50 protein-coding genes and 1 pseudogene (1 of these 51 running past the window's edge) are annotated in these 57,671 nt (G+C 68.0%); 30 read left to right on the top strand and 21 right to left on the bottom strand.

Going from position 1 to position 57,671, the window contains the following annotated elements; translation table 11 throughout:
- The 12 genes from gabT to A3CU_RS0120170 all read left to right on the top strand — a co-directional run.
- Positions 1–1,161, top strand: partial view of a 4-aminobutyrate--2-oxoglutarate transaminase gene (gabT, locus tag A3CU_RS0120225; protein WP_027943852.1) — the 3' portion only. It extends 159 nt beyond the left edge of the window; 1,161 of the gene's 1,320 nt are visible here — the last part of the coding sequence; the start codon falls outside the window, past its left edge; its stop codon occupies positions 1,159–1,161.
- Entirely contained in the window at positions 1,158–2,537 is a 1,380-nt protein-coding gene (locus A3CU_RS0120220) for an aldehyde dehydrogenase family protein (protein ID WP_027943851.1), read from the top strand. The genes gabT and A3CU_RS0120220 overlap by 4 nt, the downstream gene beginning before the upstream one ends.
- Before the next feature lie 76 nt (positions 2,538–2,613).
- On the top strand, positions 2,614–3,771 hold the full coding sequence (locus A3CU_RS0120215; RefSeq protein ID WP_027943850.1) for a cupin domain-containing protein: 1,158 nt from the start codon (positions 2,614–2,616) through the stop codon (positions 3,769–3,771).
- Positions 3,768–4,601 carry a fumarylacetoacetate hydrolase family protein gene (locus A3CU_RS0120210; protein ID WP_027943849.1) on the top strand — a complete coding sequence of 278 codons (834 nt, stop codon included), beginning with the start codon at positions 3,768–3,770 and terminating at the stop codon, positions 4,599–4,601. The genes A3CU_RS0120215 and A3CU_RS0120210 overlap by 4 nt, the downstream gene beginning before the upstream one ends.
- A complete protein-coding gene (locus A3CU_RS0120205; protein ID WP_043841826.1) occupies positions 4,598–5,245 on the top strand; it encodes a maleylpyruvate isomerase family mycothiol-dependent enzyme in 648 nt (215 codons plus the stop codon). The genes A3CU_RS0120210 and A3CU_RS0120205 overlap by 4 nt, the downstream gene beginning before the upstream one ends.
- 8 nt (positions 5,246–5,253) lie before the next feature.
- On the top strand, positions 5,254–6,519 hold the full coding sequence (locus tag A3CU_RS0120200) for an FAD-dependent oxidoreductase (RefSeq protein WP_043841824.1): 1,266 nt from the start codon (positions 5,254–5,256) through the stop codon (positions 6,517–6,519).
- A 51-nt stretch (positions 6,520–6,570) separates the two neighbouring features.
- Positions 6,571–7,344, top strand: a complete 774-nt coding sequence (locus A3CU_RS0120195) for an IclR family transcriptional regulator (protein ID WP_027943846.1) — start codon at positions 6,571–6,573, stop codon at positions 7,342–7,344.
- Between the two features lie 250 nt (positions 7,345–7,594).
- On the top strand, positions 7,595–9,217 hold the full coding sequence (locus tag A3CU_RS45680; RefSeq protein WP_052371898.1) for an AMP-binding protein: 1,623 nt from the start codon (positions 7,595–7,597) through the stop codon (positions 9,215–9,217).
- 10 nt (positions 9,218–9,227) lie between these two features.
- A complete protein-coding gene (locus tag A3CU_RS0120185) occupies positions 9,228–10,448 on the top strand; it encodes an acyl-CoA dehydrogenase family protein (RefSeq protein WP_027943845.1) in 1,221 nt (406 codons plus the stop codon).
- A 22-nt stretch (positions 10,449–10,470) separates the two neighbouring features.
- The gene (locus A3CU_RS0120180) at positions 10,471–11,220 is read left to right on the top strand and encodes an enoyl-CoA hydratase/isomerase family protein (RefSeq protein WP_027943844.1); all 750 of its coding nucleotides are present in this window, start codon (positions 10,471–10,473) and stop codon (positions 11,218–11,220) included.
- Between the two features lie 53 nt (positions 11,221–11,273).
- On the top strand, positions 11,274–12,203 hold the full coding sequence (locus A3CU_RS0120175; RefSeq protein ID WP_027943843.1) for a VOC family protein: 930 nt from the start codon (positions 11,274–11,276) through the stop codon (positions 12,201–12,203).
- Entirely contained in the window at positions 12,167–13,279 is a 1,113-nt protein-coding gene (locus A3CU_RS0120170) for an acyl-CoA dehydrogenase family protein (protein WP_211246466.1), read from the top strand. The genes A3CU_RS0120175 and A3CU_RS0120170 overlap by 37 nt, the downstream gene beginning before the upstream one ends.
- A gap of 80 nt (positions 13,280–13,359) precedes the next feature.
- Here A3CU_RS0120170 and A3CU_RS45675 read toward each other — a convergent pair whose 3' ends face one another.
- Positions 13,360–14,931, bottom strand: coding sequence for an arabinofuranosyltransferase AftB family protein (locus tag A3CU_RS45675; protein WP_245617223.1), 1,572 nt, complete (start codon positions 14,929–14,931; stop codon positions 13,360–13,362).
- A gap of 292 nt (positions 14,932–15,223) precedes the next feature.
- Here A3CU_RS45675 and A3CU_RS0120160 point away from each other — a divergent pair, with 292 nt between their 5' ends.
- Both A3CU_RS0120160 and A3CU_RS0120155 read left to right on the top strand, forming a co-directional pair.
- Positions 15,224–15,772 (top strand): hypothetical protein, encoded by a 549-nt coding sequence (locus tag A3CU_RS0120160; RefSeq protein ID WP_156960441.1) that lies wholly within the window; start codon positions 15,224–15,226, stop codon positions 15,770–15,772.
- A gap of 467 nt (positions 15,773–16,239) precedes the next feature.
- Positions 16,240–17,877: an MFS transporter gene (locus A3CU_RS0120155; RefSeq protein WP_027943840.1), complete on the top strand. Its 1,638-nt coding sequence runs from the start codon at positions 16,240–16,242 to the stop codon at positions 17,875–17,877.
- 102 nt (positions 17,878–17,979) lie between these two features.
- On the opposite strand, the gene A3CU_RS0120150 is transcribed toward A3CU_RS0120155, so the two are convergent.
- Both A3CU_RS0120150 and A3CU_RS0120145 read right to left on the bottom strand, forming a co-directional pair.
- Entirely contained in the window at positions 17,980–18,249 is a 270-nt protein-coding gene (locus tag A3CU_RS0120150) for a GlsB/YeaQ/YmgE family stress response membrane protein (RefSeq protein ID WP_027943839.1), read from the bottom strand.
- Between the two features lie 164 nt (positions 18,250–18,413).
- Entirely contained in the window at positions 18,414–19,436 is a 1,023-nt protein-coding gene (locus A3CU_RS0120145) for an LLM class flavin-dependent oxidoreductase (protein WP_027943838.1), read from the bottom strand.
- 160 nt (positions 19,437–19,596) lie between these two features.
- Here A3CU_RS0120145 and A3CU_RS0120140 point away from each other — a divergent pair, with 160 nt between their 5' ends.
- Entirely contained in the window at positions 19,597–20,808 is a 1,212-nt protein-coding gene (locus tag A3CU_RS0120140; protein WP_027943837.1) for an amidohydrolase family protein, read from the top strand.
- Between the two features lie 142 nt (positions 20,809–20,950).
- Here A3CU_RS0120140 and A3CU_RS0120135 read toward each other — a convergent pair whose 3' ends face one another.
- The 3 genes from A3CU_RS0120135 to A3CU_RS0120125 all read right to left on the bottom strand — a co-directional run bounded on the left by A3CU_RS0120135 (position 20,951) and on the right by A3CU_RS0120125 (position 24,139).
- Entirely contained in the window at positions 20,951–22,222 is a 1,272-nt protein-coding gene (locus A3CU_RS0120135) for an HNH endonuclease signature motif containing protein (RefSeq protein WP_027943836.1), read from the bottom strand.
- Positions 22,223–22,692: 470 nt separating this feature from the next.
- The gene (locus A3CU_RS0120130; protein WP_027943835.1) at positions 22,693–23,682 is read right to left on the bottom strand and encodes a glycoside hydrolase family 183 protein; all 990 of its coding nucleotides are present in this window, start codon (positions 23,680–23,682) and stop codon (positions 22,693–22,695) included.
- 136 nt (positions 23,683–23,818) lie between these two features.
- Complete coding sequence (locus A3CU_RS0120125) at positions 23,819–24,139, bottom strand: cupin domain-containing protein (RefSeq protein ID WP_052371897.1); 321 nt, start codon at positions 24,137–24,139, stop codon at positions 23,819–23,821.
- Positions 24,140–24,476: 337 nt separating this feature from the next.
- On the opposite strand from A3CU_RS0120125, the gene A3CU_RS52520 reads away from it, so the two are divergent.
- Positions 24,477–24,692 (top strand): hypothetical protein, encoded by a 216-nt coding sequence (locus tag A3CU_RS52520; RefSeq protein WP_156960440.1) that lies wholly within the window; start codon positions 24,477–24,479, stop codon positions 24,690–24,692.
- Between the two features lie 35 nt (positions 24,693–24,727).
- On the opposite strand, the gene A3CU_RS49885 is transcribed toward A3CU_RS52520, so the two are convergent.
- Both A3CU_RS49885 and A3CU_RS0120115 read right to left on the bottom strand, forming a co-directional pair.
- Positions 24,728–25,813 carry a pentapeptide repeat-containing protein gene (locus tag A3CU_RS49885; RefSeq protein ID WP_156960439.1) on the bottom strand — a complete coding sequence of 362 codons (1,086 nt, stop codon included), beginning with the start codon at positions 25,811–25,813 and terminating at the stop codon, positions 24,728–24,730.
- Between the two features lie 437 nt (positions 25,814–26,250).
- Positions 26,251–27,693 (bottom strand): aromatic amino acid ammonia-lyase, encoded by a 1,443-nt coding sequence (locus A3CU_RS0120115; RefSeq protein WP_027943833.1) that lies wholly within the window; start codon positions 27,691–27,693, stop codon positions 26,251–26,253.
- Positions 27,694–27,940: 247 nt separating this feature from the next.
- On the opposite strand from A3CU_RS0120115, the pseudogene add reads away from it, so the two are divergent.
- A pseudogene (add, locus tag A3CU_RS45665) lies at positions 27,941–28,998 on the top strand (adenosine deaminase).
- Positions 28,999–29,114: 116 nt separating this feature from the next.
- Here add and A3CU_RS45660 read toward each other — a convergent pair.
- The gene (locus A3CU_RS45660) at positions 29,115–30,425 is read right to left on the bottom strand and encodes an MFS transporter (protein WP_043841821.1); all 1,311 of its coding nucleotides are present in this window, start codon (positions 30,423–30,425) and stop codon (positions 29,115–29,117) included.
- 164 nt (positions 30,426–30,589) lie between these two features.
- Positions 30,590–31,234 (bottom strand): TetR/AcrR family transcriptional regulator, encoded by a 645-nt coding sequence (locus A3CU_RS45655; RefSeq protein ID WP_052371895.1) that lies wholly within the window; start codon positions 31,232–31,234, stop codon positions 30,590–30,592.
- Between the two features lie 188 nt (positions 31,235–31,422).
- Between A3CU_RS45655 and A3CU_RS0120095 the strand changes: the two genes are divergently transcribed.
- Positions 31,423–32,946, top strand: a complete 1,524-nt coding sequence (locus A3CU_RS0120095) for an APC family permease (protein WP_027943832.1) — start codon at positions 31,423–31,425, stop codon at positions 32,944–32,946.
- A 95-nt stretch (positions 32,947–33,041) separates the two neighbouring features.
- A complete protein-coding gene (locus A3CU_RS0120090) occupies positions 33,042–35,114 on the top strand; it encodes an oxidoreductase (protein WP_027943831.1) in 2,073 nt (690 codons plus the stop codon).
- A 63-nt stretch (positions 35,115–35,177) separates the two neighbouring features.
- On the opposite strand, the gene A3CU_RS0120085 is transcribed toward A3CU_RS0120090, so the two are convergent.
- Positions 35,178–36,443: a flavin-containing monooxygenase gene (locus A3CU_RS0120085; protein WP_027943830.1), complete on the bottom strand. Its 1,266-nt coding sequence runs from the start codon at positions 36,441–36,443 to the stop codon at positions 35,178–35,180.
- A 194-nt stretch (positions 36,444–36,637) separates the two neighbouring features.
- On the opposite strand from A3CU_RS0120085, the gene A3CU_RS0120080 reads away from it, so the two are divergent.
- Genes A3CU_RS0120080 through A3CU_RS0120060 form a run of 5 tightly spaced genes read left to right on the top strand, consistent with a single transcriptional unit; the run spans position 36,638 to position 41,234 of the window.
- Complete coding sequence (locus A3CU_RS0120080) at positions 36,638–37,072, top strand: RidA family protein (RefSeq protein WP_027943829.1); 435 nt, start codon at positions 36,638–36,640, stop codon at positions 37,070–37,072.
- Positions 37,069–37,737: a DUF1028 domain-containing protein gene (locus A3CU_RS0120075; protein ID WP_027943828.1), complete on the top strand. Its 669-nt coding sequence runs from the start codon at positions 37,069–37,071 to the stop codon at positions 37,735–37,737. The genes A3CU_RS0120080 and A3CU_RS0120075 overlap by 4 nt, the downstream gene beginning before the upstream one ends.
- Positions 37,730–38,869 (top strand): M20 family metallopeptidase, encoded by a 1,140-nt coding sequence (locus A3CU_RS0120070; RefSeq protein WP_027943827.1) that lies wholly within the window; start codon positions 37,730–37,732, stop codon positions 38,867–38,869. The genes A3CU_RS0120075 and A3CU_RS0120070 overlap by 8 nt, the downstream gene beginning before the upstream one ends.
- Positions 38,866–40,278, top strand: coding sequence for an aspartate ammonia-lyase (locus A3CU_RS0120065; protein ID WP_027943826.1), 1,413 nt, complete (start codon positions 38,866–38,868; stop codon positions 40,276–40,278). Before A3CU_RS0120070 ends, A3CU_RS0120065 begins: the two co-directional genes overlap by 4 nt.
- Before the next feature lie 38 nt (positions 40,279–40,316).
- Positions 40,317–41,234: a LysR family transcriptional regulator gene (locus tag A3CU_RS0120060; RefSeq protein WP_027943825.1), complete on the top strand. Its 918-nt coding sequence runs from the start codon at positions 40,317–40,319 to the stop codon at positions 41,232–41,234.
- A 27-nt stretch (positions 41,235–41,261) separates the two neighbouring features.
- Here A3CU_RS0120060 and A3CU_RS45650 read toward each other — a convergent pair whose 3' ends face one another.
- Complete coding sequence (locus A3CU_RS45650) at positions 41,262–42,731, bottom strand: alpha-L-fucosidase (protein ID WP_156960438.1); 1,470 nt, start codon at positions 42,729–42,731, stop codon at positions 41,262–41,264.
- A 204-nt stretch (positions 42,732–42,935) separates the two neighbouring features.
- Between A3CU_RS45650 and A3CU_RS0120050 the strand changes: the two genes are divergently transcribed.
- From A3CU_RS0120050 to A3CU_RS0120035, 4 genes are all read left to right on the top strand, one after another.
- On the top strand, positions 42,936–44,750 hold the full coding sequence (locus A3CU_RS0120050; protein WP_027943824.1) for a hypothetical protein: 1,815 nt from the start codon (positions 42,936–42,938) through the stop codon (positions 44,748–44,750).
- A gap of 181 nt (positions 44,751–44,931) precedes the next feature.
- Positions 44,932–45,573, top strand: a complete 642-nt coding sequence (locus tag A3CU_RS0120045; protein ID WP_027943823.1) for a hypothetical protein — start codon at positions 44,932–44,934, stop codon at positions 45,571–45,573.
- Between the two features lie 147 nt (positions 45,574–45,720).
- Positions 45,721–47,811: a DUF6351 family protein gene (locus tag A3CU_RS0120040; RefSeq protein WP_027943822.1), complete on the top strand. Its 2,091-nt coding sequence runs from the start codon at positions 45,721–45,723 to the stop codon at positions 47,809–47,811.
- A 278-nt stretch (positions 47,812–48,089) separates the two neighbouring features.
- On the top strand, positions 48,090–49,529 hold the full coding sequence (locus A3CU_RS0120035; protein ID WP_052371916.1) for a sialidase family protein: 1,440 nt from the start codon (positions 48,090–48,092) through the stop codon (positions 49,527–49,529).
- A 100-nt stretch (positions 49,530–49,629) separates the two neighbouring features.
- Here the strand turns inward: A3CU_RS0120035 and A3CU_RS0120030 are convergent, their stop codons facing one another.
- From A3CU_RS0120030 to A3CU_RS0120020, 3 genes are all read right to left on the bottom strand, one after another.
- Positions 49,630–50,229 carry an NAD(P)H-dependent oxidoreductase gene (locus tag A3CU_RS0120030; RefSeq protein WP_052371894.1) on the bottom strand — a complete coding sequence of 200 codons (600 nt, stop codon included), beginning with the start codon at positions 50,227–50,229 and terminating at the stop codon, positions 49,630–49,632.
- A complete protein-coding gene (locus A3CU_RS0120025) occupies positions 50,226–51,281 on the bottom strand; it encodes an LLM class flavin-dependent oxidoreductase (protein WP_027943819.1) in 1,056 nt (351 codons plus the stop codon). Before A3CU_RS0120025 ends, A3CU_RS0120030 begins: the two co-directional genes overlap by 4 nt.
- 127 nt (positions 51,282–51,408) lie before the next feature.
- Positions 51,409–51,645 carry a hypothetical protein gene (locus tag A3CU_RS0120020; protein ID WP_027943818.1) on the bottom strand — a complete coding sequence of 79 codons (237 nt, stop codon included), beginning with the start codon at positions 51,643–51,645 and terminating at the stop codon, positions 51,409–51,411.
- Here A3CU_RS0120020 and A3CU_RS52515 point away from each other — a divergent pair.
- On the top strand, positions 51,644–51,955 hold the full coding sequence (locus A3CU_RS52515; protein ID WP_156960437.1) for a hypothetical protein: 312 nt from the start codon (positions 51,644–51,646) through the stop codon (positions 51,953–51,955). The two genes, A3CU_RS0120020 and A3CU_RS52515, sit on opposite strands and share 2 nt — an antisense overlap.
- Positions 51,956–51,972: 17 nt before the next feature.
- Here the strand turns inward: A3CU_RS52515 and A3CU_RS0120015 are convergent, their stop codons facing one another.
- Positions 51,973–53,172 carry a cytochrome P450 gene (locus A3CU_RS0120015; protein WP_169739662.1) on the bottom strand — a complete coding sequence of 400 codons (1,200 nt, stop codon included), beginning with the start codon at positions 53,170–53,172 and terminating at the stop codon, positions 51,973–51,975.
- A gap of 199 nt (positions 53,173–53,371) precedes the next feature.
- Here A3CU_RS0120015 and A3CU_RS0120010 point away from each other — a divergent pair, with 199 nt between their 5' ends.
- Positions 53,372–54,475 (top strand): methyltransferase, encoded by a 1,104-nt coding sequence (locus tag A3CU_RS0120010; protein WP_425388267.1) that lies wholly within the window; start codon positions 53,372–53,374, stop codon positions 54,473–54,475.
- Positions 54,476–54,506: 31 nt separating this feature from the next.
- Here A3CU_RS0120010 and A3CU_RS0120005 read toward each other — a convergent pair whose 3' ends face one another.
- The 5 genes from A3CU_RS0120005 to A3CU_RS45645 all read right to left on the bottom strand — a co-directional run bounded on the left by A3CU_RS0120005 (position 54,507) and on the right by A3CU_RS45645 (position 57,625).
- Complete coding sequence (locus A3CU_RS0120005) at positions 54,507–55,166, bottom strand: response regulator (RefSeq protein ID WP_027943815.1); 660 nt, start codon at positions 55,164–55,166, stop codon at positions 54,507–54,509.
- Complete coding sequence (locus A3CU_RS0120000; protein WP_027943814.1) at positions 55,163–56,359, bottom strand: sensor histidine kinase; 1,197 nt, start codon at positions 56,357–56,359, stop codon at positions 55,163–55,165. Before A3CU_RS0120000 ends, A3CU_RS0120005 begins: the two co-directional genes overlap by 4 nt.
- Before the next feature lie 207 nt (positions 56,360–56,566).
- Positions 56,567–56,884: a TcmI family type II polyketide cyclase gene (locus A3CU_RS0119995; RefSeq protein ID WP_027943813.1), complete on the bottom strand. Its 318-nt coding sequence runs from the start codon at positions 56,882–56,884 to the stop codon at positions 56,567–56,569.
- Between the two features lie 151 nt (positions 56,885–57,035).
- Positions 57,036–57,203, bottom strand: coding sequence for a response regulator transcription factor (locus A3CU_RS54580; protein ID WP_245617221.1), 168 nt, complete (start codon positions 57,201–57,203; stop codon positions 57,036–57,038).
- Positions 57,191–57,625, bottom strand: a complete 435-nt coding sequence (locus tag A3CU_RS45645) for a response regulator (protein ID WP_425388269.1) — start codon at positions 57,623–57,625, stop codon at positions 57,191–57,193. The genes A3CU_RS54580 and A3CU_RS45645 overlap by 13 nt, the downstream gene beginning before the upstream one ends.
- Positions 57,626–57,671 lie beyond the last annotated feature (46 nt).

Raw genomic sequence — 57,671 nt, 5'->3', positions numbered from 1 at the left:
GAGGACGTCGACGGCAACGTCCTGATCGACCTCGGCTCCGGCATCGCGGTGACGACGGTCGGCGTCAGCGCGCCGAGGGTGGTTGACGCGGTGCGCGGGCAACTGGATGCGTTCACGCACACCTGCTTCATGGTCACCCCATACGAGGGCTATGTGGCGGTGGCCGAGCAGCTCAACCGGCTGACACCGGGCACGCACGAGAAGCGGTCGGTGCTGTTCAACTCGGGCGCCGAGGCCGTGGAGAACGCGGTCAAGATCGCCCGCGCCTTCACCGGCCGTCAGGCGGTCGTCGCGTTCGACCACGCTTATCACGGCCGCACCAATCTGACGATGGCGATGACCGCGAAGTCGATGCCGTACAAGCAGGGGTTCGGGCCGTTCGCGGCCGAGGTTTACCGCGCACCGCTGTCGTACCCGTTCCGGGACCGTGCGGACGGCCCGGCCGCCGCCCGCCGGGCCATCGACGTGATCGAGAAGCAGGTCGGCAGGCCGGCGGCCGTCGTGATCGAACCCATCCAGGGGGAGGGTGGGTTCATCGTGCCGGCACCCGGGTTCCTGCCCGAACTGGCGGCGTGGTGCCGCGCCAACGACGTCGTGTTCATCGCCGACGAGGTGCAGACGGGGTTCGCCCGGACCGGCGCGCTGTTCGCGAGCGAGCACGAGGGGATCGTGCCGGATCTGCTGGTCAGCGCGAAGGGCATCGCCGACGGCCTGCCGCTGTCGGCGGTCACCGGCCGCGCCGACATCATGGACGCTGCACACACCGGTGGGCTCGGCGGCACCTACGGGGGCAATCCGCTGGCCTGTGCGGCCGCGCTCGCCACGATCGAGACGATCGAGGCCGAGGGCCTTCTCGAGCGGGCACGCGCGATCGAAGAGTTGATGAAAGACCGGCTGTGCCGGCTGCAGGAGAAGGACGATCGCATCGGCGATGTCCGTGGCCGCGGCGCGATGCTCGCGGTCGAACTGGTCCGGCCGGGCACCACCGAGCCGGATCCCGAACTCGCCCGCGCGGTCGCCGCGGCCGCGCACGCCCAGGGCGTGATCGTGCTGACCTGCGGCACCTACGGCAATGTCCTGCGGTTCCTCCCGCCCCTGGCGATCAGCGACGAACTGCTGAACGACGCGCTCGACGTCCTCGCGGAAGGGTTTCGCGCATGACCGAGTTCCCGGTTGAGAACCCCGCGACCGGCGAGATCATCGCCATGGTCGCCGACGGCGGCCCGGCCGAAGCGCGGGCAGCGGTGGACGCCGCCGAGGCCGCCGCGCGGGCCTGGGCCCGGACCCCGGCGCGCGCTCGGTCGGAGATTCTGCATCGGACGTTCGAGCTGATGCTGCGTGACCGCGAGCAGCTCGCTGAGTTGATCGTGTCGGAAAACGGTAAGTCGCCGGCCGATGCTCGTGGGGAAGTGGCCTACGCGGCTGAGTTTTTCCGTTGGTACGCCGAAGAAGCCGTCCGTACCGATGGTGGCTATGGGCCTTCGCCGGCCGGTGGTACCCGGACCGTGGTCACGCGGCGGCCGGTCGGCATCGCCGCGCTCGTCACGCCGTGGAACTTTCCCGCCGCGATGGCCACCCGGAAGATCGGCCCGGCGCTGGCCGCGGGGTGCACCGTGGTGCTCAAGCCGGCGGCCGAAACGCCGCTGACCGCGCTCGCGGTCGCCCGTCTGCTGACCGAGGCCGGCGTGCCCGGCGGTGTGGTCAACGTGGTGACCACTACCGACGCCGGCGGCGTCGTCACGACCTGGCTGGAAGACCCGCGAGTCCGCAAGATCTCGTTCACCGGCTCCACCCGGGTCGGCCAGTTGCTGCTGCGTCAAGCGGCCGATCGCGTCGTCAACGCGTCCATGGAGCTGGGTGGCAACGCGCCGTTCGTGGTCACCGCCGACGCCGACCTCGACGCGGCCGTCGACGGTGCCATGATCGCGAAGTTCCGCAACGGCGGCCAGGCCTGTACCGCCGCGAACCGCTTCTACGTCCATGCCGACGTCGCCGATGAATTCGTCGCGCGCCTGAGCAAGCGAGTGGAAGCGCTTACCGTCGGCGCCGGTGGCGAGATCGGGCCACTGATCAGCGCGAAAGCCGTTGGCGGAGTTGCCAGGCTGGTCGATTCCGCCCTCGCGGCCGGCGCGCGGGTCGTGGCACGGGCCGCGATCCCGGGTGAGGGGCAGGGGCATTTCTTTCCACCGACCGTGCTCGCCGATGTGCCGGCGGATGCCGAGATCGTCGGCCAGGAGATCTTCGGCCCGGTCGCCCCGGTCGTCACCTGGCACGACGAGAGCGAACTCCTGGCGTGGGTCAACGCCTCGGAGTTGGGACTGGCCGCCTATGTCTACGCCGGCGAGCTTCAGCACGCCCTGCGTCTGGGGGAGGCCATCGACGCCGGCATGGTCGGCATCAACCGCGGCCTCGTCTCCGACCCCGCGGCCCCCTTCGGGGGCATGAAACAAAGCGGACTCGGCCGCGAAGGCGCCCGCGACGGACTCAACGAGTTCACCGAGACCCAGTACCTGAGCATCGACTGGCCCGGAACCTGACCCGTGAACGGCTCGGCCCGTTCTGCTGTGCAGAATCTCGGGTTCCACTGGCCGCATGGTGGGGCACGATGTCCCCATGACCGACACAGACGCCCGTGATGTCTCGCCGGTGAGCCTGACCGCGGCGAGCCGTCCAGACCAACCGCCGGTGACGCCGGAACTGGAGGACCTGTACCGGGGTTTCGAGAAGGAACTTCTGGTTCCACTCTGGACCGAGATCGGGGACCTGATGCCCCGGCAGCCGAAGTCGAAGGCACAGCCGCACCTGTGGGAGTGGCAGACCCTGGTCGAACTGGCGGCCCGATCGGGCAATCTTGTGCCGGTCGGGCGCGGTGGTGAACGGCGCGCGATCGCACTGGCCAATCCGGGCCTGGGCGGCCGGCCCTATGCGACGCCGACGCTGTGGGCGGCGATCCAGTACCTGATGCCCGGCGAGGACGCACCGGAGCACCGGCACACCCAGAACGCTTTCCGCTTCGTCGTCGAGGGCGAAGGGGTGTGGACGGTGGTGGAGGGTGATCCGGTTCCCATGCGCCGCGGGGATTTCCTGCCGCAGCCAGGGATGAACTGGCACGCGCACCACAATGCGGCGAGTGCGCCGATGGCGTGGATCGACGGTCTGGACATCCCGTTCCAGTACGACATCGAGGCTCAGTTCTTCGACTTCGGGCGCGACCACCTGCCGGATGAGGAACGCACGGTTCCCGACCGGTCCCGTTCGCAGCGCTTGTGGGGGCACCCGGGGCTGACGCCGGTGGCGCGTTCCGGGCGCACGGCGGCCACCCCCCTGCTCTGCTACCGCTGGGAGGACACCGATGCCGCGCTGGCGGACCAGCTTCGCCTGGAACGCGAGGGCCATCCGAGCACCGTTGAACACGGTCACGCGGTCGTGCGCTACACCAACCCGACCACCGGTGAGGACGTCCTGCCGACGATCCGCGTCCAGGTCCACCGGATCGCGGCCGGGGCCGAGACCGCACCGCGGCGGGAGACGGGTTCCTCGGTCTACCAGGTGTTCGACGGCTCCGGGCGGGTCAAGGTCGGTGACTTCTCGTGGTCGGTGCAGCGCGGGGACCTGTTCGTCGTGCCTTCCTGGCAGCCGTTCTCGGTGGCGTCGGATGCCTCGGCGTCGGATTCCGACTCGGGCGCGCTTGATCTGTTCCAGTTCAGTGACGCCCCCATTTTCACCAAGCTCAACCTGTACCGCAGTCACGTCGAGGAGATCACCCGATGAAGCTCGCAACCATTCGTCTCGCCGACCGTACGGTCGCCGCACGACTCGAAGGTGATGTGCTGGTTGAAGTCGGGCAGCCGGACGTCGGTGCCGTTCTCGCCGACCCCGCGGGGCTCGCGGCGGCGGCGAGTGCCGCGGGGCCGGAGCATCCCGTTGCCGGGGCGGAATTCGCCACGCTCGTGCCCCGCCCGAGCAAGGTCGTGTGCGTCGGACTCAACTACCAGAACCACATCAAGGAGATGGGGCGCGATCTTCCGGAGTACCCGACCCTCTTCGCCAAGTTCGCCGATACGTTGATCGGCGCCCGGGATGACATCGAACGCCCGGCCGAGACCGAGATGCTCGACTGGGAGGCCGAACTCACCGTGGTCGTCGGACGGCAGGTACGCCGTGCCGACGAGCAAGCGGCGGTAGCGGCGATCGCCGGCTTCACCGTGCTCAACGACGTCACCTGCCGCGACTGGCAGTTCCGTACCCGGGAATGGCTGCAGGGCAAGAACTGGGACCACACCACACCGGTCGGCCCCTACCTCGTGACACCGGACGAGTTGGGCGGTCCCCGGCCCGCACTGGACATCCGGTGCGCGGTCGACGATCAGGTGATGCAGCAGGACAACACCGGCGATCTGCTGTTCGACCCGGTGGCCTTGGTGCGCTACGTCTCGACGATGGTCCGGCTCAACCCCGGCGACCTCATCGCCACCGGAACACCCGGTGGCGTGGGCCACGCCCGCAAGCCCCCGGTCTTCCTGGACGAAGGCGCGATCGTCACGACGGAAATCGAGGGCATCGGCCAGTTGAAGAACCGCGTGACCGGAGGCTCCCGGTGACCCGGACGCCGGCCACGACCCTGGAGTGGGTCGCCGAGGGGACTGCGTTGTGCGGCAAGGCCATCCGCGGCCTGGACGAGGCCGGTCTCGCCGAGCCGTCGCTGCTTCCCGGCTGGTCCCGCAAGCACGTCGTCGCGCACCTGGCGAGCAATGCCGACGCGATCGGCAATCTTGTGCATTGGGCGCGCACCGGTGTCCAGACCCCGATGTATTCCTCGCCGGCACAACGTGCGGAGGCGATCGAGAATGGAGCAGCGTTGCCTCCGGAGCGGCTGCTCGCGTGGTTCGACGATTCCGCCCGCATCCTCGCGGAATCCATGGCGGAACTGACCGGCGAACAGTGGCGGGCCGAGGTCGTGACCGCCCAGGGCCGACGGGTGCCGGCGCTGGAGACGCCGTGGATGCGCAGCCGTGAGGTGATGGTCCACGCGGTCGATCTCGCCACCGGCATCCGGTTCACCGATCTGCCCGAGCCCTTCCTCGAAGCACTCGGCGCCGAAATTCGCGACAAGCGCGGCGAGGCCGGGCTACCCGAAGTGCACGGCAGCCTCCCCGAGATCACCGCATACCTGGCGGGCCGGCCGTACACCGGCGTGACCACGAGCGACGGCGCCCCAGCGGCGCCGTTGCCCCCTTGGCTGTGAGGACCACCATGAGCACAGAACGCACGAATCGCGCCGACGTCCTGGTGATCGGTGGTGGCATCGGCGGGTTGTCGGCCGCGCTCGCCCTCACCCGCAAGGGACTGCGGGTGCGGGTATATGAGAAGGCCCCGGAGTTCGGGGAGGTCGGCGCCGGACTCCAGCTCGCCCCGAACTGCACCCGCATCCTCCGGGAATACGGGCTCCTGGACGAGGCGAGGGCACTCGGGGTCCTGCCCGAGCACATGATCATGAAGGACGCGCTCGACTCCGCCGAGCTGACGCGGCTGGACCTCGGCGACGTCGAGCGCCGGTACGGGGACCCGTATCTCGTGATGCATCGCAGCGATTTGCATCGCATCTTCCATCAGGCATGCGTGCGCGCGGGTGTCGATCTGGTCACCGATGCCGACTGCACCGGCTACGAGAACACCGGGCAGGGTGCGCGGGTGTCCTTTGCGGACGGTCGCGTCGACGATGCCGAGGCGGTGATCGCGGCCGACGGTCTCCATTCGATCGCACGCCGGCTGCTCGTGGACGACGAACCGGTCAACTCGGCTTACGTGGCATACCGTGGCGCTGTCCCCTTCGAGCAGGTTCGTGGCCACGACGTGCACGACAAGGCCGTCGTGGTCTACATCGGACCGAAATGCCATTTCGTGCAGTACCCGTTGCGTGGCGGGGAGATGTTCAACCAGGTTGCCGTCTTCGAGTCGCCCAAGGCGGTGGCCGGTGAGCCCGACTGGGGGACTCCGGACGAGCTGGACCGCGCCTTCGAAGGCACGTGCGCACAGGTTCAGGCCGGGCTTCCGCTCATGTGGCGAGACCGCTGGTGGCGGATGTTCGACCGCGATCCGATCGACACGTGGGTTCAGGGCCGGATCGCGTTGCTCGGCGACGCGGCGCATCCGCCGTTGCAGTACATGGCGCAGGGTGCGGTGATGGCCATCGAGGACGGCTGGGTGCTGGCCGAGCACATCGGTGAGCAGCGGGCCCGGCGGTCGGCGGAGTCGTCCGGAGTGGACTGGGAACGGGCGTTCGCGGGATATCAGGCCGTCCGGACCGAGCACTGCCGCCGGGTCGTGCTGACCGCGCGGTCGTGGGGTGAGCTCTGGCATCTCGACGGCCGTGCGCGGCAACAGCGCAACAAGCTGCTGCGCGCGCGGGACGTTTACGACTATTCCTTCACCGACTGGGTCTTCGGCCCGACCGCGCTGCGGCCCGAGGACGAGCCGGAGCTCTACCCACGTATCCCGTTGGACAGCGTGGCACTCTGACGGCGTGCGCACTGCCGGGCGCGTCCGGGTCGAGGGACATACGATTCTGCTGTGAAGAACAAGCCGCAGTATGCGATCGAGTCGGTGGACCATGCGCTCCACCTGGCGACGCTGTTGCAGCAGGAAGGTCCGCTTCGCGTCTCGGAGGCGGCCGACCGGCTCGGCGTCTCCCGGTCCACCGCGCACCGGCTGCTGTCGATGCTGGTGTACCGGGACTTCGCCGAGCAAGGTGGTGACCGCCGGTACCAGGCGGGTCCGGTGCTGCGCGCGGCCGGCACCAGCGGCGCGCCGGTCGCGCTCCTGCGGAGAGTCGCCCTGCCGCACATGCAACAGTTGGTGGCACGCGTGCGGGAGACGGCGAACCTGATGGTCCGGGTGGACGCGAGTGTCCGGTTCGTGGCCTCGGTGGAGTCGGACCAGGTGCTGCGCGTCGGCGACCGAGTGGGCCGCGTCCTGCCCGCGCACCTGGCGTCCGGGGGCAAGGCACTGCTCGCCGCCCTGCCCCCGCACGAGCTTGCCGAGCTCTACCCGGACCCGGAGGCCGCCGGGGTGAACCTGCCGAAGCTCCGCCGCGAACTGGGACTGGTGCGCAAACGGGGGTTCGCGATCAACGACCAGCTCACCGAAACGGGCCTCACCGCCCTGGGCATGGTGATCCCGGAACCCGACGGCCGGCCGTTCGCGGCGCTGTCGATCGCCATGCCCGCGGTCCGGTTCGACCGTGACCTGCTGTCCACCTGGGTGAGCGCACTGTCCACGGCGGTCACCGCAACCGACCGCGATCTCGCGGCCGCGCCTGTCCTGGGCCAGTCCCGCGGAAGCTGACGGCGTCCGTTCGGCTGGGCGGTGACGTTCGCCTGCTTTCCGGCTTCCTTTGTCGCCAAAAATCAAACGCCACCTGGACCCGCTCCGACCTGCGGAAAGTGTTGGTGTTCACCGGCCGGAGGGCGACCGGTGAACTTTCGGCGGGGTTGGCTAACAAGGCTTTTCGTGTTCGGATGGGATCAGTTGGCTGACCGGTCCGGGCAGCGCTGGACCGGCACAGGACCACTGTCGGGGCGCCGTCGGAGGTGTTATGCGCGAGGCGATGCTGGAGGATTACGTCCTTGGCGACGTGCTCAGGACACAGGCCAAGGCCCATCGGAACGACACTTTTTTGAAGTTCTACGAAGGTGATGTCAGCTACGGCGAGGTCGACGAGATGGCCGACCGCGTGGCGCAGGGCTTGATCGCGTGCGGTGTGCAGCGCGACGACCACGTTGCGGTGATGCTGCCCAACTGCGCCGAGTTCGTCCATCTGATGTTCGCCTTGGCGCGGCTCGGCGTGGTCGCGGTGCCGGTCAACACCGCCCACAAGGGCGAGTTGCTCCGCCATGTGCTGACCAGTTCGGACGCGACCGTGCTGGTCATCGACGCAGACTACTTCGACCGGCTGGCGCCGTTGGCGAACAAGCTTCCCGGCCTGCGCCGGGTCGTGGTGCGGCGCGGATCCGGTGACATCGGTGGCGGGCCGCAGCCGCTGACCACGCCGTTCCTGAGCTGGTCGAACCTGCTCGACTTCGGTGCCGACGCACCCCGGTCCGGCGTCGGGTTCCATCACCTGCAGGCGATCATGTACACCTCGGGCACGACCGGGCCGTCCAAGGGCGCGATGTGCTCCCACGCGCTGGCGCTGACCTGCGCCTACGATTCGCTGAACTACCTGGACCGCTGGGGCAAGACGACCTACTGCCCGTTGCCGCTGTTCCACGCGGCCGGACTGTGGGACGGGGTGCTCTCGGCGCTCCTGTCCGGTGGGGCGATCGCGATCGTGGACAAGTTCCACGCCTCGAAGTTCTGGGACGACGTGCGGTACTTCGGCGCGCAGGTCGCGATGAGCGTGTTCTCGATGATCCCGATCCTGCTCAACCGGCCACCCGACCCGCGCGACCGGGACCATCCACTGGAAACCTTCTACATGGGCAAGTCCGGACTGGACGAACCGCTGCGGGAGCGGTTCGGGGTGCGGTCGGTGGAGACCTACACCAGTACCGAGGTCGGGATCGCCACCGGAAGCCCGTACGGCGAATGGAAGATCGGTTCCTGCGGCACCGCGCACGACGAGCGGTTCGAGGTCGCCGTGGTCGACGAGAGCGATCGCGAGGTCGGTCCCGGTGAACCCGGCGAGCTGGTGGTACGGCCGAAACAGCCGTTCACCGTCACCACCGGCTATTACGGTGCGCCCGAGGCGACCGCGCACTGTTTCCGCAACCTCTGGTTCCACACCGGCGACCGGGTTTGGCGGGACGAGGACGGGTACTTCTACTTCCTTGACCGGATGAAGGACTCGATCCGCAGGCGTGGCGAGAACATCTCCGCCTTCGACCTGGAGTGCGAGGTCAACCTGCATCCGGCCGTGCTGGAATGCGCCGCCATCGGCGTTCCGTCCGAATTGGAGGACGAGGACGTCAAGCTGGCCGTGGTCCTGCGGCCGGGTGTCAGTCTCGACCCGGAGGAACTGATCGCGTTCTGCGAGGAGCACCTGCCCCGGTACATGATTCCCCGCTACGTCGAGTTCCGGGATGCGTTACCGCGCACACCCACCGACAAGGTGGCAAAGTATCGGTTACGGGCCGAGGGTGATCGCGGCATCACCGATGGTACGTGGGATCGCACGGCCGCGGTCTCCGGTGACGAACCGATAGCGGCGGACGGGTAGGGACGAGCAGATGCACTGGGACGATACGTCGGAGCAGGCGGCGTTCCGCGATGAAGTGCGGACGTTCATCGCCGAACGCTTCCCGGCCGGGTACCGGCCGGACCCGGCGGCCGAGCACAGCTTGGAACCGGAGGACGTCTGGGGCTACAACTGGCCGGTCGACCGGTTCAGTCCCGACCCGGACAGGCGCGATGGCGCCCGGAGATGGGCCGCCGTGCTGGCCGAACGCGGCTGGATCACGCCGCACTGGCCGAAGGAGTTCGGCGGGGCGGGACTGAGCTCGTTCGAGGAGTTCGTGCTGCACGAGGAGATGATGCGGGCACGGGTCCCGACCGTGAACGGGATCGGGGCGTTCCTGCTCGGTCCGACGTTGCTGGAGCACGGAACCGCCGAACAGAAGGCCGAGCATCTGCCGCCGATCGCGCGCGGCGAGCGGACCTGGGCGCAGGGTTTCTCCGAACCCGGGTCCGGCTCGGACCTCGCCTCACTGCGCACCACCGCGGTGCGGGACGGCGACCACTACGTGGTCAACGGGCAGAAGGTGTGGACGTCGCTTGGCCAGTATGCGGACTGGCTGTTCGTGCTGGTGCGCACCGCCCCGGAGGCGCCCAAGCATCGAGGCATCACCTTTCTGTTGGTGGACACGGCAACCCCAGGGGTGACCATCCGGCCGATCGAGGACATCCGCGGTGCCACCCCGTTCGCCGAAGTCTTCTTTTCGGACGCGCGCATTCCGGTGCGCAACCGAGTCGGTGACGAGAACCGCGGCTGGTACATCGCGATGACCGCGTTGAGCTTCGAGCGCGCCGGCATCGGGGCCACGGTGAAGTTCGAGCAGGCGCTGAAACGGCTCGTGGAGCACGTGCGCGCGAACGGGCTCGGACCGGACAAGGCCGCTGTGCGACACGAGATCGCCCGCCGGTATACGGAGATGCGGGTGCTGTACAACCTGGCCCGCCACACCGTGTCCGAGCAGGCAAGGGGTGGCGTGCCCGGCTACGAGGCGTCGGTGAACCAGTTGTTCGGCGCCGAGTTGGCGCAACGCATCGCCCGCACCGGGACCGCCGTGTTCGGCCAGGACGCGCGCCGGTGGGACCGGACCGGGCAGCCGCTCGCCGCCGCGTTCACCCACCTGAAGTTCGACGCGGTCGCCGCGACCTTCCTCGGCGGCACAACGGAGATCCAGCGCAATGTCATCGCCACCCGTGGCCTCGGCCTGCCCCGGAGTTGAACCCAGACTGGAGAAGGAGCGCATGAGCTACGAGACCCTTGACATCAAGATCGAAGACCGGATCGCCTGGCTGACGCTGAACCGCCCGGAGAAGCTCAACGCGCTGACTCCCACCTCGATGCACGAGTTGCGCCAGGTCTTCACCGAGATCGACGACGACGAGGACGTCTGCGTAGCGGTGTTGCGTGGCGCGGGCGAACGGGCGTTCTGCGCCGGCATGGATCTGGACTGGTCGGAGTCGCTGACCAGGAAGGACCGGATCGAGCAGGGCAGGCTTGGCGAGAAGACGTTCGCCATGATGGAACGGCTGTCCATCCCGGTGATCGCGGCCGTGCACGGCTATGCCGTCGGCGGCGGCCTCGAACTGGCGCTCGCCGCCGACTTCATCGTCTGTTCGGACAACGCGAAGATGGGTCTTGTCGAGATCACCCTGTCGGCGAAGCCGCCGTACCAGCCGAAGTTCATGGACGGCAAGGAGGATCCGGACCAGCCCGAGTTCGGCGGCTCCGCGCCCGGCTGGGGCGGGGTGAAGCGGCTGCCGCAGCGGATCGGGAAGGCCCGCGCCAAGGAGTTGCTGTTCACCGGCATCCGGCTGGATCCGGAGCGGGCGTTGCAGCTGGGCCTGGTGAACAACGTCTTCCCGGCCGACGATTTCGACAAGGAGGTCGCCGGGCTGGCCCAGCGGATTGCCGCGATGAACCGGTACAACCTGCGCCTGGTCAAGGAACTGGTGGAGAACGGCTACGACTGGATCGAGCCGCATCCGAGCTGAGAAGTCCGGAAGGTTCATGGGCGATGCGGCACGTTTGCTGCTGAGAGGGCGTTATGCGGATCTATCGGATCGACCACATCGCAACCGTCACACCCGACCTGGAAAGGCAGGTCGGCTTGCTGGAGGGGCTGTTCGGCTTTCGCCGGCTGTCCACATGGGACAATCGGGCGCAGGGGGTGCGGGGCGTCCGGTTCGCGGTGCCCGGCTCGTCCGGGCAGGTCTGGGAGGTGCTCGCGCCTTCCGGCGACAACTCGCCGATCCAGGCGGCGCTCGACGACAACGGCGGCCGGGCGGGGTTCCACCACGTCGCCGTGGAGGTGCCCGACCTGGACGCGGCCGTGCGTGAACTGGACGAGCTCGGCATCACGACGACCACGCAGTCCGGCTGGGTCGAGGCGTCGCTGACCCCGCCGAAGTCGGGCAAGGGCGTGTTGTTCCGGCTACGCGGCCCCGGCAGCCTCGCGCTCTGCGGCGACGAGGCGGCGGTTCCGGCGGAGCGGACCGAACCGGACGGGCCGACCCTGGGCATCCTCAACGTCGACCACGTCTGCCAGGCGTTCCCCGACCGGGACGAGCTGGCCGCCTGGTACGCCGCCCTCGCCGGTTTCGTGCAGGTGTGGCGCACGCCGATCGACGAGCACCCGGACATGGCCGACCTCGTGCTGAACATCCCCGGCTCGTCGATCTGCTGGGAGATCATCATGCCGCGCGGTGACGACTCGTTCATCGACCGGTTCCTCTCCCGGAACGGCCCGGCCGTGCACCACGTGACCTTCCAGGTGTCCGACTGGGACGCGGCGCTGGCCGCGTGCGCGCACCACGAGATCCCGACCTTCGACGACGAGACCGGGGTCACCGACGGCGCCGCGTGGAAGCACACGTTCATCCACCCCAAGCACGCCGGGGGAGTACTGGTGCAGCTCTTCTGGGAGGAGCGGCCCGGCGTGTGGGTGCGTTCGGACAAGATCCCGCCGGAGAGCTGATGGACCTCACCCTCACCGAGGATCAGCGCACGATCCAGGCCACCGCACGAGAACTGCTGAGCGCCCGCGCGGCCGTGGCCGGCGCGCGGGCGGTCGCCGGCGACCCGGCCGGCTACTCGACGCAGGTGTGGAAGGAGATGGCCGAACTCGGCTGGCCCGGCCTCGCTTTGCCCGAGGAGTACGGCGGCGTCGGCCTGGGCTTTTTGGAGCTGTGCCTGGTCGTGGAGGAACTTGGCCGGGCGCGCGTTCCGAGCCCGTTCCTCCCTACCGTCGCCTGCTGCGGTATGCCGATCCTGCGGCACGGCACGGACACACAACGGTCCGAATGGCTCGGCGCGATCGCGCGGGGCCAGGTGTTCACCTACGTGACCGACACCGACACCAGCGCGCAGATCGCCGCCGAGCGGTCGGCCGACGGCCTGGTCCTGAACGGGACCGCGCTGTTCGTGCCCTACGCCGACGCCGCCGACCGGCTGGTCGTCGCGGCCCGGGACGGCGACGACACGATCGCTGTAGTGGTCGACACGGCCTCGCCGGGGCTGGATCTTCAACGCCTCGACGTGGTCGGCGATCCGGCGAACCGGGTGCGGTTCGAGCACGTGTCCGTGCCCGGTGACCAGGTGCTCGGTGCGGGCGCCGCGGAGGCGATCGGCGCGTACGGCATCGCGGCGACCTGTGCGGAGATGGTCGGCGGCGCCCAGGGCGTGCTCGACATGACCGTGGCCTACGCGCGGGAGCGGGAGCAGTTCGGCAAGCCGATCGGCGCGTTCCAGGCCGTGCAGCACCACTGCGCCAACATGGCGATCGACGTGCTCAGCGCGCGGCTGGCGGCGTACGAGGCGATCTGGCGGCTGGGGTCCGGCCTCGACGCGGACATGGAGCTGGCGATGGCGAAGTCGTGGGTGTCCGAGGCCTACCTTCGGGTGTGCGCGCTGGGCCACCAGGTGCACGGCGCCATCGGCTTCACGGCCGAACACGGCCTGCACCACTACTCCGAGCACGCCTTCGCGTCCGCACTCGCGTTCGGGGACGCCGACCGGCACACCGAGCAGGTCGCCAGAAAGCTGGGAATCTGAGCGCCGCCCGGCTTGCCGGCCGGGTATGTCACCGCATCAAGCGCGGAGCGCCGGTGAAGTCGACAGGCTGACGAGCAAGCTCAGGAGCCCGCTCCTGAGCAGGCACGGGCTGGATCGGGGTCATACCGCAGGGACGTCCGGTCGAACGAGCCCCTCAGGTTCCGCCAGAACTGTTGTGGCGTGAGGGGTGCGCGTACCGACTCGAGCATCTCGGCGATTGCGGGACAGGCCAGCGCCTTCACCGCGGGGCCGCCATAGCCGGTGTCGGCCATGTCCCAGTCGGCCGAGATCCGCTTGTCGTGTCCGGCTCGCCCGTCCGGCAGGTTGCTGGCGTGCGCGGCCAGCGGATTGGACAGGCCGATCGGGTCGTGCACCGTCACCTCGAGCGGCGTGAACATGCCGATTGCGCCGATGGAGTAGCTCAGGATCCTGCCGTCCGGCAGGACCGCCGGATCGCGCACCGCCGAAACGTTCTGGAAGTCCTCGGCGAGGATCGGGTGTTCCCGGCCGGTCGCATTCACCCAGAACGCGCGTTCGTCCGCGATCTGGGTGCCGGCAGCGAATCCCGGCGCGTAGGGGACGCGTAACGACGTGCCCGCGACCAGGGCCCAAGCTCCCACCCCCGCCGCGACCGCCCACTGCTTGGCCGGCAGTACGAGCACCGGCAGCAGCACCGCGAAAATGGCTGGAAGCAGCATCCGGCCGTGCATGAAATCGCCGCCGACCCGCACGGTGTAGATCGCCAGCCCGATCCCGGCCACGACCGGTGCGAGCGTGACGACCCGGCGTGGGTTCGACCGCAGTATCCAGGCCAACACGCCCGCCAGCGCGAGCAGGGGCAGCCACAACAGGTAGGCGTCGTTGAGATCGGTGAGGTAGTACAGGCCGCGCATCCACCGGTGTCCCGAGGCCTCCTTCGCCAGCGCGGTGTTCGGCGTGAGCAGACCGTAATAGCCCATGCGGAAGACCTGGTACACCAACGGCAACGATCCGGCGACGGCGAGCCAGGCAACGGCTCGTCGCCAGCCTGGCCGGCAGACCATCAGCAGTGCCCCGAACATGACCATGCTGAACAACGCCAGCTCCGGCCGCACGAGCGGTCCGAGGCCGATCACCAGCGCGACCGGCCAGATCCGCCGCGCGGTGCCGGCCCGGACGAGGAGCCACCAGGTCGCGCCCAGCCACAGCGTGACCAGTCCCGTCTCCAGGCCGGATGTCGCGAAGTCCAAGAACGGTGGCACCGTGCAAACGACGAGCACCCCGGCGGGCAGCACGGCTCCACGATGCAGCCGGCGCGCCGCATCCAGTCCGAGAACGAGCCCACCGACAGCGCAGGCCAGCCCGGTGCCTACGGCGAGCCACTCCAGCCGCAGCCCGGTCAGGCCCAGCAAGGCGAGGATCGCCGTCCACAGTGCACTGGTGTTGACCTCTACCCGCTCACCCACGTTGTACACCGGGCCGTTGCCGTCGAGGATCTGCCGCACGGTACGCAACACGATCAAGCCGTCGTCGCTCATCCACCGACGCTGCCAGGCGAGCACCGCGAACAGGCTCGCGATCACGCCGATCACCACGAGGTTCCACCGATGCCGGACCTGCCTGGTCTCGGCGACCGGAACCTCCGCTTCCGCAAGAATCACGTACTCACTCACGCGCAAGATCGCCTCAAGGTTGCACGACGTGTTCGATCCAACCCGAAGCCACGTCCGGTCGTGAGTAAGCAGCGCAGATCTGTGGGTACAGCACGTGCCGCGGGGTGACCGGTCAGCCAGACGGCAGTGTCACCATGTTCGCCGAACATCCGCGGTACCCGAGCACGGTGGCCGGTTGCTCGCCCTCGTAACCGATCCGAAGTTGCCGGTCTGACGTTCGCGCGTGGTGATCTGAACCGGTCGGTACCGCCGCGCGTATTTCCGGGGCGTACCCACAACCAAGGAGGTCTGCATGAGACGTCGGCCTTTGGCACTGGTCGGATCACTGCTGGCACTGTCGGTCGCCGTGCCCGCCATCGCGATGGCGTCGGATGGTGCCAGGCCCGTCGCCCCGAGCGCGGCGGCCGCGCACGCCGTCCAGAACGTGCTCAAGTTCGATGTGATGACCCCGCTGACCGGGCCCTACATCGGTGCGGCGAATCCCATCCGCGGGCTTTCCGGTGGCGGCCTGCCGTGGGAGGTCCGGGAGGCGAAGGGTGAGGTCCATACCGATGGGAAGGTCAAGGTCAAGGTGCGCGGCCTGACGCTGGCGCACCATGACCCGGTCCCGGTCGGCCAGCAGGGTACGAACCCGTCGGCGCAGCTCAAGGCAATCGTCAGCTGCCAGACCGTCACGGCCGGTGCCCCAGCCGTGGTCAACGTCGAGACTGCCCCGGTCCCCGCGACAAGGACCGGTGACGCGACGATCGAGGGGACCGTTTCGCTGCCGTCACCGTGCATCGCGCCCATCGTGTTCGTCACTTCCCCGGCGAACGCGTGGTTCGCCGTGACGGGCGCGTAACGGGTTGATCCGGTCTTCGATGATCCCCGCTGTTCCACGGCAGGTGAGCCCCGCGGCGACCGCATCGGTGAGCGCGGCGCGGGGCCACCACGAACGACCGGAGTCCTGGTTGGTCGTCGGCGTCCGCGGCGGCCAACCAGGCCTCAGAGTTCTCCTGCGCAGCGAAGCGATGGTGTTGCATCAGTCCGGGACCGCATGACTTTGCAACCGCCGTGCTCAGCAGGTCGGCTGACGTGTGAGTTAAAACAAAAGCCCAGAAATTGACCGGGGCGCGATTTTATGCCCCCGGCGACTCGCTGAATCAACGATTTTTTTGACCAGCACTCATTTGACAACGGCCTGGCAATATGTCCTCGGCGACTCGCTGAAACCACCGTTTGTTCACGGGTGCTCAGAAATTGACAGAGGCGTGACGATTGTCTACGGTCCAATCGTCAGGTCTTTACTGATCGCTCCCGAAGGTATTCATGACCACGTCCCCAATGCTGCCGAAATTCAGGCAGCAGTTGATCCTTGCTGTCCTCATGTTGTGCTCGCTGCTGATCTGGCTGGACAACACCGTCCTGAGTACCACCTTGGAGACCCTCGCGGACCCGGTCCGTGGACTGGATGCCGGCCCGGCCGAGCTGCAGTGGGCCACCGGCTCGTACACGCTGGCCTTCGCCACCTTGATGTTCACCGCAGGCGCACTGGGCGATCGTCTCGGTCACCGGACCGTGCTCGCAACCGGATTGGTGGTTTTCGCCGGGTCCTCGGTGTGGGCGGCGTATGCAGGCGACGCCGGCCAACTGATTGCCGCTCGAGCCGCGATGGGCGTGGGCAGTGCGCTGATCATGCCCGCCAACCTGGCCATTCTCATGTGGACCTTCACTGGCCCCGCGCGGGCGACCGCGATCGCCATTTCCTCGACATCCGCCGGTGTCGGAATGGCTGCCGGTCCGGTGTTGGCCGGGTTGCTTCTCGACCATTTCTGGTGGGGCTCGGTCTTTCTGGTCAATGTCCCGGTCGTGGCGCTGGCGTTGGTGGGGATCGCCGTGCTGGTCCCGAATTTCCGCAGCCCCGTCCGCCGGCCGCTGGACCCGGCTGGGATGTTGCTGTCGACCAGCGGGCTCGCCGCGTTGGCCTACGGGCTGATCCGCGCGGGGCAGGTGGCCGCCTGGAGTCGTACCGACGTCTGGGCGCCGATCGCCGTTGGACTGGTCCTGCTGGCCGCTTTCGTACTCGCCGAACTGCGAATCAAGGTGCCCAGCTTCGATCCCCGGCTGCTCGCGCAACGTGCCTTCGGTGGCGGTAACGCGGCGCTCGGATTGCTCCTCTTCGCGATCGCCGCCGTCACCTTCTATAACGCGTTCTACCTACAGGGCGCACGCGGCTTTTCGCCGATGGAGGCGGGCTTGGCCAGTCTCCCGACCGCGCTCGGTGCGACCCTGGGGGCGACCCTTGGCGCGCGTCTGGTTCGCCGCTGGTCGCTGCGTCCGGTCGCCGTACCAGCGCTCACCGTGGCGGCGCTGACCATGGGCGCGTACGGGTTCCTCGGACTGCAAACCCCACTCGTCCGGATCGAACTCCTGTTGTTGGTCCAGGGCCTCTCGATCGGCATGGTGATCGGCCCGGTGACGGCAGCATTGATCAGCTCTCTGCCGTTGGAACGGGCCGGTGCCGGGTCGGCCGTCACCAACACCGTGCGACAGGCCGGCAGCGTGATCGGGATCGCGGTCGGCGGCACGATCATGTCGATCGTGTATCGGCGCGCGATCGAACCCTCGCTGGGCGCTGTGCCCGGGCCGGAGCAGGACCGGGCGCGGGTTTCCGCCGAACAGGCCCGGCATGTCGCCACCGCGAGCCACCGGCCCGCTCTTGCGCACGCTGCCGATGATGCGTTCGTTCACGCTATGCACGTCGGCGCGGCCTGGATCATGCTCATCGCACTCGTCGGAGCGGTTGTGCTGCTGATCGCCTTGCGTCCGGTCGGAAAGCCCACGGCGCTGACACCGGAGGCGGACCACGATCGAGGAGGAGGCGGCCGTTCCGTGACCGGGGCGACCGTCCATTCCGGGGCCGACGACCAACCCGCTTATGCGGGCGACGACGTGGGCAGCCACTGACACAATGGGAATCGGACGTTGCGTCAGGCCCGCCCCGATCCAGTAGTCAGCGAATCCGTCCCACCCGGGGTAGCTCGGGTGGGACGGAGCGGTGTCAGGGCGTCAGCGCCGCTTGTGGCGGTCACCCAAGATCAGGCGGTAGGCGACGAGGATGACCAGCGCGCCGAGGATCGCCAGGCCCCACGTGCGCAGGTCGAAGAACGTGCCCAGCGGCCGGTGGAACACCGTCTTGCCGATCCAGCCGCCGACGAACGCGCCGCCCACGCCGAGCAGCATGGTGATGATGCAGCCGCCCGGATCCTTGCCCGGCATGAGCATCTTGGCGATGGCCCCGGCGATCAGCCCCAGTATGATCCAGCCGACAATGCTCACAAGCGATCCCTTTCGTCCGTGCGTGTCCGGCGGCCGGTCGCCGCCGGGGCCCCAGGATGGCATGGACCGCCGGGCGTGCCGCGACGGGTGCCGCGGCGCCGCGAAGAGTGCATTGTGGAGGGTCGCGGCACGGGGAGACCACCTCCCGTGCCGAGGCTGGCGGGTCAGCGCCAGCCGAGCTCCGGCGCGACGTGGGTGAGGATGTCCTCCAGCAGGTGCGCGTTGTACTCGACGCCCAGCTGGTTCGGGACGGTCAGCAACAGCGTGTCCGCGGCCTGGATGGCCTCGTCCTCGGCAAGCTGCTTGACCAGCACGTCGGGCTCCGCGGCATAGGAACGGCCGAAGATCGCCCGGGTCCGTTCGTCGATCATGCCGATCTGGTCGCGGGAGTCGCCGTCGGCGCCGAAGTAGGCGCGGTCAAGGTCGGTGGTCAGCGCGAAGATGCTGCGGCTGACCGAAACGCGTGGCTCGCGGGTGTGCCCGGCCTCGGTCCACGCGTCGCGGTAGGCCTCGATCTGCTTGCGCTGCTGGACGTGCAGTGGTTCGCCGGTCTCGTCGTCCTTGAGTGTGGAGCTCTGCAGGTTCATGCCCAGCTTCGCGGCCCAGATGCCGGTCGCGTTGGAGGAGGAGCCCCACCAGATGCGGTCGCGCAGGCCCGGCGAGTGCGGTTCGACCCGCAGCAGCCCGGGCGGGTTGGCGAACATCGGCCGTGGATTCGGCTGCGCGAACCCCTTGCCCTTCAACACTTCGAGGAACACCTCGGTGTGCCGGCGCGCCATGTCCGCGTCGGTCTCGCCCTCGTTCGGTGCGAAGCCGAAGTACCGCCAGCCCTCGATCACCTGCTCGGGAGAGCCCCGGCTGATGCCGAGCTGCAGCCGGCCGTCGGAGATCAGGTCCGCGGCGCCCGCGTCCTCGGCCATGTACAGCGGGTTTTCGTAGCGCATGTCGATCACACCGGTGCCGATCTCGATCTTCGACGTGCGCGCGCCGACGGCGGCCAGCAGCGGGAACGGGCTGGCCGCCTGCCGCGCGAAGTGGTGCACACGGAAGTACGCACCGTCCGCGCCCAGTTCCTCGGCCGCGATCGCGAGGTCGATCGACTGGTGCAGGAAGTCGGCCGCGGACCGCGTCCTCGACTGCGGGTTCGGCGACCAGTGCCCGAACGACAGGAAGCCAATCTTCTTCACATCCACGCCAACGCCGGGCCCCGCCCGTTGATTTCCGGCGCCGGAGGAGTGTGAGCGGCCCGACCCCGGCCCGGAGCCCACCAGCTGTCGGTTCCGATACGTTGGCACCACGCCGGAGCTTCGGTATACCCGGTCCATCCCGTCGAGGAAGGTGCCCGATGTGTTGATCAGTGACGTCCGCCCGTGGGGCGGTCAGCGCAGCGACGTCGAGGTGCAGGGTGACCGGATCGCCGCGGTCCGCCCGCACGACCCCACTGCCGCGCCGGGCCCGCACACCGTCGAGGGGCGCGGGCGGCTGCTGCTGCCGTCGTTCAGTGACGTACACGTCCACCTCGACTCCACCCGGATCGGCCTGCCGTTCCGCCCGCACACCGGCGCGCCCGGCGTGTGGGCGATGATGCTCAACGACCGTGAGAACTGGCGGAATGCCGAAGTGCCGTTGCCCGAGCGCGTCGCCGGCACCCTGGAGCGGATGATCGCGCACGGCACCACGCGGGTGCGCAGCTACGCCCAGGTGGACGTCGACTGCCGGCTCGAGAAGCTCGACGCGGTGCTGGCCGCGAAGGAGAAGTTCGCCGGGCACGCCGAGGTCGAGGTGATGGCGTTCCCGCAGGCCGGGATCCTGCGAGAGGCGGGCACGGCCGAGGTCCTGGAAGACGCGCTGACATCGGGTGCGACGGTTGTCGGCGGGATCGACCCGTGCGCGCTGGATAAGGATCCCAAGGGACACCTGGACGTCGTGTTCGGGCTGGCCGAGAAGTACCAGGCCGAGGTGGACATCCACCTGCACGAGCCGGGCCACCTCGGTGTGTTCTCCACCGACCTGGTGATCGAGCGGACCCGGGCGCTGGACATGCGCGGCAAGGTGACGATGTCGCACGCCTACGACCTGGGTTCGATCTCCGAGTCGGTCAGCCGCCGGCTCATCGACACCTTCGCCGAGCTGGACATCGCGATGGCCACGGTCGCACCGTCGGTGGACGGCCAGTTGTCCCTGGTCGATCTCACGGAGTCCGGCGTGCGGGTCGGGCTGGGGGAAGACGGCCAGCGGGACTACTGGAGCCCCTACGGCAACTGCGACATGCTCGACCGCACCTGGCAACTGGCCTTCACCCACGGCTTCCGCCGCGACGAACTGGTCGAACTGGCTCTGGCGGTCGCGACGATGGGCGGCGCGTCGATCCTGAGCCACGATGTCGGCCGACTGTCCGGCGTCACCGACCGCCCGGGCCTGTCCACCGGCGACCGCGCCGATCTCCTTTTGGTGGACGGCGAAACCCCGACGAGCGCCGTCATGGACCGCGGCAAGGACCGCACAGTACTGCACAACGGCGTGGTGGTGGCCGACGGCCTCGCGGTGATGGACCTGTAAGCGAGGCGGAACATGGGGCAGCCGGAGGCCTACCGGCACCTCACTCGTAACGCCCAATTCCTGTTCTTCTCTCTGACCGTTTGCTGACGCGCGCCTGCTCGTACCGGACATATCGCCTCTGTCCGGTGCTGGCGATGTGGGGTTATGCGGCTTGTTGGTACCGGGGTGGGGGTGTGCGCGCGAGGTTGCGCATGGGTTTTCGCTCGCGGTCGATCCAGGGTGGTGGGATGAATTCGGGCAGATGCCCGTTCATCCTTATCTCCCACTGCGTGTGGTGAATCACCCGGTGATGCCGGGCGCACAGGAGCACGAGATTGTCGGCGTCGGTGCGTTTGTCCATCGACCATGGCACGACGTGGTGTGGTGTCGTCCATTTAGGACCGCGAGTGCAGCCGGGAAAGGCGCATCCGCGGTCTCGGGCGGCCAGGTAGCGGCGTTGGGCGGGGGTGGCGAACCGGGAAGCATCGCCTACGTAGAGGGGTGCGGCGTTGTTGCCGAAGATCGCGGGCACCACCTTGGACTCACAAGCGAGCCGCCGGAGCGCGTCCACATTCGATATCCCGGGGATGTCGAGGAAGGCGTGCCGGGCACGGTTCTCCAACTCGGCCAGGGTGACGGACACGATCATCACGGCGCGTTCACCGCCCTGGGTGGCCAGCTCGTCGCAGCGCGCGGCCAGGGCGATGATCTCGGCCAGCGCGTCTCCGGCGCGTTCGGCGGCGGAGCGGGTATCGTGTTCGCCGGTCTCGGGGTTCTTGTGTGGTTTCGCCAGCGGCCCGAGCAGGCCGTCAAGTTCCTCGGCGGTTTCGGCGTCCAGCTCACCGGTGAAGCGGATGCTGCCGTCTTTGCGGCGCGTGATGTCCAACCGCCGCAGCGGATGGGCCTGCTCGCGGTCCTTGTCCTCCGGTGGCGCGGTGTCCTGCTCCCAGATCGCGCGCAGCCGGCGGCAGGCTTTGCGCACCGCCTCCGGCCCGGCTTGTCGAGCCAACTCCACCAGAATCCGCTCATCCGCCTCGCGCTGCTCAACCGGAATCTCCGCCGGGCACGCCTGAAACGTCGTAGTGATCGCATTGACATGTTCTGCGTTGATGTCCCCGGCGGTCAAGGCTTGCCCGGTGGCGGCCTGCGGTGGGGGCTGCGGCACCCCGGTCAGGGATGACGAGGGCATGGTGGCCGCAGCGTGGTCGATGCGTTGTCTGGCTTCCCGCGCAGAAATCCGCAACATATCCGTCAGAAACGCGGCCGTGTCCTTGAACCCCAAGGACTTCCCCAGCCCACGCTGCTCACCCTCACCCACGATCGCGAGCATCTCCGCGTAGCCGGTCCGCAGCTTTTCCTCACACGCCACCAACAGAGCAGTCAGGTCCCCATCGGGAACCTGCCACAACCGGGAAACGGAAGCCAGCTCGGACATGCCACAATAATATCAACTTTAAGACGTATGTTCGACGCACGTCCGAGTGGTTGTGGTTGCACAGGTCGATACAAGCAGTCACCGACAAGATCAGAAGTGCTGCCCCGGAACTCACCGCTAGTGCAGTGCCCGAACGGCGTCTGGTGCGGTGACTACATTACCTTCACCGGCTCGTCTAGTCTCCTGGCATGACAACGCGGGATCGGGATGCTCCTTTGGCGGCGGCCGGAAACCGGCCGATGGGTCGCCCTTACCGTCGGGCACCAGGATCGGGAGTTACCAATCGCGTTGCTGGCGGCGGTCGGTGAGGCGTCGATCCCATAGCGCAAGGATCTGAAGCGTTGCCTACGTGGTAATCGGCGAGTTTACCGGACGAGTACACCGCCCTCGCCCTGTTCCACCCGGCGGACGAGGGCAACGAGGTGAGCGCCCTGGCCGTGCCGGCGCCGTTGCCATCGTCTGGTCGATGGTCAGCCGGGCGCGAGCCGCGAGCGCATGAGGAACACGTTGTACGGGCCCCATTGCGACATCAAGTAGTAGATGTCGGGGCCGTCGAGGGTCCACGGGTGGAGGTAGCCGCCGTACAGTCCGGGATACTGCGCACCGGGGACGGCCACCTCGCCCGAAGACCACGGGCCTTCGAGACGGTCGGCGGTGTGCAGCAGGATCGCACCGCCCGGATCGTCGAGGTGCATGGCGAGCCACTGTCCCAAGTGGACACTGTAGGCGATGGACAACTCGCCGACCGGCCCGGGCAACACCGGCACGGCGGCGAACTCGTCGCTACGCCAACCGCTGCCGGTGAAGTACTCGTAAGCCGAGACGTTCGCGACGTGCGGGGCCTCGGCCCTGGCAAGGTAGGCGTCACCGTGGCGGCCGTTGGTCGTGCCGAACAGGTAGACATGGTCACCGTCGCGGGCGAAAGCGCCCATCTGGAACGGATCATCGCGCTCGGCTCGGTTGATCCAGCGCGAGTCGTGCGGCTTGTCCCATGTCACGCCGCCGTCGCGAGACACGGCGATGCCTCCGTAGTTGGTGTGCCACCGGCCCGGCGGACCCCACTCCTGGACGGACATGTACTGCACGTACTGCACTCCATCAACCGCAACGCCCGTGTTCGGGATGACCGTGACCTCGTCGCGCCGCTGGTCACGAGGAATGACCTGGGCGGCAGTGCCGTCCGCGCGGGGAACAACGCCATCGAGCATCAGCCCGTGTGACAGGTCGCGCGTGCGCGAGAACGCGAGGACATTGCACCGCCAGTCGGCGCTGTCCGGCCCACCACCGTCCCCACCCCAGCCCTCGCCGAAGGTATCCCCGAACAGCACGAACACGCGCCCGTCCGCGCCGTCCCACAGGATCCCGAGATCGGTCCCGTGCACGGCGAACCGCTGATCGGTGTGATTGACCGACCCAGGCCCGGTGATCTTCGCTATCAGTTCAGTCTGCTCTACCCGCACGCGTTCCAGGCTAGGTGCTCGCCGAGTTCCGGTGTGGTCCCACTCCTGTCTGGCAGTTCGATGTCACCACCGTGCCCGTCCCGCCTGACCTCAGCCCGGTTCCTGGCCCGAAACACCCTTCGCGGCACGGTTCTGATCATTCGAGCCATTCGGTGATCATTGTCGGGCTGGCGTGGATGCAGACCATGTGCGAGCGTGCCGGGCCTCGGTTGGTGAACTTGTGGGGCACGCCGGATGGTGCGATCACGATGTCGCCGGTGTTGACTTCCAGGTGTTCGTCACCGAGTTGGAAGGTGAGGTTTCCCTCGATGACGACCCAGGTTTCGTCGTAGGGGTGGCGGTGTAACCGGGGGCCCTGTCCCGGCTCGCTGTGGTCGAGGATCAGCGAGATCGTCGCCCCGTGATCGGCGCCTTTGAGATTTCCGGTGGGCAGCGTGTTCGCCTTGATAACTGGCATATACAGTGCACCTCTGTCAAGTTTCGCGGTTGTGAGGTTGTGTTATTCCCAATGTTGATCCTGAAGCAGACCCCGAGTCAACCGCCCGGACGGCCAGCCCGCATCCCACCGCGGGCGACACTCGCCGTACTACGCGCGGTGTATAGAAGTAGATCTTCTCTACCTCAACGGACGTAAGAACCGGGACGCACGGAGGTGGACACCTCACTGCACCGCTGCAGAGAGAAGCGCTTCGACTTCATTTCTGTCGATTGGGTGGGAGGTGGAATAGTGATTGGTGCTGTTCGTGTTCGGAACGCACGATTGAAGAAAGACAAAGCCCAGCACTGACACCGACGTGAAGATTCTCAACGAACGTTTCATTTCAACAATCCTTGCGTTGGGCGGCCTGGCGCTGCCGTACATCGGACACGCGGCCGAGATCCGCGCTGACGAAGGCATCACGATCACGGCGGAGTCCCCGGTCACCGCGCAGGCCCGGCCCACCAGCTATCCCACTAAGCCAAGACTTGGTCGAAGATGGCAGGTGTGGTCGCAGTGCCGCAGCCGGTAGGCGGCTAATGCGCCAGGCTTCGGGTCGTGCGGGGATCACCACCACACGCCTATCGCGCCATCGGTCAGGGCGCTGTCGGTCAGGGTGGCCGGGTTGTGCATCGCGCCGGTGAGATCCGCACCGATGAGATCCGTGCTGACGAGGTCCGCGAAGCTGAGGTCCACGCCGACGAGGTTCGCGCCGACGAGATTCGCGGCGAAGAGGTGCGCGCCGCTGAGGCTTGCGCCGGAGAGGTTCACGCTGGCGAGGTTCGCGCCGGCGAGGTTTGCGCCGTTGAGATTCGCGCCGGCGAGGTTTGCGCCGCTGAGGTTCGCGCCGAGGAGGTGCGCGCCACTGAGGTCCACGCCATTCAAACAGGACTTACTCAGGTCGGCGCTCTCGGCGTTGTCGTTGGTGTAGTCACGGCGGCCGAGGACGGTCAAGGCGGCTTGGACGTCCAGGTTCAGCGGGTGCGCCACGGTCGTTGCGGGTGGGCATGGTCGAGGGTCGGGTGCCGCGTCCGGTAACGCTGTCGCTTGCCCCACGCTGGCGCGGACGAACGCGGAGAGCACCTGCACGATGGTGGGCTGGTCGCGGGGCGAGTCATGCGCGAGCCGTTCCAGCGCGTAAATCCCACCTAGCCGGGTTTCCAGGTGATCCGGCCCCTGGACGCCGATCTGGTCGACCGCCCTGGCGTACCGGTCGGTGATCTGTGCCTGTTGCGTAGCCGATAACGAGAGTCCGGTGAACACCAGCGCGGCCAGCGCAGCGAACGCGGTGCCTATCGAGCCAATCGCCGACCAGTCCTGCCTTTGACGTGGTTGTGCTTCCCCTGTCGGGACCGGTCCAACCGCTGGCGGTGTTGTCCGGGCGACCAGACCGGCCTGGCCTGGGACTTGCTCCCACACCACCAATGAGGACAGGACCGGGTGGGCCGAGCGCCGGGCGACCAGCAGCAGCACACCTCCGCCCAACGCTGTTGCGGCAGCCAGCAGCGTCCACCACCATGCCCCGAACCAGTCCGCGAGGGCAAACCAGCCCGGCCACCAGAACTGCACTGTCCCGGCAACCGTGATGGCCCCCGCCGCAACGCCCAACCCAATTCCCGTCCGCCGAAGCCGTTGCTGTCGGTGCTCGCTCACACTCCGAGATGGTGCCGTACTAGCGCACCGGGCGGGACACGGTTCGAACAATTTGGGGTACCACGAGTTTTGCCATCGTGGTACTTGCTGGCCGAGGGTGAGGACGGTGCGTTCGTTGCTCCGGTCGATCCCAACAAGGGGTGGCAGGCTCGCGAGTTGGCGGCACGAATCAATACGCGGGAGAGGCAGGCGGCGGGGTTAGCTACGACGGCCGCGGTGCCGGCCCACTGGCGATAAACAGCTTTTCTTCTTGGCATGCAACGAAAGAATCCGCTTCATCGAGCAAGACACGCCGCGCCCGGTTTCAGATGCCCGAAACCCACGTTGGGCGAGTTCGCCGGCGATGAACCGATACCCATCGGCCGGGTCTTGGCATGGATCTCCAGCGCGGCGCTTAGCTGACGACGCATCGCACGGAAGGGTCTCATTGGCCGGGCTCAAATCCTGGACAGGCTGTCGAGGAGTTCGACCCCGGCCGCGATGTCGGCGGTCAGGGGGCGGTCCTCCAGCGCCGGGTCGAGGACGGCGCAAGCCTGGGCGTACGCGTCCTGAGCCGGGAGGCCGGCAAGGTCCGCTTCACGGAGCCGCAGCGCCCGCACGGCGGCGACCAGTTCGCAGGCCAGCAACGTGGCGTACGCCCGGCAGACGGCCGTGGCGGCCCGAGCCGCTTGTGTCGAGAAGCTCGCGTGGTCCTCGATTCCCCGTGACACCACCGCTGTGCCCACCGTTACCGGCAACGCGGCCTGCCGCAGTTCGGTGAGCGCGTCGTGCGCGACGTACTCCAGGATCATCACCCCTGAACTGCCGGGCGGGCCGGCCGCGAGGAACGGCCGCAGGCCCGTGAACTCGGGCTCCACCAGGTCACCGAGCCGGGCTGCGGAAAGCTCGGCGACCTGGTGCACCGTCGCCCGCGCCTGATCGAGCGCAGCGGACACATACGCGGTGTGGAAGTGCGCGTGGTGATAGGCATCGCCGTAGGCCGCCGAGATCATCGGGTTCTCGGTGCTGGAGTTGATTTCGATGGCCAGCACGTCCCGCAGGTAGTGGATCGCATCCAGTGCCGGTCCCTGTACCTGTGGAAAAGCGCGCAGTCCGAAGGGATCCTGCAGGCGCTTGCCCGGTTTCGGGGCGCTTTCCACTCCCAGCAGGCGCCGCATCTCGGCGGCGCAGGCGACCTGGCCAGGATGCGGGCGCGCCTCGTGGACCGGTCCTGCGTAGGCCTCGGGGTTACCGTCGAGCGCGAGGTAGGAAAGCGCTGCCACGGCGTGACTGGCCCTGGTCAGCACATCCAGCCGGAGTGCGGCCAGCGTGGCTTCGGCGAGCGTGGCCGCGTTACTGCTCATGAACGCGAGCGCATCACCGTCGTGCACCTTGACCGGCGGCATACCGCCGGTGAGCCAGGGCTGTTCCCCCGCCAGGGCCAGCGCGGTCTCGGCCAGGGGTGCCAAATCCCCGGTGCCGATAGCGCCCAGCCGATGCACCACCGGGACGGCCCCGTGCCGCAACGCCTCCGCGAGCGCGCCGATCAGCGTGGGGCTGATGCCCGACCCGCCGGCCAGCAACTGGTTCAACCGGATCAGCATCATCGCCTTGACCTGCCCCGCGGGCATTTTGTCGCCGCTGCCCCCGGCGTGGCTGCGTAGCAGCCGGAGCCCATGTTCGGCGGAGTCCTCGGCAGTCACGCGATCCTCCTTGTTGGCACCCACCCCGGTCGTCCGTCCGTAGACGACACGCTGGGTGCTGAGCTCCCGCGCCAGCCGCCACGATTGTTCGGCCGCGCGTAGCGCCGTGGCTGGTATTTCGATCCCCAGCGGCCCCTCGGTTTGCGCGGCCACGACGACATCTGTGCAGCGCAGGGTTCGGCCGTCCACCCGGATCACCGCCACCTTCTTCTCCTTTCGGACAGGTTCTCTCGGGAGACAGGTCTACCGTGCCGCCGAATGTGATGACCGGTCAGGACTCCGCCTTACCTCTGGTGTGGTCGGGGTGAACGTCGGCTACGGTGAAGACCGTGACGGAGTTCAAGCTGCCGCTCTACGGAGCCGACACCGAACGCGGCGACCTCGCTCCCTGAGTCGCCTCAACCCGTTCTTCCGTCATCGCTGTCGTCAATCAGGGAGCCTTTCCATGCCCGGCGAAAGCCTGCGTGCCTTCATTCATGCCCTGCCCAAGGTCGAGCTGCACGTCCATCTGGTCGGCTCGGCAGGGATCGATACCGTCCTCGCCCTTGCCCGGCGTCACCCGGAAGCCGGAGTGCCCACCGACCGTGCCGAACTGGAACAGTTCTTCACCTTCCGCGACTTCAACCACTTCCTCAAGGTCTACTGGGCGGTGCAGTCGATGTTGAAGGGCCGCCACGACATACGCACCCTCGTGACCGGTCTCGCGGCCGAACTCGCCCGCCAGAACGTCCGCTACGCCGAAGTGACCGTGACCCCGTACAACCACCTTCTCGACGGCATGCCCGGCGATGAACTACTTGCCGGTCTCACGGACGGCCGAGCAAACGCCGCAGTGGAGCACGCGTGGAACTCGCCTGGTGCTTCGACATTCCTGGGGAAAAGGGTGTCGTCGCCGGACGTGAGACGGTGGTTTTCGCCCTCCGAGAACGCCCGGAGGGGCTGGTCGGCTTCGGGCTGGGTGGGCCGGAGGTCGGCGTCGGCAGGGCGCAGTTCGAGCCGTTCTTCACTACCGCGCGGGAAGCGGGGTTGCGCAGCGTGCCCCACGCCGGGGAAACGACCGGCCCGGCCACCATCTGGTCGGCCGTGCACGACCTGGGCGCGGAGCGGATCGGCCACGGCACCAGTTGCACCGCGGACCCGGCTTTGATGGCGTATCTCGCCGAGCACCGAATCCCCCTCGAAGTATGCCCAACCTCCAACGTCCGGACGCGGCAGGTGAGCTCGATCGCCGCCCACCCGATCCGGCGCATGCTCGATCACGGACTCTTGGTCACCCTCAACACCGACGATCCCCCCATGTTCGGCGCCACCCTCGAAGGCGAATATCTGGCCGTCGCCACGACACTCGGCCTGGACCCGGCCGAACTCGCACAGCTGGCCGAAAACGCCGTGAACGCCTCGTTTCTGAACACCGCGAGCAAGACCACGCTGCTCGCCGAGATCGAATCGATCACCCACAATGGCCTCACCGAGCTGACGAGGAACAGTGCACCCGACGAATAGGCGCACCGCAGAGGGAAACCAGGGGACTCGTGATGCACGAGGGCAGGTCACCTGTGTCGGTGACCGGCCCCGGTGCGGTCAGGCCAGTGGGCGGCGGTGTTGGCCGGCCGGGTAAGTCACCGGGTCCCTTCGACCCGGGACAAGTCCGCGCCACGCGTCTCCGGCATGGTCGCCAGAGCCAGCAGGCCGAGCACGGCGGCGCCCATGAGATAGAAGGCCGGCATCAGGGTGTTCCCGGTCGCGGCGATCAGCCAGGTCAGCACGTACGGGACGGTGCCGACGAAGATCGCCGCCGTGAGGCTGTAGCTGATGGACAGTCCGGACTGCCGGGCGCGGGTCGGGAAAAGCTCGGCCGCGGCACTCGCGTGGACGCCCAGGCTGAGCGTCAGCAGCGCCGCGAGCAGACAGGTGGCCAGCATGCCGGACATATAGGTTCCGTTGCGCATCAACAGGAACGCGGGAATCGCGAGGACGAGGAGGAGCACTCCACCGGTTATCATCACCGGCTTGCGTCCGACGCGGTCGGAGAGCGCGCCCACCAGGGGAACGAGAATCATCGCGACGATCGAGGCGACGGTGGAGAACGTGGCGGCGTCGCCCGCGGTGTAGCCGAGTTCGCTCTCTTGGAAGGAGAGCAGGTAGACGAGGACCACGTAGAACGTGACGTTCATCAGGATCTGCATGCCGGCTGCCTGCAGCAGTTGCCGCGGATGCCGACGCAGTACCTCCTTGACGGGGCTGCCCTGCGCCTTGTCCTTTTCTTCCAGCTCCTGGAATTCGGGGGTGTCCTCCAGCCGTTGCCGGATGTAGAAGCCGATCACTCCGAGCACGCCGGTGATCAGGAACGGAATCCGCCAGCCCCAGCTGTGAATTTGATCGTCGGTGACGAATGCGTTGAGCGCCACGACCGTGAGTGAGGCCAGCAGGAAGCCCATCAGGGAGCCGACCTCGATCCAGCTGACGCCGAATCCCCGGTGCCGGCGGGGCGAATACTCGGCCATGTACGCCGCCGCGCTGCCGAACTCGCCTCCGGCCGCGAGCCCCTGCACCAGCCGGCACACGATCAGCAGGATCGGCGCGAGCAGGCCGATTGTGCCGTAGCTGGGCAGCAGACCCAGGATGAAGGTGGCTCCCGACATCATCAGGATGACGACGGTCAGTGTCGTCTTGCGGCCGATCCGGTCACCGAGGTGACCGAAGACGAACGCACCGATGGGGCGCAGCGCGAACGAAACGGCGAAGACCCCGAAGGTTGCCAGCAGGCCGGCTGTCGCGTCCTTCTCGGGGAAGAAGACCACGGCGATCGTGGAGGCCAGATACGCGTAGATGGCCCACTCGTACCAGTGGACCAGCACGCCGATGCTTCCGCCGATCAGGGATCGGCGCAAGGTTGCGGCGTCGACCTGTTGCTCGGCAACCGTCGTCATGGTGACCCCTCGCTTTCCTTCGGGTCAGGACGACCCCGTGCGAACTGGGTCACTCTCGCAATTATCGGCGGCTACTGTCCAACACCGTTTCCCGAACCAGGCCATCGGAGAATCCGATGACTCCCAGGAGAGCCAACGCTTCGAGGGATGACCGGCAGGAGGAGTCAGCCGCTGTGCCGGGCTTGGGAGGTCGCGGAACCGGCCGCCGGCTCGATCGCCACTCCCGTCACCGCCCGTGCGTAGCTGGCCAGCTGTCGCTCGGCGCGATCGAGGGTCATGGCCGAGTTGTTGGCCAGCAGGTGCATGCCGAGCGCATCTTCGAGTGCGACGAAGTTGCGGGCGAGGACGTCGGCGGCGTCGGTGAGCTCGAACTCGCCCACCGCGGCGCCGTCCTCGAGCACGGCTGTGTAGAGCGAGACCTCCCGCTCGAAGAGCAGCGTCACCAGCGCGGCATGCATCGGGCTGCGGCTGGCATTGACCGAGATCTCATCGAGAACCTGGCTCAACTGCAGATCCTTGCCGCGCGGGAGGCCCGAGTGCAGGAGCCGGGCCAGCTTGTCCGTGGGCGTGAGCTCGGCTTCGACGACGGCCTGGCGGGTCCAGTAGTAGCGGTCGGTGGCGGCCTGGTGGGCGGCTTCGACCAGCGCATCCTGGTCGGGGTAGTAGTACGCGATCAGCCGTGGCGAGAGGCCGGCGACCGCCGCGATCCGCTTGCCGGTGAGACCGGCGATGCCGTGGTCGGCGATGGTCTGCAGGGTTGCCCGGATGATCTGCTCCCGCCGAGCTCGCTGGTCCTTCGGCCTGGCCATGATCGCAGGTTACGTGATCGAAAACGCGGACCCTCTTGACGTCGCCGGGTGAGCTACTTCATATTTTGCGGCCAAGCGCAAAGAATGACGACTGGAGGCGGGATGACGCGTCGACGCGTTCAGCGTCGGTCTCAAGACCATCTGGATCAACCACTGACCCGCCCGGGTCCGAACCGACAGGACACAGCGTGAGCCAGCATCCCGAACGCTTCACCGAGCTCGCCGCCGAACAACAAACGCTGCTGCACAAGTCGCTGCGGCGCTTCGACATCATCTTCCTGCTCATCGCCGCCATCGTCGGCCTGGAGACGCTCGGCCAGGTGTCGACGTACGGCGCCGAGGCCTTCACCTGGGCGCTGGTCCTCGCCGTCGTGTTCCTCATCCCGTACGGCTTGATCTTCGCCGAGACCGGCGCCGCGTTCAGTGAGGAGGGTGGCGCCTACACCTGGGTGCGCGATGCCTTCGGGCGCCCGACCGCGGCGCTCGCGTCGCTGCTGACGTGGATCACCCAACCGGTCTGGGTCGGCGGGTCGATGGCGTTTCTCGCCGCCGAGACCGTGAGCGTCTACCTGAGCCCGCTCGAACACGGCTCGTTCGCGGACTATTTGTTCAAGATCGTCTTCGTGTGGCTCACGGTGCTGGCGGCCGTCGTCAGTCTGCGCCGCGGGAAGTGGCTGCCGACCAGCGGCGCCGTGCTCAAGGTCGGGCTGCTGGTGTTCTTCGTCGGGACGACCGTGGCGTACGCCGTTCAACACGGTGTGGCCGACATCAGCGCCGGCGACTTCAGCCCCACGCTCCTCGGGCTGTTCGGCTCGGTGCCGGTCCTGCTGTTCGCGTTCCTCGGCTTCGAGTCGTCCAACAGCGCGGCGGGCGAGATGAAGAACCCGGCTCGCGACATCCCCGTCTCGATCGCGCGCTCCTGCGCCACCGCGGCGCTGTGCTATCTGGTGCCGATCCTCGCGATCCTGCTGGTGGTGCCGAAGGGTGACATCACCGGGATCGGTGGGCTGCTCGACGCGGTCGCCACGGTGTTCACGGTGTACGGCGATGCCGCCCCCGTCATGTTGAAGATCACCGCGGTCTGCTTCGTCTACATCCTGATGAGCCAGGGGGCGGCCTGGATGATCATCTCCGACCGGATGCAGGCGATGGCCGCGGCGGACGGCTCGTTCTTCGGTGGCTTCTTCGGCCGCTTCCACCCGAAGCTCGGCACGCCGGTGCGGGTCAACCTGCTCTCCGGCGTCGTCGCGACGGCGTTCCTGCTGGTGGCGATGCAGGTGACCGGCTCGGGTTCCGCGGTCTTCGGCGTCGTGCTCTCGATCTCGATCTCGACGTTCCTGCTCAGCTACCTGTTGGTGATCCCGGCAGCGGTGCGGCTGCGCACGAAGTACCCGGACCTGCCGCGGCCGTTCCGGGTTCCCCTGTCCGACGGGAGCTTCCGCGCCCTCGGCGGCCTCGCCTTCGCGTGGATCCTGCTCGGCTCGTGGGTCGCGGTCTTCCCCGGCACGTTGGAACGGCTTTTCGGGCTCGACTACCGGTTCGAGGACACCTGGGGTGTCAGTCAGCTCACGTTCGAGGCGTTCACACTCGGCACGCTCGCCTTCCTCCTGGTCCTCGGTGTCGTCGGTTACGTCCGGGGTGCCCGCGTGCGGCGGAGCGTCGGCACGGGTGCCTCCACGGGCGTTCCCGCCGCTCACCAGCCGCGAGATTGACCGCCCCGGCAACCAATCCCTGCTGCACGCACCGCACCTGTAGCGCGGTCAGGGCAGCGCACCACGGCACCACCCGTTCATTGAGGAGTTTCCCCATGTCCGCGACCCATGACGTCCCGGCTCCGTACGACATCCTGTTCGAGCCCGTACGCATCGGACCGTTCACGACCACGAACCGCTTCTACCAGGTACCCCACTGCAACGGCATGGGCTACCGCGACCCCAGCGCCCAGGCGGCCATGCGCAAGATCAAGGCCGAGGGCGGCTGGTCGGTGGTGTGCACCGAGCAGGTGGAGATCCACGCGACCTCGGACATCGCGCCCTTCATCGAGTTGCGCATCTGGGACGAGCGGGACCTGCCGGCGCTGAAGCGGATCGCGGACGCGATCCACGAGGGTGGCGGGCTCGCCGGCATCGAGCTGGCTCACAACGGCATGAACGCGCCGAACCAGCTCAGCCGGGAGACCCCGCTCGGACCGGGGCACCTGCCGGTGGCACCCGACACCATCGCACCGATCCAGGCCCGGGCGATGACGAAGTCCGACATCGAGGACCTGCGGCGCTGGCACCGCAACGCCGTACGCCGCTCGCTTGAGGCGGGCTACGACATCATCTATGTCTACGGCGCCCACGGCTACAGCGGTGTGCACCACTTCCTCTCCCAGCGCTACAACCAGCGCACGGATTCCTACGGCGGATCGCTGGTCAACCGGATGCGCCTGCTGCGTGAGCTGCTCGAGGACACCATCGAGGAGGTCGATGGCCGGGCGGCGGTCGCCTGCCGGATCACCGTCGAGGAGGAGATCGACGGCGGCATCACCCGCGAGGACATCGAGGGCGTGCTGCGGGAGCTCGGAGAACTGCCCGACCTGTGGGATTTCGCGATGGGCAGCTGGGAGGGGGACTCGGTCACCTCACGGTTCGCGCCCGAGGGGCGCCAGGAGGAGTTCGTCGCCGGGCTGAAGAAGCTCACCAGCAAGCCGGTGGTCGGCGTCGGCCGGTTCACCTCGCCCGACGCGATGGTCCGTCAGGTCAAGGCCGGCATCCTCGACCTGATCGGGGCCGCGCGTCCCTCGATCGCGGACCCGTTCCTGCCGAACAAGATCCGTGACGGCCGGTTCAACCTGATCCGGGAGTGCATCGGCTGCAATATCTGCGTCTCCGGCGACCTCACCATGTCGCCGATCCGCTGCACCCAGAACCCCAGCATGGGGGAGGAGTGGCGCCGCGGCTGGCACCCGGAGAACATGCGCCCGAAGGAGAGCGACTCCCGCATCCTCGTCGTCGGCGCCGGTCCGTCCGGTCTCGAGGCCGCGCGTGCCCTCGGCCTCCGTGGGTACGACGTCACGCTGGTCGAGGCGCGTCGTGAGCTCGGTGGCCGGGTGCGCCAGGAATCGCTGCTGCCCGGCCTGTCGGCGTGGGGCAGGGTCAAGGACTACCGCGAGGCCGTCCTCGCCGAGCTGCCCAACGTGGAGATCTTCCGCGAGAGCCCCATGACCGCCGACGAAATCGTCGAGTTCGGTTTCCAGCACGTGCTGGTCGCCACCGGCGCCACCTGGCGTACCGACGGTGTTGCCCGGTTCCACACCACGCCGCTCCCGATCGCCGAGGGCGCCCAGGTCCTGGGCCCCGACGACCTCTTCGCCGGGCGTCTGCCCGAGGGCAAGAAGGTCGTCGTCTACGACGACGACCACTACTACCTGGGTGGCGTTGTCGCCGAGCTGCTCGCCCAGAACGGGTACGACGTCTCGATCGTCACGCCAGAGGCACAGGTCTCGTCATGGACGGTCAACACGTTCGAGGTCAATCGCATCCAGCGCCGCCTCATCGAGAACGGCGTCAGGCGGGTCACCGACCACGCGGTCACCCGCGTCGGTGTCGGCGGTGTGGAGGTCCGTGACGTCTATGCCGGTCAGATCCGCGAGCTCGACTGCGACGCCATCGTGATGGTGACCGCCCGCCTGCCGCGCGACGAGCTGTACCTCGATCTCGTGGCCCGCCGCGAGCGAGGCGACCTGCTGTCGGTGCGTGGCATCGGTGACGCCTGGGCGCCGGGCACGATCGCGGCGGCGGTCTGGTCCGGTCGCCGGGCGGCCGAGGAGTTCGACGCGACGCTGCCGTCGAACGACGAGGTGCCGTTCCGGCGTGAGGTGACCCAGCTGGCCTGAGGCGCGATCACAGCTGGATGGCCCGGTGCGGAGGTGAGAGACCGCCTCCGCACCGGGCACTTCTCAGGCGTGCCGACGGCTGTTGTCGTAGGCGACGTAGCTGCGTTTGGTCGCGATGTGGCCGGCCACGTGCTTGGCGTCGTGCCACACCCCCCAGATGAAGCTCGAGCCGCGGCGCGAGAGCCAGGGCAACCCGACGAAGTAGACGCCGGGCTCGTTGGAGATGCCGCGGCGGTGCTGCGGCCTGCCGTCGGCGTCGAAGGTGTCGACCTTCAGCCAGCTGTAGTCAACGGCGAAGCCGGTGGCCCACACGATCGCGGTGACGCCGGCCTCGGCGAGGTCGAGCTCGAGCAGCGGGTTCTCGGCGGCCTCCGGGACCGGGCCCAGGATTCGGGCCTGCGGCTCCTCGGGGAGGTCGAGACCGTTGCGCTCGATGTAGGCGTCGGCCGCGTCGAGCAGCGCCAAATACTTCTCGTCCCCACCCCTGATGTTCTCGGCCAGATCCGACCGGAACCGCAGGACGCCATCGGCGTAGGAATCGGTGAGGCCGACGAGCTGGATGCCCTGGCCGGCGAGCGTGCGGAAGTCGACGGTGTGCCCACCGCGCGCTCCGCTGACCGCGATGGTGACGTGTTCGGCACCGGCTGCCGGTGTCTCCAGGTCCCACAGGTTCAGCACGCCGAGCCACCAGCAGAAGTCGCGTCCGCGGTAGCTCCGCGGGGGCCGGTCGTGCTGGCCGACGGAGAGGTAGACCTGGCGTCCTGAGCGCTGCAGCTCGTCGGCGATCTGCACGCCCGAGGAGCCGGCTCCCACGACCAGGACGGCACCGTCGGGCAACTGGCCGGGATTGCGGTAACTGCTGGAGTGCAGCTGCACTTCGACCGCGCCGTCGGGCACGATCGGCGGGATGGACGGCCGCTGGAAGGGGCCCGTCGCGGCGACGACATAGCGAGCGTCGATGACGCCGTCCGAGGTCTCCACGCGGAAGCCGGGCCGGCCAACGTGCCGGGTCACCGACGTCACCTCGACACCACACCGGATGGGCGCGTCGATCATCTTCGCGTACGCCGCCAAGTAGTCGGCGACCTGGTCCTTCGACGCGAACGCGTCGGGGTCGAGGCCGGGGAACTCCAGGCCGGGGAATCGGTCGTGCCAGGCCGGTCCGTTCGCGACGAGGGAATCCCACCGCTCCGAGCGCCAGCGCTCGGCGATCCGCCGGCGCTCGAGCACGAGGTGCGGTACGCCGCCGTCGCTGAGGTGCTCGCTCATCGCGATGCCGGCCTGGCCACCGCCGACGACGACGACCTCGACTTCCTGTTGGTTCGACATGCTGGAATCGTCGGCCGCGTCAGGCGTTCTGTCCAACAGATGTTGTTGTCCTTCTGCTTCTGTTCTCTTGATAACCCGACCGCACCTGCCAGGGCATCTGCTAATCCGATGACCACAGTAAGAAACATCTGTTGGACATATGCCCTCAGCTCCAGTGGACTTGGCCCAGACTCTGACGAGAGTGAGGAGCAGCAGTGAGCATCGTCGTCGGCGGGCACACGCGGATTCGGCCGTTCAACACCCGCGACACCTACCCCGAGCAGAACCTCGACAACGACCTGTGTCAGGCCGTGGTCGCCGGGAACACGGTGTACGTGCGCGGCCAGATCGGCCAGGATCTCGACACCAGCGAGTCGGTCGGCATCGGCGACGTCGAAGCCCAGACCGAGCGGGCGATGGCCAACATCGACCTGCTGCTGAGGGAGGCCGGTGCCCGGATGGAGCACCTGGTCAAGCTCACCATCTACCTCGTCGACCCGCGCTATCGCGAGACCGTCTACCGCACGATCGGTCGCTGGACCAGGGGTGTGCACCCGATCTCGACCGGCCTGGTCGTCTCCGCGCTCGCCCGCCCCGAGTGGCTGGTCGAGGTCGACGCCATCGCCGTGATCCCGGGAGACGGCAAATGACGTTCTCGGTTCTCGCCACCGACGGCGATGGCGCCGTCGGCATGGCCGTCACCTCCTCCAGCCCGGCCGTGGCGGCGCGCTGCATCCACCTGCGTGCCGGTGTCGGCGGGGCCTCCTCCCAGAACATCACCGACCCCCGCCTGGGGACCGACCTCCTCGATGCGCTCGGCGCCGGCCTGGGGGCTCGTGCCGCGATGGAGCGCGTTGTGACGGGACGCGAGCTGATCGACCACCGTCAGCTCACCGTCCTCGATCTCCGGGGTGAGGGTGCTGTTTTCACCGGGACCGGTGCGCTCGGCACTCACCATGACAAGGTCGCTCCCGGCGTCGTCGCGGCGGGAAACCTGCTCGCCGGGCCACAGGTGATCGACAGTGTCGTAGCGGGCTTCCTGGCGGCGAGTGGTGAGCTGGAAGAGCGGCTGCTGGCCGCGCTCGAGGCCGGTCTGGCCGCCGGCGGCGAAGCCGGCCCCCTCCGCTCGGCGGGGCTGGCGGTCGTGCGCGATGTGCCGTGGTGCGTGACCGACCTGCGCGTGGACTGGAGCGAGAACCCGATCGGCGAGCTGCGTCAGCTCTTGGACGTGTGGCTTCCCCAGCGCGACGACTATGTGACACGCGCGCTCAACCCGGCCGCAGCGCCGTCGTACGGGGTTCCCGGAGATGAGTAGCTCGAAGGAGCAGGCAGCACAGAGAGTCGCCGCCGACGCCGAGCGGCTGATCCGGCTGTCCGAACTGCTGCACGCCCACCCCGAGACGGCATGGCAGGAGCACCGCTCGGCGCGCTGGGTCGCCGAGGCGCTGGAGGAGTCCGGGTTCGCGGTCACCCCGTCCTACCTGGGGCTGGACACGGCATTCCTCGCCACTTACGGCAGTGGCCCGTTCCGGCTCGGCCTGTGCGCGGAGTACGACGCGTTGCCTGGCCTCGGCCACGCTTGCGGGCACAACCTGATCGCGGCCATCACCGTCGGCACGGCGCGGGCGCTCGCACCACTCGCCGACGATGCGGGCCTCACCATCGAGGTATACGGAACTCCGGCCGAGGAGGGCGGCGGCGGCAAGATCGAGCTGCTCGAACGCGGTGCGTTCGCCGGCCTGGACCTGGCGATGATGGCCCACCCGGCGCCCGTCGACGTCGCCGAGGCGGAGCCGTTCGCGGTCTCACACTCCCACGTCTCCTTCCAGGGCAAGGCCGCCCACGCCGCGGCCTACCCCGAGCAGGGCGTCAACGCCGCGGACGCCTTCACCGTGGCCCAGGTCGCGGTCGGCCTGCTGCGGCAGCAGCTGCCGTCGAGCGTCCGCGTACACGGCGTGATGACCAGCGGCGGCGAGGCTCCGAACGCCATCCCCGCCCGCACCGAGGGCCGTTGGTACGTCCGGGCCGAGAGCCTCGACCAGCTCGCGGAGACGGAGGAGAAGGTGTGGCGGTGCTTCGAAGCCGGCGCCCTCGCCACGGGCTGCACTCTCGACATCACGCCCGAGAGCAAGCCGTATGCCGAGTTCCGCACGTTCCAGCCGGCCCTGGAGGCATACGTCCGCAACGCCGAGCAGTTGGGGCGTGTCTTCGACCAGGGGTCTCCCGCCCGGCGCATGAACCGCGCTTCGACCGACATGGGGAACGTCTCCCAGGTCGTGCCCGCCATCCACCCCTACGTCGGGATCGGGTCGCTGCCGGCACTCAACCACCAGCCCGAATTCGCCGCGCATTGCGTCGGCGGGGACGCCGAGAAGGCGCTGCTCGATGCCGCGACCGCGCTGGCGTGGACCGCCCTCGACATCGCTCAGGAGAGCACCGCACCATGACCGTCGCGTCGCCCGCCACCCGCACCGAGCACGACTCGCTCGGCACGCACGAGGTGCCCGCCTCGGCGTACTGGGGGATCCACACCGCCCGGGCGCTGACCAACTTCCCGATCAGCGGCACACCGGTGGGAGCCCACCGTGAGCTCGTCGCGGCCCTGGGGGCGGTCAAGCTCGCCGCCGCGCGGGCGAACCACGACCTCGGACTGCTCGACGAGCGCCGGTACGAGGCGATCGCCAGGGCCGCCGACGACGTCCGTTCGGGTGCGCTCGACGACCAGTTCGTCGTCGACGTCATCCAGGGCGGCGCCGGCACCTCGACGAACATGAACGCGAACGAGGTCATCGCGAACCGGGCCCTGGAGATCCTGGGTCTGGAGTTCGGCAGGTACGACGAGATCCATCCGCTCGACCACGTCAACCGTGGCCAGTCCACCAACGACGTCTACCCCACGGCGGTTCGCCTGGCTCTGCTGACGGTGATGGAACGGGTACGGGAAGCCACGGCGGCGCTGGCCGATTCCTTCGCTGCCAAGGCGGCGGAGTTCCGGGCCGTGCCGAAGATGGGGCGGACCCAGCTCCAGGACGCCGTGCCCATGACCGTCGGCCAGGAGCTCGGCGCGTTCGCCGTCACGCTGCGCGAAGAGCTGGCTCGGCTGGCGGATTCGCGTGCCCTGCTGTGCGAGGTCAACCTCGGCGCCACCGCGATCGGCACGGGCATCACCGCACATCCGGACTACCGGCGGCGGGCGGTCGGACACCTGGCCGAGATCACCGGACTGCCGGTCGTCGGCGCCACCGACCTCGTCGAGGCCACCAGCGATGCCGGGGCCTTCGTCCAGGTCTCCGGCGTCCTGAAACGGACCGTGATCAAGGCCTCGAAGATCTGCAACGACCTGCGGCTGCTCTCCTCGGGACCGCAGGCCGGGCTCGCCGAGCTCCAGCTCCCGGCCCGCCAGGCCGGGTCGAGCATCATGCCGGGGAAGGTCAACCCGGTGATCCCCGAGATGGTCAACCAGGTCGCGTTCTGGGTCATCGGGAACGACCTGACCGTCAGCATGGCCGCGGAAGGCGGTCAGCTGCAGCTCAACGCCTTCGAGCCGGTCATCTGCCACGGCCTCCTCCAGGGCTTCACCTGGACCGCCGCGGCCTTCGATTCGCTGCGCGTAAAGTGCGTCGACGGGATCAGTGTCGACGAGGCGAGGCTCGCGGCCGTGGTGGCCGGAAACGCCGGACTGGTCACCGCACTCACGCCGCTCCTGGGGTACGCCCGGGCGGCGGAGATCGCCAAGGCCGCCCTCGGCGGGGCGGGCGACATCAGGACGCTGGCGCTGGCCACCGGCCTCGACGAGACCGTGCTGGACGCGCTGCTGCGCCCGGAGACCCTTGCCAACCTCGACCCGTCCTCGTAGCTATGTCGTTGGCCCCGGCCGTACGGAAGGATTTGGCTATGGCTGGGATCGGCTTCACCCTCACGCAGCTGCGCTACTTCGCGGCAGCTGCCGAACTCGGCAGCATGACCGCCGCGTCGCGCGAGCTGATGGTCTCCCAGTCCGCGGTCTCGACCGCGGTCGCGCAGCTGGAGCGGGAACTCGGAGTCCAGCTCCTGCTGCGTCACCATGCGCGGGGGCTGACCCTCACCGCGGCCGGTGAGGCGTTCTACCGGGAATTGCGCGGCTATCTCGTGCACACCAGCGAGCTGGCGGAGGTCGCTCGCTCCGCCGGCCAGGCGCTGACGGGCGATCTGACCATCGGCTGCTTCACCACGCTCGGCCCGTTCGAGCTGCCCCGGCTGCTGACCGCATGCGAGCAGGACCACCCCGGCATCCGCATCGCCGTGGTCGAGGACGAGCACGCCGCGCTCAAGCAAGCACTCCGCTCGGGCAGGTGCGAGCTCGCCTTGATGTACTCCTACGACCTCGACGACGACATCGGCCACGTGCGTGTTGGCGTGGCCCCACCGTACGTGCTCGTCGCCAACGGACACCGGTTCGCCCGCCGCGGGAAGGTCGCGTTGAAGGAGCTCGCCGACGAGCCGATGGTGCTGTTGGACCTCCCGCACAGCGGTCAGTACCTCGAGCGGCTGGTCGAGTCCGCCGGTGTCCATCCCAAGGTGCGACACCGTACGGCGGGGTTCGAGACGGTCCGGGCCATGGTGGCCAACGGTCAGGGCTGGTCGGTGCTCAACCAGCGCCCGGCCAGCAACACGACCTACGACGGCGCGGAGGTGGTCCCGCTGGAGATCACCGACCCGATCGAGCCGCTGGAGGTCGTCCTCGCCTCGATGAAGGGTGCGCGGTTGACCGCCCGTGCCCATGCCTTCGTCCGGTCCTCGGCCCGGGTGTCACGACGGCGGACGGATCGCTGAACGCGGTCGTGGACGGCTGAGCAGTGTTCATCGCGTACTGACTCGCAGGACTGCGGGGAACTCCTCGGAGAAGTCGTCGGTGCGCTGCGAGGGCAGGTCGACGACCACGCCGTCGGCGGTGCGTGTCCAGGCCAGCGGGCCGGAATGTCCGCCCAACAGGCGGATCCGCGCACGGCCGTCGATCGGGACGTCGCCGGGCACGGTGAGCTTCGCGCCAGGCCAGCGCAACGGGATGAGGTGGAAGGCGTCCCGCGTCGTGGTGTAGCAGACGTCGCCGTCCATCGCCCGCTGCCACGGGGACGAGTCGTAGATCGCGCTCCCGTTGATCCGCAGCCACCGGCCCATGTCCAGCAGCCGCGAGCTCATCCAGTCGGCGATCGTGCCGTCCTCACGCGGGCCGATGTTGAGCAGCATGTTGCCGTTCTTGCTGACCACCTCGACGAGCAGCTGGAGCAGCCGCGCGGACGACTTGATGTTCGCCGGGTCCTCGTTCTCGTTGTAGCCCCAGGACTTTCCGATGTTGAGGCAGGCCTCCCACGGGTCGGGGCGCAGGACGTACGTCTTGTTGTCGCCCTCCACGGTGGCGAAGTCGGGGTGCGCGTACTCGAAGCGGTCGTTGGCGACCACACTCTTCGGCACCGGGCGGTTCGCGGCGTTGCGGTAGTAGTAGTCGAGGATCTCCTCGCTGCGCCAGTCCCACACCTTCGGCCGGAAGATCGGGCCGCCGCCGAACTCGTGGTAGCCCTGCCCGTCGGCCCACAGCACGTCCGGGTCGTAGCGGTCGATCAGCGTCTTCAGATGAACGTGCTCGTACTGCGTCACGTAGTCGGACACCGGGCGGTAGCCGGTGTACGGGATTTCCGCTCCGGTGTAGGGATTCCGCGGCGGCGTGCCGAGCGCCGGGCTGTAGAACTCGCCGAGCGAGTAGTACACCCCGCGCTTGAGGTGCGAGTCCCGCGCAGCGGAGAACAGTTCGCCGACCAGGTCACGCTGTGGTCCGAAGTGGACGGAGTGGCGATCCGAAGCCGGGTTCGGGAACAGCTGGAACCCGTCGTGGTGCTTCGAGGTGAGCACGAAGTACCGCGCCCCGGCCTGCTCGAACAACCGGACCCAGGCGCGCGGGTCGTAGCGGCGCGCGGTGAACCGCGGGATGAACCGGTCGTAGTCGAAGTCCGCGCCGTAGGTCTTCAGGTGGTGTTCGCGGGTTCCCAGGCCACGGGCGGGATCCGTGACGTTCATGGCGTACAGGTACCACTCGGCCGCGTGCTTGGCGTCGCCCCACGCGGGCGCGGAGTAGACGCCCCAGTGGATGAAGATCCCGAACTTCGCGGACGGGTACCACGGCGTGGCGGCGCGCGGTGCGGCCTGCGCGGCGGGCGCCGCGATTCCGAGCAGTCCGGCTCCGGCGATGGTTCCCGCCGCGGCGAGCATGCTGCGCCGACTGATTCCACGCTGATCCGGCATCGTCGCCTCACTCCACTCAGCTCGTTCGGTCATCGGATGTCTTGACCTTCAGGCGTACCAGGCTTGCCTTCCTCAGGCAAGAAATCAGTGCGATCTTTACTGGAGATTTCGAGCGTTCACATGGATGAACGCCCAATATTCGTCGGGACGACGGTTGACTCCACTATTCGCGGTTTCCTACTCTCATGCAGAGATACATCCGATCTATTCCGACCGAAATCGGCGAAGGGATCCGCCATGCGCACGACGGGAGCGAGAGAGACCAATCGCCGGACGGTGCTGCGGGGCGGACTCGTCCTCGCGGCGGGCACCGCGCTTGCCGCCACCGGCACGGCATCGGCGTCCGCGCAGTCGGCGCAGTCCGCCGGCCCGGAGCCGGTGCGGCGCAGGCTGCCGTTCCTGCTCGACATGGTGCACAACAACCCCGGCGAGCCGTCGTTTTCCAGCCGCTTCAACGATCCCGCGACGCTCGCCGCGTATGGCTACGACGGCCAGGTGATCAACGAGTTCAAGCCGCCGCAGACCGCGATCACCTTCGACTCCTTCGACCCACGGATCTTCCCCGCCGGCTCGCCGGGCCGCGCCTGGGTCGAGGCGGCGGCGCAGAGCATCGACGCGCACATCGCGCGGGCGCACGCGGCCGGGATCGCCGCATACATCTTCACCGACATCATCGTGCTGCCGAAACGGCTGGTGGAGCTCTACGGCGACCAGATCCTGGACGACAAGGGCAACATCAGCTTCGACCGGCCGCTGACGCAGGAAATCCACCGGGTCATGCTGCGCGAGGTGTTCGCCCGCTTCCCCGGACTCGACGGGATTGTCGTGCGCACCGGCGAAACGTACCTGCAGAACGTGCCGTTCCACACCGGGAACAACCCGATCACCAGCGGCGCCACCAGTCATCACATCCTGCTCGGCATCCTGCGTGAGGAGGTCTGCGTCCGCGCGGGCAAGCGCGTCTTCTACCGCACCTGGTCCACCGGTGGTGACAAGCTCACCGCGGACCCGGCGTACTACCAGCAGGTGACCGAGGAGATCGAAACCCACGAGAACCTGGTGTTCTCGATCAAGCACACCGCGAAGGACTTCTGGCGCACGGTCGGGTTCAACCAGACGATCGGCGTCGGCAGGCACCGGCAGATCGTCGAGGTGGAGTGCCAGCGCGAATACGAGGGCAAGGGCGCCTTCCCGAACTACGTCTTCGACGGCGTGGTCAACGGGTTCGAGGAGTTCCGCACGCAACCGAGGACCGGGCCGATCGGCCTTGCCGACGTGATCGGCAACCCGATCGTCGCCGGGATCTGGACGTGGTCGCGCGGCGGCGGCTGGCGAGGCCCGTACCTGCAGAACGAACTCTGGTGTGACCTCAACGCCTGGGTGACCGCGCGCTGGGCCCGTGACACCGGGCTCGGCGAGGAAGGCGCGTTCAACGCCTACGCCGCGCGGATCGGCCTGCACGGCGACCAGGTGCGCCGGTTCCGGCGGCTCGCGCTGCTCTCGGCCGCGGGCGTGCTGCGCGGACACTACAGCCTGATTTATCCCCTGGGCAGGCTGACGTGGACCCGAGACCAGTTCCTCGGCGGTTCGGACAAGGACCTGGCCGGTGACTTCGCCGGGATCGTGGACCGCGGGCTCGTCGACGCCGTGCTGGAGGAGAAGCAGCAGGCCGCGCGGATCTGGGACGAGATCGTCGCACTGGCCGGGACGCTCCCACTGCGCGACCACGCCGACCGCGAGTTCCTGCGTGTTTCGGCGCGGTACGGGCAGTCATGGCACCGCGTGGTGCACCACGGCTGGGAGGTCATGCTGCGCGGCGTCGCCGGGGACAAGAGCGGCAGCTACGACAAGCCCGCTATGCGCCACCACCTGGCGCAGTACGACGCGGAATGGGACAACTGGCGACGGCTGGTGGCGGACGAGCCGTCGAGCGCGACGTTGTACCAGCCGTACAGCTTCGGCTCGAAGAACGCCGACGGCCTCTACGACGCGGACCCCGACCACGGCATGAAGCCCGCCACCGACCACTACCGCGCCCTGTTGTCCAGTTAGGACAAAGGCCGGGCGCTGGGGTCAGCGTTACCAGCCCAACTTTCTAAAATGGCTGCCTCATGATCGGCTTTTCCGCCTCGAATAGGCCGCGAGACGGTGGTCCGGCCCGTGTGCAAGGATCACGTGCCATGACGAAACTGCTTGGGATCCGCGTCGTCGCCGTGCGTTCGTTTCGGGCCTGATGGCGGGCGAGCAGGCTGCGCGGTGGATCGACGCCACCCGCCTTCCGGAAGACCTTGTGGCACTGATCGACGCTCTCGGTCCTGGCGAGGACCTGCTCATCACCCGGGACGGCAGGTCGATCGCGACGATATCCAGCACCCAGGGCACGTTCGAGGCCGGAATCATCGATCCCGGCAGCCGCGGCGGCCAGGCCGCCGAACGCCCGTCGTTGGCCTTTGAGAACGTGACGGTCGTGGCCACCGCGATGAAGCTGTCGGAATCGGCTCGGACATCGCTGTCCGCTCAGCTCGGCCCCGACTACGTAGTGCTGGACATGAGCTCGGCCGACCCCAAGAGCGTCGACGTGCTGCTGGTCCCGCCGGTCAGCCCACAGCTGATCGGAAGCTTCCGATCGATGTACCCGAAGGCACGAGTGGTCATCGCGGAAATCGAGGACAAGGAACTCGGCGTCAGCTACCAGGGCCCGGTCCGCCGCCTCCTCAACGCCGGCGCCGACACCTACCTCCCACCCAGCACGATCCCGCGTCTGGCCCAGCAACTGGACCGCACCATGACCGACCGCCGCCAGATCACCGGCAACACCGCAACACCACTGACAATCGAATCGCCGCAAGACCACGACGCGCCCGGAGACGAATAGTCGGAGCGATTCGCCCGATTGCCGGGTCCGCCAGTTCATCAGGGGCACTCGCTGCGCGACGGTTGTTCGCCCGCTGCGCGGATTCGTGCTATACCAGCAGTCGGCGCCACGCCGAGGTGGTGCCCATGAGCCAGTGGAGTCGCATCGGTGAGAAACCGTATTTGGCGCTCGATGACCCTGATGGCGGCGCTGGCGGCACCCCTGTTCGTGCCACAATCCGCGTCCGCGGACCCAGGCGGTCCCATCGTGATCTCCTCGGTGTCCAATCCTCGTCCCGATCTCGTCAGCGGCGGGCAGGTCCTGGTACGGGTCGACCCATCGGGTCGATCCGGGGTCCGGGTCACCGCGAACGGTCAGGACGTCACCTCCGCCTTTCACCGGCAGCCGGACGGCAGCCTGCTCGGGCTGGTGACCGGCCTGCACGTGGGCAGCAACGACATCACGGCCGCGCCGGCCGGGCACGGCGGATCCGCCACGCTGAAGGTGGTCGATCATCCCGGCACGGGCCCGGTCTTTTCCGGCCCGCAGCAACAGCCGTTCTTCTGCGAGACCCAGGCCTATGGCCTGCCACCCGCACAGCAACCCTTGTGCAGCGCGCCGACCCAGGTGAGCTACCAGTACCGCACGACCGCAGGCACCTTCGCCGCGTTGGCCGACCCGGCCGCCCGGCCCGCCGACCTCGCCACGGCGACCGTCGGCGGCAGGAAGGTGCCCTACATCGTCCGCATCGAGCGGGGCACGATCGACCGTGCCGTCTACGAAATCGCGGCACTCCACGACGGCAGCGCACCGTCGCCGTTCACCCCTGACAGCTCCTGGAACCAGAAACTGGTCTACACCTTCGGCGGCGGCTGCAACGCCGGCTACCACCAGGGCGCGACGACCGGCGGCGTGCTCAACGACCTGTTCCTCTCCCAGGGTTACGCGGTCGCGTCCTCCAGCCTGAACGTGCTGGACAACAACTGCAGCCCGATTATCTCCGCGGAAGCGGCGATGATGGTCAAGGAGCACTTCGTCGAGACCTACGGGCCGGTGCTGCACACGATCGGCTGGGGCGGCTCCGGCGGGGCGATCCAGCAGTACGACATCGCGGAGAGCTACCCGGGGATCGTGGACGGGATCATTCCGGGCATATCGTTCCCCGACCCGCTCACCACGGGCGGGCCGGTGTCGGACTGCCGGTTGCTCAACCGGTACTTCGCCGGCCCGGGTGCCTCGTTCACCCCGGCCCAGCGGCTGGCCGTTTCCGGCTACCACGACTACGGCACCTGCATCTCCTGGGACGCCACCTTCGCCAGCCGGGCCACCGCGACCGACAGTTGCAACGCGGCGATTCCGGTGTCGGCTCGATGGGACCCGGTGACCAATCCCGGCGGCGTGAAGTGCAATTCGAACGAGCAGTTGGTCAACCAGCTCGGCCGCGATCCCCAGACCGGGTTCGTGCGCAGTCCGCTCGACAGCACGGGCATCCAGTACGGGCTCCAGGCGCTGAAGGATGGTCAGATCACCCCGGCCCAGTTCGTGGACCTGAACGCCGGCATCGGTGGGCTGGACTACACCGGCAAGCCGGTCCCGCAGCGGAGCGCCGCCGACCCGGTGGCCTTGGCGGCCTCCTACGCCGACGACATCCTGAACTCGGCGTCGGAGGGCCTGCGCACGACGCCGATCATCGACCAGCGCACCGATCTCGACCTCGCCGGGTTCGGTAACGACATTCATACCTCGGAGTGGTCGTTCACCATGCGCCAGCGGCTTCTGGACGCCAACGGCACGGCAGGCAACCAGGTGATCATCGAGAACGCCCCGGCCCAGGCGGGCCTCGCCAGCGCATACGAGCTGGACGCGATGGACCGGTGGCTGACCGCGATTGAGGCCGACACCTCGCATCGGCCCCTGTCGGCCAAGGTCCTGGCACACCGGCCGGCCGACCTCGCCGATGGCTGCTATCTGCCCAGCGGCCAACGAGTCCAGCAGCCGCTCACTGTCCCATCGAGCGGGCAGTGCGGCGCACTGTATCCGGTGGCCGCCAACCCCCGGCTGGTCGCCGGCGAGAACCTGGCCATGGACGTGCTGAAGTGCCGGCTCAAGCCGCTGAACTTCCACGACTACCCGGTAACCTTCACCGACGAGGAAAAACAACGGCTGGCCGCCACCTTCGCCAACGGGGTGTGCGACTACGGCAAGCGCGGCGTCGGCGCCCGGAAACCGCTTGGCACCTGGCGGTCCTACGGAGGCTGAACAGCCGGATTCCGATGCCCGCCACCCACACCCTGACCGATCACATCCGTTCGGGTGCCGTGATGCCGGCGCAGGCGTACACGTCCGGGCAGTTCTGGAGGATGTGCCGTTCGGCGGAGGCTGATGGTTCTGGACCGGTGCAGTTTCGCGGGGGCCGGCAGCGGAGGATCGAATGGCGGATTTACCGGTTCTCGGGTCTGTGTCTGGATGAGCAGGTCATGGTGGGAAGCGTCGTCCTGCTGTCCTGCCTCCGTTGCGCCCGAGAAGGTGATAGCGCGATGTCCAGACCCCGCAGAGTGTTGACCGCGATGCTGTTGCCCGCTGCCGTTGTCGGTGGGCTTTTCGTCGCTGCGTCGCCGGCGTCGGCGAATGTCGCTGTCACGCAGGTCAGTACCGACCCCTTCACCGATGCTCAGGCACAACATCGCACCGAGGTCGAACCGGACACGTTTTCGTTCGGCAGCACCATCGTTTCGGCGTTCCAGGTCGGGCGGGTATCCGGCGGGGGCGCGTCGAACATCGGCTTCGCCACCTCCACCGACGGCGGCGCCACGTGGACGCAGGGATTCCTGCCTGGTACCACCGGCAACGCCGGTGGCGCATGTGGGCAGATCAGCGACGCCTCGGTCGCCTTCGACGCGAAGCACAACGTCTGGCTGATCTCCTCCCTGGGCGTCAACTGCCCCGGCGGGACACCGGTGCTCACCAGCCGCTCCACCGACGGCGGGCTGCACTGGAGCAACCCGGTCACCACCGCGACCGGATCGCTGGACAAGAACTGGATCGTCTGCGACAACACGACTACCAGCCCGTTCTACGGCAACTGCTACACCGAATACGACGTCACCAGCCAAGGCGACTCGCTCCGGATGCAGACCTCCACCGACGGCGGCCTGACCTGGGGACCGGCCCGCGCGCCTTCGGGTACGCACACCGGGCTCGGTGGCCAGCCCGTGGTCCGGCCCGACGGCACCGTGGTGGTGCCCTACGAGTCGCTCAACAACCAGATCCGGTCGTTCACCTCGACCAACGGCGGCGCGAGCTGGAACACGCCCACTCTGGTGTCCAGCGTCAGCCATCACGATGTCGCGGGCGGGTTGCGGGAGGAATTCCTGCCCAGCGCGGAGATCGACTCGGCCGGCACGGTCTATGTGGTCTGGTCGGACTGCCGGTTCCGCAGCGGGTGCCCCAGTAACGACATCGTGCTCAGCAAGTCCGCCACCGGAACCACCTGGAGCACCCCGGTTCAGGTGCCGATCGACGCCACGACCAGCAGCGTCGACCACTTCGTGCCCGGCATCGGCGTCGATCCCTCGAGCTCCGGCGGCTCCGCGCGGATCGGCCTGACCTACTACTTCTATCCCACCGCCAACTGCACGGCGTCGACCTGCCAGCTCGACGCCGGGTTCATCTCCTCGACCAACGGCGGCACCACCTGGAGCGCGGCAACCCAGCTCGCCGGCCCGATGAACCTGTCCTGGATTCCCAACACCTCACAGGGCCGCATGTTCGGCGACTACATCTCCACCTCCGTGCGCGCCGGCGGCAACGCCTACCCGATCCTGCCGATCGCGTCGGCGCCTAGCGGATCGACCTTCGCCATGGGCATGTTCGCCCCGACCGGAGGACTGGCCATCACCGGAGGCACCACCCCGACGAGCACGCCTGTCGAAGCGGTCGCGGCACTGCAACCGGCCGTCGCGGTCACCGCGTTCTGAGCCGATCGAGAACCGCCCGCGGAGGGCGCCGGTCACCGACCGGCGCCCTTGGTGGCCTCGTCCTCAATCGTCCGCTGATGGCCGCGGGGCCGGCTGTGTGTCACCCGGGCCCCGTCGCGCGAGCTCTGAGAAGGTCCACAACGTCAGTGAGCGCGACCTCGATGCGTCCATAGACGCGGGGGTTGAGCAGTGTCGTACCGTCGAAGTCTCCCGCGGATGCGAAGACCGCGACCGGGATCGTCAACGCCTGGAAGAAGGCGAACAGCGGCCGCAAGGCGTGCTCCAGGACAAGCGCATGGTGGTCGCCTCCGCCCGTCGCGGCAAGAAGGACAGGCTTGTTCACGAGCGCATATTGGTCGACAAGGTCGAAGAAATGCTTGAACATGCCCGGGTACGAGCCGCGGTACACCGGAACGGCGGCAATGAGCAGGTCGGCTTCCTCGGCGAGGCGGAGCTGTGCCGCTACGTCGGCCGGAACTTGTTCGCGTTCGATCGTGCCCGTGAACGCCGGACCCAGGCGGTAGACGTCGATCTGGGACGTCTCAATGGGAAGCATTCCCCTGAGCGTGTCGAGGATGACGCTGACGAGCCCCATGGTCTTGGACGGCCGGCTCGGGCTGCCGTTGACGACCACGACTCGCAGTATCGGGCCGGCTGGGCGTGCGACGGCTTCCGTCTCGATGCCGGGCAGGGTCTTCATGCCGCGATCCCGTCCCGTGCCGTGACTTCACGTCGCACCACCGGCGCGACCTCGGTGCCGAGCCGCTCGATCGCCTCGAGGTGATCCTTCTGCGGCATTCCGCCGAAGCCCATCTGGATGATGGCGCGGTTCAGGCCGTACAGCTCGTGGTAGGTGAGCAGCTTGTCGATGATCTCCTGCGGGCTTCCCACCAGCAGCCCGGCCGTCGGCGACGACTGCGCGTCGAACGCGGCCCGGGAGAGCGGGAATCCGGCGCCGCGCTGATGGTTGTTCTCCAGCATGCCCTTGGCGAAGTAGGGGTACATGGTGTCCCGTGCGCCCTGGCTGGTCCGCCCGACGTACCCGTGCGAGTTGATGCTGATCGGCAGCGCGTGGTGCCCGGCCTGAGCGGCGGCCTCTCGATAGAGAAGGACCGTCTCCTCGTGGAAGTTCATCGGTCCGAGCAGCAGGGCAAGAGCCATGGGCAGGCCGAGGCGGCCGGTGCTGATGGCCGACGCGGGCGATCCGCCGACCGCGACCCAGATCGGGATGGTCTCGCCGTCGGCGCGTGGCGCGATATCGGCGTCGGCCAGGGGTGCGCGGAAGCGTCCTTGCCAGGTCAGCGGGTTCTGGTCGCGGATCTTGAGCAGCAGGTCGAGCTTCTCGCGGAACAGGTCCGCGTAGTCCTTCAGGTCGTATCCGAACAGCGGGAAGGACTCGGTGTAGGAGCCACGCCCAGCGATGATCTCGGCGCGGCCGGCGGAGAGCAGATCGATCGTGGCGAACTGTTCCCAGACGCGCACGGGATCCTCCGAGCTGAGCACGGTGACCGAGCTCGTCAGCTTGATGTTCTGGGTCTTCTCCGCGGCGGCGGCCAACAGGATGCTCGGCGCCGATCCCACAAAGTCGGAGCGGTGGTGCTCACCGACGCCGAACACGTCGAGTCCGACCTGGTCGGCAACCTGCGCCTGCTCGATCGTCTCGCGGACGCGCTGCCGCGGAGCTGGGAGGGTCCCGTTGACCGGGTCTTCCGTGAGTTCCGCGAAGGTCATGATGCCGATGTCGAATGGCATGGTGTTCCCCTTCTCTGTGGCCGGCGGCGCCGCTCGCCTCCGACGGTTGCCCATCCGCATGAACATGTCTGCGCAGGCAGTTATTCCGGGGAACGATGCAGGTAGTTGGTTGTGACTCCGGAGACGTTCAGTCTTTCTGGTCCGCCGCCGATCCGGCGGCGGGATGCTCGACGAGCGCCAGGACCCGGCTGGCCATGAATCGCGCTGTCCTGACCGGTGTGCCCGACCGGGTCACCTCGACGACCTCGGCCACCCCGCGGCGAATGTTGACCTCGACTCGCCGGCCCGCTCGGGTGGCTGCGATCTCGTAAGTGCGGGTCTCGTTTCCGGCCTCCAGGACCACTTCCACCCAGTCGCCCTTCATGACCTCACCCTCACCCGGTTACGGCAAGCTCGACACCTACCTGGTCAGGCTAACGCGCGAAAAGCCTGGGCACGACGGCGATGACCCTTCCGACAGCGACCTTGGTTTCCTCGCTGGTCCCCGCCTCTACCACGCCGCGTGCTCAGACCGTGGCGTGCGAGTCGTGCACCCGGACCGTGCTGTGCGGTCCACAGTGGATGCTGCCATTTCTGCGGTCAAGGCACGATCCTGGGACGACGATGACGTCCGCTCCCTTCTTGCGGTGATCGCCGTGGTGCGCCGGGCGATGCGATTCTGTCCATCGTCATGAGGCCAAGTTCGCGGTGGTCACCACCGTACGGGTAGTTCGTACAGGCCGTAGACGAACATGTCCTCGCGGTAGCGCAGTTCTTCCACCGGGCATATTGGGCTCAGGTCGGGGAATTCGGTGAACAGAGCGCGCAGTACGACGCGCAGCTCCACGCGGGCGAGGCTCATCCCGACGCACTGGTGCACGCCGTAGCCGAAGGTTATGTGGGGGACGGTCGGTTGGTTCACGTCGATCGCATGCGAGCACTGGTAGCGAGATTCGTCGCGGTTTCCCGACGCCAGCAGGCAGGTGACCCAATCGCCCGCGGCTATGCGCACGCCGCCGACCTCGACGTCCTCGGTCGCGCGACGGAGGACGCCGTACTGGATGACCGAGTGGATCCGCAGGATCTCCTCGACGAGCCGGTCCGCGCTTTCGCGGGTGCGCAACTCCTGGATCAGGTCGGGGCGGCCCATCAGGTTTGCCACGCCTACGCCGATTGTGCTCGCGGTGGTCTCATGACCCGCCAGCAGCAGGAGCATGGCCATCCCGACCATGTGCTCACGCGACACCGGCTCACCGTCTACCTCCGCTTGACCGAGGTGGCTCAGCAAGTCGTCCGCCGGATGGCGCTTCTTCTCGTCGACGATCCCGGCCAGGTATTCGGTGAGGGCAATCGTCGCCTCGTCGACCTCATCCGGGGTGCTGTGCACGGAACTGCGCACGTGGGTCTGGTGCTGGAAGAAATCCTGGTCCGCGACCGGTACCCCGAGTAGCTCGCAGATTATCGCGGACGGGACCGGGAACGCCAGCGACGGCAGCAGGTCCACCGGTGGGCCCTGTTCTCGCATGCGGGCGAGGTGCTTCCTGGTGACCGCCTCGATTCGGGGCTCCAGGGCGCGTGCCTTGCCCGGCGTCAGGTCGCGCATGATCAGCCGCCGCCACTTCGTGTGCTCCGGCGGGTCCATCGCGACGAGGGAGCGAGGCATCATCACCGGCTTGCGGCCCACCGCCAGCGAAGGCGGCATGCAGCCGGCTCGGTCGATGCTGAACCGGTTGTCGGCGAGCACTTCCCGTTGCAGGTCGTAGGTGGTGACCAGCCAGCCCTCCACCCCGTTGGGCCAGACGAACCGGCTGATCGGCGCTTCCTTGCGCAGCGCGAGGTACTCGGGAGGCAGATCGAACGGGTGGGTGACCCGTTCGCGGGGCAGCATCGGGAGAGTGGACGGCTGAACCACGTTGACTCCTGCCTGTCTACGCATCTTCTGCGGCGCTGGGATCTCGTCCGGGTGTTGGCCGTTCATCGTGACACGCCCGGTGTCCCAGCGGCATCTACGCGATGTCCCGCCACCGCGGGATATCGCTTCCCAGGGGCGCGATCCGGAATCCCAGCCGTCCCGGGACGTCTGCCCCACGACTGGGTGGCGATGACGCTGAATGCTGGTGTGCCGGACACCAACGAAATATCCCGCACGGAAAGCAGGGGAGAAATACATGAGCGAGAGTAACGCCGCAGGCGCAGCGGACGCATTCGCGCTCTCGCAGCTGATGTTTCCGACGACCGCGGTGTGTATTTCGGTCGCGGCCCGGCATGGGTTGGCCGANGTGTTGGCGGAGGGCAGTCTTTCGGTCGGGCAGCTTGCTGAGCGTACCGGTACTGATGAGGTGCAGTTGGGTAAGGTGCTGCGGTTGCTTGCCGAGGAAGGTGTGTTCCGGGAGGTCGGGCCGGATGTCTTCGCGAATTCGCGGTTGTCTCATTTGCTGCGTAAGGGTTTCCCGCGGTCGCAGCATGCGATGGCGACCCTGGTCGGTGAGCCGTGGTTGTGGAACTCGTGGTCGAAGTTGTCGGAAGGTCTGGCCAGTGGAAGGCCTGGTTTCGAGCTTGCTCACGGCATGGCTTTGTGGGCCTATCTGGCGGGTGATGCGGCGGCGGGCGTGGTTTTCAACGATGCTATGCGCGATTTTTCCGAGGCGTTGAGCGATCTGGTGGCCTCGTCCTATCCGGCGTTCACCGACAGTGGTGTGGTTGCCGATCTCGGTGGCGGTACCGGTACCTATCTGCGTGCGATTCTGCGGACCTACCCCAGTGTTGAGCGGGGGGTCCTGGCCGATCTGCCGGCGGTGATCGAGCAGGCCGAGACCAGTCCGGAGTTGGCGGAACTGTTGGCGAGCGGCAGGTTGGGCCTGCATGGTGGTGACTTTTTCGATGCGGTCCCGTCGGGGGTCGATGTTTATGTTGTCAAGCAGGTCATGCATAGCTGGGATGACGATTCGATAATCCGGTTGCTGCGGCGTTGCCGGGAAACCTCGCCGGAGGCCACGTTCGTGGCCGCCGAGTTCGTGCGGGACACCAAGGCATCGCGGTTTGTCAAGAACTTCGACCTGATCATGACCATCACCATGAACGGCAACATCCGCACCGAAGCCCAGTACGCCACGGTGTTCGAGAAGGGCGGCTACGAACTGACCAGCATCCTGCCCACCGACACCGCCTTCAGCCTCGTCGAGGCGCGGCCCCGGCCCTATGCAAGGTTTGCGTAGGGCCGAAACCCGCCGCGCCCGCGGCGCAGGCTCACCGGTCGAGCGTCAGGCCCGCCCGCATGGCGAACACCACGAGCTGAGCACGGGACCGAGCGTGCAGCTTGACCATGGCGCGGCTGACGTGCGTGCGTACGGTGGCCGGGCTGACCACCAGCTCCTTCGCGATTTCCTCGTTGGAGTAACCGGTGGTGACCCAGGCGACCATCTGGCGTTCGCGCTCGGTCAGCTCGTCCAGCCCGCCGACCGGAGCGGCGGTCGGGGCCACCTGCCGCTTGAACATCGACACCACCCGGTGCGTGACCGACGGGGACAGCAGGGCCTCGCCCCGGGCGACCACGCGGATGGCCCGCACGAGTTCGTCCGGTGCGGTGTCCTTCAGGATGAACCCGGCGGCCCCGGCCTGCAGCGCCTCGAACACGTACTGGTCGATCTCGAACGTCGTGACCACGATGACCTGGGTTTGCCCGAGGTCCGGGTCAGGGGTGATCTTGCGCAGGGTCTCCAGACCGTCCATGCCGGGCATCCGGAGATCCAGCAGCAGGATGTCCGGCCGGTCGCGGCGCAACAGCTCCAGTGCGGCCTGACCGTCCGGTGCCTCGCCGGTCACGGTCATGTCGTCCTCGCGATCGATGAGTACCCGCAGGCCCATCCGGACCAGCTTATGGTCGTCAGCGAGCACCACCCGGATCACCGGCCGCCCCCTGTCAGCGGCAGGTGCGCCACGACGCGGAACCCGCCCCCTTCGCGAGGGCCGGCCTCGAGCCTGCCCCCAATATCCTCGACCCTGCCGCGCATCCCGGTCAGTCCCCGCCCCAGGCGCGGTGTCTGCTGTGGCGTCGCTCGTCCGCGGTCTGCCACCTGCACCACCAATTCGTCCTCCTGCCGTGCGATCCGCACGTCCGCTGTCGTTTCCCCCGCGTGCCGGAGCACGTTGGTAAGTGATTCCTGCACAACCCGATACGCCACCACGTCGATGTCATCGGTGAGCGAGGTGGCCGGGTGCTCCAGGTGAAGTTCCACCGGCAGGCCACCGGCCCGCACCTGGTCGACCAGTTCGGGCAGCCCGGCGAGGCCGGTGTCCCCGGCGGAGTCCTGGTCACCGCTGCCCGCGTCGTCGTCACCCGGCCCCGGCAGGTCCTGTTCGCCCGGCCCGTCCGGATGGAACGTGCCGAGCATGCTGCGAAGTTCGGTCAGCGACTTCCCGCTCGTGGCCTGGATTGCCTCGAGGGACTCGCGGGCCTGCTCGGGCTGCTCGTCGAAGACCAGCAGCGCCACCCCGGCCTGCATGGCGACCAGGGCGAACCCATGCCCGGCGATATCGTGCACGTCGGAGGCGATCTTCATCCGCTCCTCGAGCACGACCCTGGCCACCAGTTCCTGCCGGGCGCGTTCCCGCGCGGCCGTCACCGCGTGCACCAGCGCGCCCAGCGACCACGGCAACACGATCCAGCCCAGCCAGGCGACCGATAGCACTACCGGGGTGTCGAGTTGCCGGCTCGACCGGGCGGCCACCATCGCATACGCGGCCCCCGCGGCCAGCCCACAGGCGAGCAGCGACAGCCGCAGCGACCGCTGCCTTGCCACCTCGAACATCGCGATGATCATGCAGAGCTGCACCGGCCCGTACGGGTAGCCGGCGAGCAGGTAAACGCCGAGCAACGCCATCACCAGGGTCAGTCCCCAGACCGGCGCCCTGCGACGCAGCGCGACGGTGGCCACCGCGGCCAGCGCGACCAGCAGGAAAGCCCACAAGTCCGGCGGTCTGGCCCGCCCGGTCTGCGGTATGGCCGCGCCGATCGTGCCGAGCGCCAGCACGCCGGCCAGCAGGCTCGCGTACCCGAGCTCCGGCAGCGACGGGAACCCCGCCCCGCCGGCTGCCCGCATTCGAAAACCCCAGCGCCGTAGCGCGGAAGCAACCGAAGACGAGCCTGCCGGCATTACCAGGGCGGTATCAGAACCAGTAGCCGGGTGACCTCCCAGGTCCGCAGCGGTCCGTGATCTGGGCCTCACGCTCCGAGCATACGGCCGACACCCACGAGTGGAAGGCCGGGCCCTGAACTACGACCCGGCCTCGACGTGGTACAGACAACGTTACGGCTTCCAGGTGTAGAAGCATTGCGCCATTGCGTCCTTCGGCGACTTCCAGGTCGGCAGGTATGGGGAGATGTGCTCGTCCAGCCGCCTGCTGATTCGCTGGAACTCCGGGTGTTTGCGAGCCTCGGCGACGGCAGCGTCGCCGAGGTCCTCGGTTTCCAGCAGGTGCGCGTACAGGTCACCGAGCCGGTACAGCGAACGGTGACGTACCCCGGCGATGAGCGGTAGTTCGGTCNGGTCGGACTCGGCGAAGATCTCGGCCACGTGCTGCTCGGCGTTCGGGTTGATCTTCGCGACAATGAGGGTTCTGTGCATGTGGTTGCCTCAATCGATGTCGACGTCGTTCCCGGCCGGATCGCTGCGGTACCACCGAGATCCATCGATACCAACGATTTTGGCGACCACACATCCCACGGTCGTGGGGAACGCGTCCTCGCACCGCGGGAAAATACCCGGCCGGGACCGGTCACGGTCCCAGACCCGCCTTGCGCGCGTAGAACGCGGCCTGGCCACGCTCGGCGACGCGCAGTTTCGCGAAGATGCGCGACACGTAGTTGCGGACGGTTTTGACCGACACCTCGAGGTCGTGCGCGATGGCATCGTTGGAGTGTCCGTCCGCGATCAGTTCGAGCACCGCGCGTTCCCGGTCGGTGAGCTTGGGAACAGCTTGCCGCCGCCGGCGCGTGTCTTTTTGAGGTGGTCGATGACCCATTCGGACACTACCGGCCCGAAGGCGAGGCCGCCGCGCCGGACGGTCTCGACCGTGCGCGCTATATCGCCCACACCGGATCCCTTGAGCAGGTATCCGCGGGCTCCGGCACGTATCGCGGGCAGCAAGGCGTTGCTGTCCTCCAACACGGTCAGAATCACCACGTCGGTGCCGGGGCACTTGCTCGCGATGGCCTTGGTCGTGCTGAGGCCGTCGAGGCCGGGCACCGCGATGTCCATCAGCACNACATGCGGGCGCAGGCGGTGACTCGCGGCGACGGCGTCGGTTCCGGTACTCACCTCGCCCACGACCTCGAACCGCGGGTCGGCGCCGAAAGCGCCGCGCAGCCCGGACCGGTAGAGCGGATGGTCGTCGGCTATCAGCAGCCGCGTA

It is taken from the genome of Amycolatopsis taiwanensis DSM 45107 (assembly GCF_000519205.1).
GTDB lineage: Bacteria > Actinomycetota > Actinomycetes > Mycobacteriales > Pseudonocardiaceae > Amycolatopsis_E > Amycolatopsis_E taiwanensis.
The sequence above is the reverse complement of the archived record's forward strand: the minus strand, read 5'-3'. Positions and strand labels throughout refer to the sequence as shown.

Bases quoted from the DNA above. Each gene is read 5' to 3' on its own strand.
- A3CU_RS0120220 (WP_027943851.1), top strand. From the start codon at position 1,158: ATGACCGAGTTCCCGGTTGAGAACCCCGCGACCGGCGAGATCATCGCC.
- A3CU_RS0120215 (WP_027943850.1), top strand. From the start codon at position 2,614: ATGACCGACACAGACGCCCGTGATGTCTCGCCGGTGAGCCTGACCGCG.
- A3CU_RS0120210 (WP_027943849.1), top strand. From the start codon at position 3,768: ATGAAGCTCGCAACCATTCGTCTCGCCGACCGTACGGTCGCCGCACGA.
- A3CU_RS0120200 (WP_043841824.1), top strand. From the start codon at position 5,254: ATGAGCACAGAACGCACGAATCGCGCCGACGTCCTGGTGATCGGTGGT.
- A3CU_RS45680 (WP_052371898.1), top strand. From the start codon at position 7,595: ATGCGCGAGGCGATGCTGGAGGATTACGTCCTTGGCGACGTGCTCAGG.
- A3CU_RS0120185 (WP_027943845.1), top strand. From the start codon at position 9,228: ATGCACTGGGACGATACGTCGGAGCAGGCGGCGTTCCGCGATGAAGTG.
- A3CU_RS0120180 (WP_027943844.1), top strand. From the start codon at position 10,471: ATGAGCTACGAGACCCTTGACATCAAGATCGAAGACCGGATCGCCTGG.
- A3CU_RS0120175 (WP_027943843.1), top strand. From the start codon at position 11,274: ATGCGGATCTATCGGATCGACCACATCGCAACCGTCACACCCGACCTG.
- A3CU_RS0120160 (WP_156960441.1), top strand. From the start codon at position 15,224: ATGAGACGTCGGCCTTTGGCACTGGTCGGATCACTGCTGGCACTGTCG.
- A3CU_RS0120155 (WP_027943840.1), top strand. From the start codon at position 16,240: ATGACCACGTCCCCAATGCTGCCGAAATTCAGGCAGCAGTTGATCCTT.
- A3CU_RS0120135 (WP_027943836.1), bottom strand. From the start codon at position 22,222: ATGTCCGAGCTGGCTTCCGTTTCCCGGTTGTGGCAGGTTCCCGATGGG.
- A3CU_RS0120125 (WP_052371897.1), bottom strand. From the start codon at position 24,139: ATGCCAGTTATCAAGGCGAACACGCTGCCCACCGGAAATCTCAAAGGC.
- A3CU_RS45660 (WP_043841821.1), bottom strand. From the start codon at position 30,425: ATGACGACGGTTGCCGAGCAACAGGTCGACGCCGCAACCTTGCGCCGA.
- A3CU_RS45655 (WP_052371895.1), bottom strand. From the start codon at position 31,234: ATGGCCAGGCCGAAGGACCAGCGAGCTCGGCGGGAGCAGATCATCCGG.
- A3CU_RS0120090 (WP_027943831.1), top strand. From the start codon at position 33,042: ATGTCCGCGACCCATGACGTCCCGGCTCCGTACGACATCCTGTTCGAG.
- A3CU_RS0120085 (WP_027943830.1), bottom strand. From the start codon at position 36,443: ATGTCGAACCAACAGGAAGTCGAGGTCGTCGTCGTCGGCGGTGGCCAG.
- A3CU_RS0120075 (WP_027943828.1), top strand. From the start codon at position 37,069: ATGACGTTCTCGGTTCTCGCCACCGACGGCGATGGCGCCGTCGGCATG.
- A3CU_RS0120070 (WP_027943827.1), top strand. From the start codon at position 37,730: ATGAGTAGCTCGAAGGAGCAGGCAGCACAGAGAGTCGCCGCCGACGCC.
- A3CU_RS0120065 (WP_027943826.1), top strand. From the start codon at position 38,866: ATGACCGTCGCGTCGCCCGCCACCCGCACCGAGCACGACTCGCTCGGC.
- A3CU_RS0120060 (WP_027943825.1), top strand. From the start codon at position 40,317: ATGGCTGGGATCGGCTTCACCCTCACGCAGCTGCGCTACTTCGCGGCA.
- A3CU_RS45650 (WP_156960438.1), bottom strand. From the start codon at position 42,731: ATGACCGAACGAGCTGAGTGGAGTGAGGCGACGATGCCGGATCAGCGT.
- A3CU_RS0120050 (WP_027943824.1), top strand. From the start codon at position 42,936: ATGCGCACGACGGGAGCGAGAGAGACCAATCGCCGGACGGTGCTGCGG.
- A3CU_RS0120045 (WP_027943823.1), top strand. From the start codon at position 44,932: ATGGCGGGCGAGCAGGCTGCGCGGTGGATCGACGCCACCCGCCTTCCG.
- A3CU_RS0120035 (WP_052371916.1), top strand. From the start codon at position 48,090: ATGTCCAGACCCCGCAGAGTGTTGACCGCGATGCTGTTGCCCGCTGCC.
- A3CU_RS0120030 (WP_052371894.1), bottom strand. From the start codon at position 50,229: ATGAAGACCCTGCCCGGCATCGAGACGGAAGCCGTCGCACGCCCAGCC.
- A3CU_RS0120025 (WP_027943819.1), bottom strand. From the start codon at position 51,281: ATGCCATTCGACATCGGCATCATGACCTTCGCGGAACTCACGGAAGAC.
- A3CU_RS52515 (WP_156960437.1), top strand. From the start codon at position 51,644: ATGACCTCACCCTCACCCGGTTACGGCAAGCTCGACACCTACCTGGTC.
- A3CU_RS0120020 (WP_027943818.1), bottom strand. From the start codon at position 51,645: ATGAAGGGCGACTGGGTGGAAGTGGTCCTGGAGGCCGGAAACGAGACC.
- A3CU_RS0120000 (WP_027943814.1), bottom strand. From the start codon at position 56,359: ATGCGGGCAGCCGGCGGGGCGGGGTTCCCGTCGCTGCCGGAGCTCGGG.